General features: G+C 31.0%; 53 protein-coding genes, 1 tRNA gene and 1 rRNA gene (1 of these 55 running past the window's edge). 14 read left to right on the top strand and 41 right to left on the bottom strand.

Annotated elements, in window-relative coordinates:
* Positions 1–546, bottom strand: the 5' portion of a protein-coding gene (locus tag G4L40_RS12520; RefSeq protein WP_317163970.1) for a tetratricopeptide repeat protein. 132 nt of this gene lie to the left of the window's left edge; 546 of the gene's 678 nt are visible here — the first part of the coding sequence; it begins with the start codon at positions 544–546; the stop codon falls past the left edge of the window.
* Between the two features lie 121 nt (positions 547–667).
* Here G4L40_RS12520 and G4L40_RS12515 point away from each other — a divergent pair, with 121 nt between their 5' ends.
* From G4L40_RS12515 to G4L40_RS12505, 3 genes are all read left to right on the top strand, one after another.
* Positions 668–7,192: an alpha-2-macroglobulin family protein gene (locus G4L40_RS12515; RefSeq protein WP_166237527.1), complete on the top strand. Its 6,525-nt coding sequence runs from the start codon at positions 668–670 to the stop codon at positions 7,190–7,192.
* 84 nt (positions 7,193–7,276) lie between these two features.
* The gene (locus G4L40_RS12510; protein ID WP_166237526.1) at positions 7,277–8,023 is read left to right on the top strand and encodes an MlaE family ABC transporter permease; all 747 of its coding nucleotides are present in this window, start codon (positions 7,277–7,279) and stop codon (positions 8,021–8,023) included.
* Positions 8,023–8,790: an ABC transporter ATP-binding protein gene (locus tag G4L40_RS12505; protein ID WP_166237525.1), complete on the top strand. Its 768-nt coding sequence runs from the start codon at positions 8,023–8,025 to the stop codon at positions 8,788–8,790. Before G4L40_RS12510 ends, G4L40_RS12505 begins: the two co-directional genes overlap by 1 nt.
* Before the next feature lie 2 nt (positions 8,791–8,792).
* Here the strand turns inward: G4L40_RS12505 and G4L40_RS12500 are convergent, their stop codons facing one another.
* The 9 genes from G4L40_RS12500 to porU all read right to left on the bottom strand — a co-directional run bounded on the left by G4L40_RS12500 (position 8,793) and on the right by porU (position 20,097).
* On the bottom strand, positions 8,793–9,848 hold the full coding sequence (locus G4L40_RS12500) for a mannose-1-phosphate guanylyltransferase (protein ID WP_166237524.1): 1,056 nt from the start codon (positions 9,846–9,848) through the stop codon (positions 8,793–8,795).
* An 8-nt stretch (positions 9,849–9,856) separates the two neighbouring features.
* Positions 9,857–10,315, bottom strand: a complete 459-nt coding sequence (locus tag G4L40_RS12495; RefSeq protein ID WP_166237523.1) for a hypothetical protein — start codon at positions 10,313–10,315, stop codon at positions 9,857–9,859.
* Positions 10,316–10,324: 9 nt separating this feature from the next.
* Positions 10,325–10,927, bottom strand: coding sequence for a SprT-like domain-containing protein (locus G4L40_RS12490; protein WP_166237522.1), 603 nt, complete (start codon positions 10,925–10,927; stop codon positions 10,325–10,327).
* A gap of 2 nt (positions 10,928–10,929) precedes the next feature.
* A complete protein-coding gene (locus G4L40_RS12485; protein WP_166237521.1) occupies positions 10,930–11,607 on the bottom strand; it encodes an SDR family NAD(P)-dependent oxidoreductase in 678 nt (225 codons plus the stop codon).
* Positions 11,608–11,686: 79 nt separating this feature from the next.
* The gene (locus tag G4L40_RS12480) at positions 11,687–13,279 is read right to left on the bottom strand and encodes a 2-oxo acid dehydrogenase subunit E2 (RefSeq protein ID WP_166237520.1); all 1,593 of its coding nucleotides are present in this window, start codon (positions 13,277–13,279) and stop codon (positions 11,687–11,689) included.
* A gap of 5 nt (positions 13,280–13,284) precedes the next feature.
* Positions 13,285–14,283: a pyruvate dehydrogenase (acetyl-transferring) E1 component subunit alpha gene (gene pdhA / locus G4L40_RS12475; protein WP_166237519.1), complete on the bottom strand. Its 999-nt coding sequence runs from the start codon at positions 14,281–14,283 to the stop codon at positions 13,285–13,287.
* Between the two features lie 141 nt (positions 14,284–14,424).
* Entirely contained in the window at positions 14,425–14,904 is a 480-nt protein-coding gene (locus G4L40_RS12470) for a cytidine deaminase (RefSeq protein ID WP_166237518.1), read from the bottom strand.
* A 66-nt stretch (positions 14,905–14,970) separates the two neighbouring features.
* Positions 14,971–16,188, bottom strand: coding sequence for a type IX secretion system outer membrane channel protein PorV (porV, locus tag G4L40_RS12465; RefSeq protein WP_166237517.1), 1,218 nt, complete (start codon positions 16,186–16,188; stop codon positions 14,971–14,973).
* Between the two features lie 39 nt (positions 16,189–16,227).
* On the bottom strand, positions 16,228–20,097 hold the full coding sequence (gene porU, locus G4L40_RS12460; protein ID WP_317163968.1) for a type IX secretion system sortase PorU: 3,870 nt from the start codon (positions 20,095–20,097) through the stop codon (positions 16,228–16,230).
* Positions 20,098–20,307: 210 nt separating this feature from the next.
* Between porU and gldJ the strand changes: the two genes are divergently transcribed.
* The 6 genes from gldJ to G4L40_RS12430 all read left to right on the top strand — a co-directional run bounded on the left by gldJ (position 20,308) and on the right by G4L40_RS12430 (position 25,723).
* Complete coding sequence (gldJ, locus tag G4L40_RS12455) at positions 20,308–22,026, top strand: gliding motility lipoprotein GldJ (protein ID WP_166237516.1); 1,719 nt, start codon at positions 20,308–20,310, stop codon at positions 22,024–22,026.
* Between the two features lie 84 nt (positions 22,027–22,110).
* Entirely contained in the window at positions 22,111–23,394 is a 1,284-nt protein-coding gene (locus tag G4L40_RS12450; protein ID WP_166237515.1) for a UDP-N-acetylmuramoyl-tripeptide--D-alanyl-D-alanine ligase, read from the top strand.
* A gap of 769 nt (positions 23,395–24,163) precedes the next feature.
* Positions 24,164–24,922 carry a hypothetical protein gene (locus tag G4L40_RS12445; protein ID WP_166237514.1) on the top strand — a complete coding sequence of 253 codons (759 nt, stop codon included), beginning with the start codon at positions 24,164–24,166 and terminating at the stop codon, positions 24,920–24,922.
* Positions 24,922–25,314 (top strand): DUF5675 family protein, encoded by a 393-nt coding sequence (locus tag G4L40_RS12440; RefSeq protein WP_166237513.1) that lies wholly within the window; start codon positions 24,922–24,924, stop codon positions 25,312–25,314. Before G4L40_RS12445 ends, G4L40_RS12440 begins: the two co-directional genes overlap by 1 nt.
* A gap of 30 nt (positions 25,315–25,344) precedes the next feature.
* On the top strand, positions 25,345–25,560 hold the full coding sequence (locus tag G4L40_RS12435; RefSeq protein WP_026726201.1) for a hypothetical protein: 216 nt from the start codon (positions 25,345–25,347) through the stop codon (positions 25,558–25,560).
* Complete coding sequence (locus G4L40_RS12430; protein WP_157490557.1) at positions 25,547–25,723, top strand: hypothetical protein; 177 nt, start codon at positions 25,547–25,549, stop codon at positions 25,721–25,723. Before G4L40_RS12435 ends, G4L40_RS12430 begins: the two co-directional genes overlap by 14 nt.
* Positions 25,724–25,791: 68 nt before the next feature.
* On the opposite strand, the gene G4L40_RS12425 is transcribed toward G4L40_RS12430, so the two are convergent.
* From G4L40_RS12425 to G4L40_RS12390, 8 genes are all read right to left on the bottom strand, one after another.
* Positions 25,792–26,298, bottom strand: a complete 507-nt coding sequence (locus G4L40_RS12425; protein ID WP_317163967.1) for a DUF6943 family protein — start codon at positions 26,296–26,298, stop codon at positions 25,792–25,794.
* A 1,006-nt stretch (positions 26,299–27,304) separates the two neighbouring features.
* The gene (locus tag G4L40_RS12420; RefSeq protein WP_166237512.1) at positions 27,305–28,684 is read right to left on the bottom strand and encodes an ATP-binding protein; all 1,380 of its coding nucleotides are present in this window, start codon (positions 28,682–28,684) and stop codon (positions 27,305–27,307) included.
* Between the two features lie 38 nt (positions 28,685–28,722).
* Positions 28,723–29,424: a hypothetical protein gene (locus tag G4L40_RS12415; protein ID WP_166237511.1), complete on the bottom strand. Its 702-nt coding sequence runs from the start codon at positions 29,422–29,424 to the stop codon at positions 28,723–28,725.
* Between the two features lie 10 nt (positions 29,425–29,434).
* Complete coding sequence (locus tag G4L40_RS12410) at positions 29,435–32,047, bottom strand: hypothetical protein (RefSeq protein ID WP_166237510.1); 2,613 nt, start codon at positions 32,045–32,047, stop codon at positions 29,435–29,437.
* On the bottom strand, positions 32,047–33,093 hold the full coding sequence (locus G4L40_RS12405; protein ID WP_166237509.1) for an nSTAND3 domain-containing NTPase: 1,047 nt from the start codon (positions 33,091–33,093) through the stop codon (positions 32,047–32,049). Before G4L40_RS12405 ends, G4L40_RS12410 begins: the two co-directional genes overlap by 1 nt.
* 26 nt (positions 33,094–33,119) lie before the next feature.
* Positions 33,120–33,749, bottom strand: a complete 630-nt coding sequence (locus G4L40_RS12400; protein ID WP_166237508.1) for a hypothetical protein — start codon at positions 33,747–33,749, stop codon at positions 33,120–33,122.
* Between the two features lie 63 nt (positions 33,750–33,812).
* Entirely contained in the window at positions 33,813–34,436 is a 624-nt protein-coding gene (locus tag G4L40_RS12395) for a P-loop NTPase family protein (protein ID WP_166237507.1), read from the bottom strand.
* Between the two features lie 151 nt (positions 34,437–34,587).
* Positions 34,588–35,283 carry a hypothetical protein gene (locus tag G4L40_RS12390; RefSeq protein ID WP_235922651.1) on the bottom strand — a complete coding sequence of 232 codons (696 nt, stop codon included), beginning with the start codon at positions 35,281–35,283 and terminating at the stop codon, positions 34,588–34,590.
* A gap of 36 nt (positions 35,284–35,319) precedes the next feature.
* Between G4L40_RS12390 and G4L40_RS13065 the strand changes: the two genes are divergently transcribed.
* Complete coding sequence (locus tag G4L40_RS13065) at positions 35,320–35,496, top strand: hypothetical protein (protein WP_235922649.1); 177 nt, start codon at positions 35,320–35,322, stop codon at positions 35,494–35,496.
* A 205-nt stretch (positions 35,497–35,701) separates the two neighbouring features.
* Here the strand turns inward: G4L40_RS13065 and G4L40_RS12385 are convergent, their stop codons facing one another.
* From G4L40_RS12385 to G4L40_RS12305, 18 genes are all read right to left on the bottom strand, one after another.
* A complete protein-coding gene (locus G4L40_RS12385; protein ID WP_166237505.1) occupies positions 35,702–35,989 on the bottom strand; it encodes a helix-turn-helix domain-containing protein in 288 nt (95 codons plus the stop codon).
* A 113-nt stretch (positions 35,990–36,102) separates the two neighbouring features.
* Positions 36,103–36,531, bottom strand: a complete 429-nt coding sequence (locus tag G4L40_RS13215) for an RteC domain-containing protein (RefSeq protein WP_394367773.1) — start codon at positions 36,529–36,531, stop codon at positions 36,103–36,105.
* Positions 36,532–36,538: 7 nt separating this feature from the next.
* A complete protein-coding gene (locus tag G4L40_RS13210) occupies positions 36,539–36,952 on the bottom strand; it encodes an RteC domain-containing protein (protein ID WP_394367772.1) in 414 nt (137 codons plus the stop codon).
* A 12-nt stretch (positions 36,953–36,964) separates the two neighbouring features.
* Entirely contained in the window at positions 36,965–37,867 is a 903-nt protein-coding gene (locus tag G4L40_RS12375) for a hypothetical protein (protein WP_166237504.1), read from the bottom strand.
* A gap of 103 nt (positions 37,868–37,970) precedes the next feature.
* Positions 37,971–38,699, bottom strand: a complete 729-nt coding sequence (locus G4L40_RS12370; protein ID WP_105045934.1) for an LOG family protein — start codon at positions 38,697–38,699, stop codon at positions 37,971–37,973.
* Between the two features lie 28 nt (positions 38,700–38,727).
* Positions 38,728–39,849, bottom strand: a complete 1,122-nt coding sequence (locus tag G4L40_RS12365; RefSeq protein ID WP_166237503.1) for an ABC transporter permease — start codon at positions 39,847–39,849, stop codon at positions 38,728–38,730.
* Positions 39,850–39,945: 96 nt separating this feature from the next.
* Entirely contained in the window at positions 39,946–41,052 is a 1,107-nt protein-coding gene (locus tag G4L40_RS12360; RefSeq protein WP_166237502.1) for an ABC transporter permease, read from the bottom strand.
* A gap of 45 nt (positions 41,053–41,097) precedes the next feature.
* Positions 41,098–41,832 carry an ABC transporter ATP-binding protein gene (locus G4L40_RS12355; protein ID WP_112112173.1) on the bottom strand — a complete coding sequence of 245 codons (735 nt, stop codon included), beginning with the start codon at positions 41,830–41,832 and terminating at the stop codon, positions 41,098–41,100.
* Between the two features lie 8 nt (positions 41,833–41,840).
* Positions 41,841–42,737 (bottom strand): ABC transporter ATP-binding protein, encoded by an 897-nt coding sequence (locus G4L40_RS12350; RefSeq protein WP_207785386.1) that lies wholly within the window; start codon positions 42,735–42,737, stop codon positions 41,841–41,843.
* On the bottom strand, positions 42,737–43,024 hold the full coding sequence (locus G4L40_RS12345; protein WP_166237501.1) for a cupin domain-containing protein: 288 nt from the start codon (positions 43,022–43,024) through the stop codon (positions 42,737–42,739). The genes G4L40_RS12350 and G4L40_RS12345 overlap by 1 nt, the downstream gene beginning before the upstream one ends.
* Entirely contained in the window at positions 43,021–43,461 is a 441-nt protein-coding gene (locus G4L40_RS12340; protein ID WP_166237500.1) for a hypothetical protein, read from the bottom strand. The genes G4L40_RS12345 and G4L40_RS12340 overlap by 4 nt, the downstream gene beginning before the upstream one ends.
* A 13-nt stretch (positions 43,462–43,474) precedes the next feature.
* Positions 43,475–43,876 carry a hypothetical protein gene (locus G4L40_RS12335; RefSeq protein ID WP_166237499.1) on the bottom strand — a complete coding sequence of 134 codons (402 nt, stop codon included), beginning with the start codon at positions 43,874–43,876 and terminating at the stop codon, positions 43,475–43,477.
* Between the two features lie 13 nt (positions 43,877–43,889).
* The gene (locus G4L40_RS12330) at positions 43,890–44,777 is read right to left on the bottom strand and encodes an HlyD family secretion protein (RefSeq protein ID WP_166237498.1); all 888 of its coding nucleotides are present in this window, start codon (positions 44,775–44,777) and stop codon (positions 43,890–43,892) included.
* Between the two features lie 25 nt (positions 44,778–44,802).
* The gene (locus G4L40_RS12325) at positions 44,803–46,053 is read right to left on the bottom strand and encodes a TolC family protein (protein WP_166237497.1); all 1,251 of its coding nucleotides are present in this window, start codon (positions 46,051–46,053) and stop codon (positions 44,803–44,805) included.
* 3 nt (positions 46,054–46,056) lie between these two features.
* The gene (locus tag G4L40_RS12320) at positions 46,057–46,668 is read right to left on the bottom strand and encodes a TetR/AcrR family transcriptional regulator (RefSeq protein ID WP_166237496.1); all 612 of its coding nucleotides are present in this window, start codon (positions 46,666–46,668) and stop codon (positions 46,057–46,059) included.
* A gap of 133 nt (positions 46,669–46,801) precedes the next feature.
* On the bottom strand, positions 46,802–48,055 hold the full coding sequence (locus G4L40_RS12315; RefSeq protein WP_166237495.1) for a site-specific integrase: 1,254 nt from the start codon (positions 48,053–48,055) through the stop codon (positions 46,802–46,804).
* A 272-nt stretch (positions 48,056–48,327) separates the two neighbouring features.
* Positions 48,328–48,402 (bottom strand) — tRNA-Val (locus G4L40_RS12310).
* An 84-nt stretch (positions 48,403–48,486) separates the two neighbouring features.
* Complete coding sequence (locus G4L40_RS12305; RefSeq protein WP_166237494.1) at positions 48,487–49,701, bottom strand: bifunctional folylpolyglutamate synthase/dihydrofolate synthase; 1,215 nt, start codon at positions 49,699–49,701, stop codon at positions 48,487–48,489.
* A gap of 129 nt (positions 49,702–49,830) precedes the next feature.
* Here G4L40_RS12305 and G4L40_RS12300 point away from each other — a divergent pair, with 129 nt between their 5' ends.
* Together G4L40_RS12300 and G4L40_RS12295 are read left to right on the top strand one after the other, a co-directional pair.
* On the top strand, positions 49,831–50,532 hold the full coding sequence (locus tag G4L40_RS12300; RefSeq protein ID WP_166237540.1) for a MotA/TolQ/ExbB proton channel family protein: 702 nt from the start codon (positions 49,831–49,833) through the stop codon (positions 50,530–50,532).
* The gene (locus tag G4L40_RS12295; protein WP_166237493.1) at positions 50,522–50,917 is read left to right on the top strand and encodes an ExbD/TolR family protein; all 396 of its coding nucleotides are present in this window, start codon (positions 50,522–50,524) and stop codon (positions 50,915–50,917) included. The genes G4L40_RS12300 and G4L40_RS12295 overlap by 11 nt, the downstream gene beginning before the upstream one ends.
* A gap of 46 nt (positions 50,918–50,963) precedes the next feature.
* Here the strand turns inward: G4L40_RS12295 and G4L40_RS12290 are convergent, their stop codons facing one another.
* From G4L40_RS12290 to G4L40_RS12275, 4 genes are all read right to left on the bottom strand, one after another.
* Entirely contained in the window at positions 50,964–51,962 is a 999-nt protein-coding gene (locus G4L40_RS12290; protein ID WP_235922647.1) for an energy transducer TonB, read from the bottom strand.
* Positions 51,963–52,007: 45 nt separating this feature from the next.
* On the bottom strand, positions 52,008–53,150 hold the full coding sequence (nhaA, locus tag G4L40_RS12285) for a Na+/H+ antiporter NhaA (protein WP_166237492.1): 1,143 nt from the start codon (positions 53,148–53,150) through the stop codon (positions 52,008–52,010).
* Positions 53,150–54,376 carry a Glu/Leu/Phe/Val dehydrogenase dimerization domain-containing protein gene (locus G4L40_RS12280; protein WP_166237491.1) on the bottom strand — a complete coding sequence of 409 codons (1,227 nt, stop codon included), beginning with the start codon at positions 54,374–54,376 and terminating at the stop codon, positions 53,150–53,152. The genes nhaA and G4L40_RS12280 overlap by 1 nt, the downstream gene beginning before the upstream one ends.
* Before the next feature lie 86 nt (positions 54,377–54,462).
* Positions 54,463–55,524: an anhydro-N-acetylmuramic acid kinase gene (locus G4L40_RS12275; RefSeq protein WP_166237490.1), complete on the bottom strand. Its 1,062-nt coding sequence runs from the start codon at positions 55,522–55,524 to the stop codon at positions 54,463–54,465.
* 96 nt (positions 55,525–55,620) lie between these two features.
* On the opposite strand from G4L40_RS12275, the gene G4L40_RS12270 reads away from it, so the two are divergent.
* Together G4L40_RS12270 and G4L40_RS12265 are read left to right on the top strand one after the other, a co-directional pair.
* On the top strand, positions 55,621–56,760 hold the full coding sequence (locus G4L40_RS12270) for an acyl-CoA dehydrogenase (RefSeq protein ID WP_166237489.1): 1,140 nt from the start codon (positions 55,621–55,623) through the stop codon (positions 56,758–56,760).
* Between the two features lie 73 nt (positions 56,761–56,833).
* Entirely contained in the window at positions 56,834–57,469 is a 636-nt protein-coding gene (locus G4L40_RS12265) for an endonuclease III domain-containing protein (RefSeq protein ID WP_166237488.1), read from the top strand.
* Positions 57,470–57,563: 94 nt separating this feature from the next.
* On the opposite strand, the gene rrf is transcribed toward G4L40_RS12265, so the two are convergent.
* A 5S ribosomal RNA gene (gene rrf / locus G4L40_RS12260) occupies positions 57,564–57,671 on the bottom strand.

The following is a 57,671-nucleotide window of genomic DNA, read 5'->3' as shown; positions in this document are numbered from 1 at the left end:
TGCTTTTGTATAACGCTTAAAATACACATCAATATAACCTTTTGCTAAATAACCATCAACTTTTGAAAGTGCCATTAATTCATCGGCATATTTTTGAGATTTTTTCTCGCTTCCTCCAATAATAGCGGGCAGTTCAATATATAACATCACAAGCGCCCAACGTGTTTCTATATGTTTACTATCTAATTTCGCAGCGGTTAAAAATGATTCTTCTACTTCATCAATCATTCCTAAAGCTTTGAATTTGTTAGATTCTTTAGCTTTCATTCCAAGTGCACCACCATATTTGTACCAATAATTAGCCGCTTTAGGAAAACTTGTTTTAAGCTTTTTATAATTATCGATAGCTTCATCCCATTTTTTTTGATGCCCAGCAATATCACCAAGATACTCAATAGTTTTGGTGTGATTTGGGTGTGATTTTAAATAATCTTGAAATGATTGCTTTGCTTCATTGTATTTTTTTTGCGCAAATAACTTCTCCCCTTTCTCAAAATCAGATTGAGAAAAGGCAATTAGTGAAAAAAATAAAAAAAACAACTGCATATTTTTCATTGCTCAAAAATAGTGAATTGATTTTAGTTAACTTTACTTACAAATAATTTAATTTCATACATTTCCCAACCTTTTTAAATTTTTTACACTCTATATACAGAAACAGACGATTATGCGTAACTTATTATTTTTATTTTTTTTGGTGCTTTCCGTAAATTTATATTGTCAAAATGACAATCATTGGAAAGAAGTTTATAAATATGAATTGGATGGAAAAGTTGCATCTGCTCAAAAAAAAGTGCAAGAAATTTACAAAATTGCCAAACGAAAAAAAAATGAAGTTCAAATTGTAAAATGTTTTTTTTACTTGTCCAAATTTGAGCAAGTTTTTGACGAAAAAGCACAAACAACTATTATTCAAAACTTAAGAAAAGAAATAAATGAAGCCAATCCAGCTTCGAAGGCATTATTATATTACATCTATGGAAATATTTTGCAAGATTACTATAATGCTTTCTCATATCAAATAAAGCAAAGAACAACACTAGCTGAGCAAAAAAACAATGATTTCTTAACATGGACCAGCGCTAATTTTGAAAAAGAAATTGAAAATGCATTTTCAAATTGTATTGAAAATGAAAAAAAATTACGCTTAATAACTATTGACTCCTTTAAAGAAGTTTTTGAAATTGCTCCAAATATTGATCAAAAAAACTACAGCTTATATGATTTTTTAGCTGAAAAAACCGTTTTGCATTACAAAGTAAAAATAAACACTCGGGATATTAAATCAAATAATAAAAACAATGATTTATTTGAGAACCTTTATGTTGATTCAAAAAAATTTATCAACTATAAAACAACTCATTTAGAAGATGAAAACCTCAAAAAACTATTGCAGATTTTACAAAAAAATGAACAACATTATCTATCAACAAATAATAATAAAATTGACATTGCTTATTATGAACGATTAAAATTTGCTCATTCTATTTTTCAGAATGATTCTGTTTTTCAAAAACACATTTCTTTTTTAGAAAAGAACACTTCTGACATATTACTAAAGCAACAATTAAGAATTGACAGAGCTAAATTTTATACTTCACAAGCATCTAAAGATTCTAAAATAAATATGCACTATAAAGCACTTGCATTAATTGATACCATTTTTCAATCAAAAGTAAATATTAATGCATTAGCGGACGCAGAAAAAATAAAATTTGATATAGAAAGTAAATGGTTAAGTATTGAGTTTGAAAAAACCATATACCCAAATCAAAACAGCAGGGCATTAGTTAATTTTAAAAACATAGATTCAATAAAAATAAGCTACTATCTTTTGCCTGTAAAAAACAATGATTGGTTTAACAACAATAATTATTATAGAAATAATAAAACTTTTAACACAGACTCATTAGTTTTAGATTTTAAAAATAAACATATCCCAATAAAAAGTTACATCAGAAAACTTCCATCAAAAGGTGACTATTTTCAATATTCAACAGAAATTTTATTAGAAAAAATGGATGTCGGAAATTATTTGGTTGTTTTAGAAACTACAACAGATTCGTTTAATTCAAAAACTTTTTTTACCTATGATAGAATTGAAGTGACTAATTTTTTCGTTGTAGAAGATAATCTATTTACAAAAGATTCTTTTTCTGTTTTGGATAGAAAAACAGGGAAACCAATTGAAACAGTGTTTTTTAGAAATGAAGAAGAAACAATAGCTACAAACGAACAAGGGAAAGCAAATTTCAAGTTAAAAAAGTATGATAATGAAAGAAAATATGACCAAAGTATTTTAATTTTCAAGGACAACGATACCCTTAAAAAAACATACAACAGAAATTTCATTTACGACAATAATAGTCAAGTTAAATATGATAAATATGAACATTTTGAGGCAAAAGCGATGATCTATTTTGATAGAGCAATTTATCGCCCAGGGCAAAAATTGTACTATAAAGGCATATTAATCCAAAACATAGATAATATAAAAAGCGTGGTTCCTTATGTGAGTGTTCATGTTTCTATTTCAGATGTTAATAATACTATTTTAAAAGAATTTGATATACAAACCAACGAATTTGGCTCTTTTTCAGGCGAATTTGATATCCCTAAAAACGTGTTGACAGGAGAATTTAATTTTGAAATTGAAGAAGCCGAACATTATGCGGTTGATACAAAATATTATAACGAAAAAGAAGACGAACATGAGTTTTGGGATAATGTAGATTTTAATCAATATGAAGAATTTTCATTTCAAGTCGAAGAATATAAACGCCCAACATTTGAAGTGAAATTTGACACAATAAAAGAAAATTATACTATTGGTGATAGTATTAAAATTAAAGGAAATGCAAAAGCCTTAGCAGGAAACAACTTAACTAATGCTAAAGTTGCTTATAGTATTTCGAGAAGCATTTCTGTTTATGGGCAATATTTCCCTCAAGAAACAAACTTTATAAATACCGAAACATCTACAGATGAAAATGGGAATTTTACAATTGAGTTTCCTGCAACATTTGAAAACATAAAAAACGACAGTATCAATTCATTAAACTATACAATAAATGTAAATGTTATTGACAGCAATGGAGAAACAAGAAGTGCATCCCAAGTAGTAAAAGTTGGTAAAGAAATGCTGGCTTTAAATATTCTACTAAACAATAATTTATTCATAGAAGACACAAACAAGTTAACCATAAATAGTACAACTCTAAATAACTATCCAATCGATGCAAAGGGCAAAATAAAAATATATGAAAACCAAAGCAAAAAATTTTTAAAGCAAAGACTTTTACAATTTCCAGAAATTCAAACAATATCTCGAAACGAATTTGAAGTACTTTTCCCTAATGAACCTTATGATCAATCTGATAATAAAAACAAAGAAACATTAATCAATACTATTCCATTTGATACAAAAAATGGAAAAGAAATTTCATTAGCTTTTTTAAAAAATGCTGCCATTGGAAATTATTCTATCGTTATAGAAGCTTATGATTTTAAAAACAATCTGATTACAGAACGCAAACACTTTATGGTGGTTTCAAAAAAACCAACTTTTTCTAAAAATGAACTTTTCACCTATAAAGATGTTTCCAAACCAAACACAAATCAAATTGAAATAGAAATTCAATCCGTAATTCCTGATTTATGGATATCATCGCGATTTTATGAAGATAAAGACACTGTTGAAAAAGAACAAGTTATTCAATTAGAAAATGGAAAAGGAACATTTAAGTTTTTAAAAAAATCAGATTACAAAAACAATTTAAATTTTCATTTCTCAACAATTTGGGAAAACATTAGTTATTATAAAACATATTCTATTCAAAAAAACGATACAGAAACTTCTTTAAAAATAGACGTTGAGAGTATGCGGAATAAAATTGAACCTGGAAGCGAAGAAACTTGGTCATTCAAAATACTAGATCAAAAACTTCAGTCTGAAATTCTGGCAAGTATGTATGATAGCTCATTGGATCAATTTATGGAAAAAAATTGGGAAAATATTTATTTCTATAATCATACTAATACACCGGATTATCCTAATCTCAATTCTCATAGTTTAACTGAAAAATATTTTTATAACTTAAATGATGCTGTTAAACTATATTCTGCATATTATTATAAAAAGACCAATTTAAATTGGTTTGGATTTAATTTTAATAATCCGAAAAACACTTATGTAAATGAAGAATATTTATTCAGTATCGAGTCTAAAATCAAAGCTCCTAAAAACGCAAAAAATATTGCAGGTATTGTTTCCGATGAATTAGGTCCTGTTGTTGGTGCAATTGTCAAAGTAAAAGGAACCAATAGAACTACTAACACAAACTTTGATGGTGAATTTGAAATTGAAGCAGCTCCAGGAGAAATTTTAGAAATCTCATTTTTAGATAGTAAAGAAAAAATATTAATTGGCTCTAATAAAAACTACACAATCACACTAAAATCTGAATTAAAAGAGGTGGTAATTACAGCATATGGGATTCCTCGAGAAACTAAAAAAATAGCTTATGCAACACAAAAAGTTGAACGATATGATATAAATCAAAACACAAAGAAAAGTTTAACACAAGAATTAGAAGGAAAAATTTCAGGTTTACAAATTAACACAAAAAACTCAAATAACGCTTCAACTTCTATAATATTAAGAGGCAATAAATCTTCTTCAGACAACAACGAAATATTATTAGTCATTGATGGGATTATTTCTTCCGCAGACACTTTACTGAGCATCTCACCAGATATTATTCTAGAAGTGCAAGTTTTAAAAGGACCTCAAGGCACAGCTCTCTATGGAAGTCAAGGAGCAAATGGAGTTTTAGTAATTACCACTAAAAATGCTTTAAAAGAACTGTCACAAGTAAAAACAAGAACAAATTTTAATGAAACTGCTTTCTTTTATCCAAACTTAAAAACAGATATTAACGGAAAAGTTTCTTTTAATTTTACAACACCGGAATCGTTAACACAGTGGAAATTACGCTTATATGCCCACAATAAAAAAGGTGAAAACGGCTATTTTGAATCAAGTGTTATTTCACAAAAAGATGTAATGATTCAAACTAATATGCCACGCTTTGTTAGAGAAAAAGACACCATAAATATAGCTGCAAAAGTAGTAAATATGACTCATGAAATTAAATCTGGAATTGCCATGTTAATGCTTTATGATGCTGCTACAATGAAACCTATTGATAGTATTTCATTGAACCTGAAAAACACAAAAAATTTCAGTTGTAAACCTAAAGAAAGCGTTGCTGTTAATTGGAAAATTACTATTCCTGAGGGGTTGCAAGGATTACAATATAAAATAGTAGCAAAATCAGGTAATTTTTCTGATGGTGAAGAAAATATCTTACCTGTTTTAAGTAATAAAATTCTTATTACAGAAAGCATTCCTATATGGATAAAAGGTAATTCTAATAAAGAATATGTTTTTGAAAATTTAAAAAACAATAATTTAAAAACATTGAAAAATCATCAATTGACTTTAGAATACACTTCAAATCCAATATGGTTTGTTATTCAAGCTCTTCCCTATCTAATGGAATATGAACATGAATGTGCAGAACAAACATTCTCAAGATATTATGCAAATTTCATAGCAACTGAATTGATAAATAGTAATCCAAAAATTGCTGCATTATTCAACTCTTGGAAAGACAATCCGAAAGCAATTTCAAAATTAACAAAAAACGAAGAATTAAAATCGATTGTATTAAATGAAACACCTTGGTTATTAGATGCCGAAAATGATGAGCTAAAAAATAAGCGCTTAGCGATTTTGATGGACATAAATTCGATGACTGAATCGCAAGAAAAAACTTTAGAAAAACTAAAAGACAAGCAACAACCTTCTGGCGGATTTTCATGGTTTGACGGTGGTGATGAAAATGTATATATCACCCAACATATTGTTGCTGGTCTAGGTCATTTAAACAAAATGTTTCCACAAGATAGTTTAAAATTTGATCCAATCATTACAAAAGCTATTCCTTATTTAGATGCAAATTTCATCAAAACAAGTTCCTTAAAAGACGAGCGAACAAATTATTATGCCTATTCTAATTTACACTTTATGTATGCGAGAAGTTTTTATTTGGAAAAAATGCCAATTTCTAAAAAAATAGATTCAATTTTAACTATACAAAAAAACGAATTTAAAACAAATTGGTTGCAGTATTCTATATACAAAAAAGCCCTTTTGGCTCTTACTATGTATCGTTTTGGCGATGCAGCATTTGCGAATAAAATAATTAACCACTTAAAAGAAACTGCTGCGCGAAATGAAGATAACGGAATGTATTGGTTAGAAAACAGTAATGGATACTATTGGTATCAATCTTCAATAGAAACACAAGCACTACTGATTGAAGCTTTCAACGAAATTGAAAAAGACAAAAAGTATGTTGAGGAAATGAAAGTTTGGTTATTGAAAAACAAACAAACTAATCAATGGGCAACCACTAAAGCCACAACTGAAGCAGTGTATGCGTTACTTTTACAAGGTAATGATTGGACAAGCATTAAAGATAACACCAAATTTAAAATCGGAAATGAGAAAATAATGACAAAAAAACTTTCCGAAAAAGATAAAGAAGCAGAAACAGGATATATTAAAATAAACTGGAAATCCGATGAAATTTTAAATGAAATGGGAGCAATTTCTGTAGAAAACAAAACTGAAATTCCAGGCTATGGCGGCGTTTATTGGCAATATTTTGAAGATTTAGAAAATATAAAATCTGACAAAGCAGCTGAAATTTCAGTCACAAAAAATCTATACAAAAAAATAAAAACTACTAATGGAAATGAATTAATAGATTTAACAAAAGAAACTTTAAAAACAGGTGATTTAATAACTATTCGTTTAATTATAAAAACTGAAAATGATTTAGAGTTTGTTCATCTAAAAGATTTAAGAGCATCTTGTTTTGAACCAATAAATGTAATTTCTAACTATCAAAGAAAATACAATCTTAATTATTATATGAGTACAAAAGACGTAGCGACACATTTCTTCTTTGACACAATTAAAAAAGGAACCTATGTTTTAGAATATGATGTGCGAATTAACAATTCTGGTAGTTTTAATGATGGTATTGCTACTATACAAAGTATGTATGCTCCAGAATTTTCTGGACATTCTATTTCAAATAAAATAAATGTGATTGAATAATATTTATTTTCAATTAAGAAAAAAATCAAAACTCATTAGCTATAAATCGTAAGTAATAACTATTTTAGCCAATATTTTTAAACTATGATGCTCATTCGGTATTTATCGCAAATAGGAAAGTACTTTATTATGTTGAAAGAGATATTCAACAAGCCTACAAAATGGTCGGTAATGAAGCAATTAATCTTTAAAGAAGTTGATGATTTAATCATTGGCTCATTAGGAATCGTTGCTTTTATTTCCTTTTTTGTGGGTGGTGTAGTTTCTATTCAAACAGCGTTAAATCTAACTAACCCTTTAATTCCAAAAGAGCTAATTGGTTTTGCAACACGTCAATCAATTGTTTTAGAATTTGCTCCTACTTTTATATCCATTATTATGGCAGGAAAAATGGGTTCCTTTATCACATCGAGTATAGGAACAATGCGTGTAACGGAACAAATTGATGCTTTGGAAGTTATGGGTGTAAACTCGTTAAACTATTTAGTTTTTCCAAAAATTATTGCTTTACTTCTATATCCATTTGTTATAGGATTGAGTATGTTTTTAGGAGTTTTGGGAGGATGGATGGCTGCAGTATATGGTGGTTTCACAAGTAGTCCCGAATTTATTACAGGTTTACAAACCGAATTTATTCCATTTCATATAACTTATGCTTTCATCAAAACAGCTGTATTTGCAATTTTATTAGCCACCATACCTTCATTTCATGGATATTATATGAAGGGAGGAGCACTAGAAGTAGGACAAGCAAGTACTGTTTCTTTTGTTTGGACATCGGTAGTAATTATTTTAATGAACTTTATCTTAACGCAACTTTTATTAAGCTAATGATTGAAGTAAAAAACATTATAAAAAAATTTGGCGAGCAAACCGTTTTAAAAGGAGTATCTACTCGTTTTGAAGCTGGAATGACAAATTTAATCATTGGACAAAGTGGTTCTGGAAAAACAGTTTTTTTAAAATCTTTGTTAGGCATTCATACTCCAGATAGTGGCACAATTTCTTTTGATGGTCGTATATATTCAGAACTATCAAACGATGAAAGAAGAGAGTTAAGAACTGAAATTGGAATGGTTTTTCAAGGAAGTGCTTTATTTGACAGTATGACTGTTGAAGAAAATATTGGTTTTCCTTTAAAAATGTTCTCTAATAAATCTCCAAAAGAAATAAAAGAGCGTGTTGATTTTGTAATTGACAGAGTACATTTGGTTAATGCGCATCAAAAAAGGCCTTCTGAAATTTCGGGTGGAATGCAAAAACGTGTTGCAATTGCCCGCGCTATCGTAAATAATCCAAAATATTTATTTTGCGACGAGCCAAATTCTGGATTAGACCCAAAAACAGCTATTGTTATTGATAATTTAATTCAAGAAATTACACAAGAATACAATATTACAACTGTAATTAACACACACGACATGAATTCTGTGATGGAAATTGGTGAAAAAATTGTTTTCTTAAAAAATGGGCTCTTAGAATGGGAAGGTTCAAATAAAGAAATCTTCAAAACCGATAACGAAGCAGTTACCGATTTTGTATATTCTTCAGAATTATTCAAACGTGTTCGAAAAATGTATTTGGAAGATGATAAATAGTACTAATTTAATTTAGCAACTATTTTCTTAATATCTTGTTCTTTATCTTTTGGATAAATCAACAGCACATCATCTTTATCTACAATAATAAAATCGTTTAAACCATCAATGATTATGAGTTTTTTTGCATCTGTTCGAATAATATTATTTGATGCATTCTCTAACACAACAGTAGCATTTACGACAGCATTATTGTTCTCATCTTTATCTAGCTTTTCATGAAGAGAACCCCAAGTTCCTAAATCGTTCCAATCAAAAGTAGCTGGAAGTATGTAGACATTTTGGGCTTTTTCTAAAATTGCATAATCAATGGAAATATTTTCTGCTAAACTATAATTTGCAGCTATAAAAGCTTTTTCATCTTTACCATTATAACTTTCATAACCAGATAGAAACAAATTATTCATCACAGGTTGAAAATGTAAAAAAGCTTCAGTAATAGCCTTTACTGACCAAATAAAAATCCCTGCATTCCAAACAAAATTTCCGCTTTTCAAAAAAGCTTTAGCCGTTTCATAATCAGGTTTTTCTCTAAATTGAGAAACTTTTTTTATAGCGTTTGTATCCTCTTTATTATACTCAATATAACCAAAACCAGTATTAGGAAAAGTAGGCTTTATCCCTAAAGTCATCAAAGCATTGTTTGCTTCACAAAAATCAAATGATTGTTGTAAATCATTTACAAATGCCACTTCATCTTCTATCCAATGATCGCTAGGTGCAACTACCATAACTGCATTCGGGTTTTGCTTCTGAATTTTTAAAGAAGCATATAATATACAAGGCGCTGTGTTTCGCATCGCAGGCTCTAACAAAACTTGGTCTTGTTTCACTTGAGGCAATTGATTTAGCACCAAATCATTATATTTCTCATTGGTTAAAATCAAGATATTCTCAACAGGTATCAATTTTGAAAGTCTGGAGAATGTTTTTTGAATCAACGTTTCTCCAGTTCCTAACATATCGTGGAATTGTTTAGGAAAATCGCTTGTGCTCACAGGCCAAAAACGTGAACCAACGCCACCAGCCATCAATATTGCGTAATAATTTTTGTTCATAATGTGTGTTACTGAGTAACTATGTTTTTAATTTTTATAAAAAATCCTATAATAAAATGGGTAATAAAAATAATAAATGAAAAAACGAAAAGTATTCCAAAAATTGCAATAATCAAATTTACATCAAATGCATCTTGATACAATTGATTTTCATCATAAAATATCGCATATGGAAATACAATTCCCAAAACTGAAATGATCAATGTATAAATATGTAAATTTTTAAAAAAAGAATTTGTCGGAAATTTTATCCAAATAAATGTCAGATAGAAAAGATAAAATAATAAAAAAAGTAAAGAGAAAAACCAATAAACATAAGAATGACTAATAACAAAATAAGTATCGTGAATATTAATATCTAAAGTATTATCGTCATTACTTGTTGATAGAATCCCAAACAACAAGAACAATACAGCAAAAATGGCTAATAAAAAATGAGGCTTTTCTTTTAAAACTTTAAAAATCATTGTACTTATTTAATTTGGCAACAATTCAACTTCAGCATTGGGTTGAAACAAATACAATCGTCCAGAGCTTATTTCTAAACATTCGTATCGTTTAACACGCAAAGCTATTTTTTTGAAAATCTTTCCATTGTGAATTCTAAAATGACTTCCAAAAGGAATTTCAAAGATATAATTTTTATCGTTTTCTTTTAGGTCAAATTGTTTTAATGCTAAAGCTAATTTTGCATCGGTATCGCTACTTGCTTTTGGATTTCGGAAATGTTTTGCTAATAAAGGTAATAGTTGATGTGGAAAAATTTCTGGACGAATAAAAGGCCCCATCATTCTTTGAAAAGTGAGTTTCCATTCATCGCCATGCGGTTTTATGTTTCGACCATATTTTTCGAAAGCTACCAAATGAGCAATTTCGTGAATTAGAGTTATTAAAAATCTATATTTATTCAAACTCGCATTCACCGTAATCAAATGATAACCTTGCGCATCTTTTCTATAATCGCCATGACGGGTTTGACGCTCATTAACGATTTTAAGATGCACATGATTGGCTTTGATTAACTCAAAACAATGATGAACTGCATGTTCTGGAAGGTATTTTAATAGGACTTCACTCAATTTTAAGGCGTTGAAGATGAAACTTGCAATACTTTTCCGTTATAATATTTATTTCCAGTCAAAGCAAAATTGAAGATATAATCTGCCATTTCTTTTGCAGAAAGTGGTGCTTCGTAACCTGGAAAAGCTTCTTGCAACATTTCTGTATTTACAGCTCCAAGTGCTAAAACATTAAAAGCAATCCCTTGCTCTTTGTATTCTTCAGCTAATAATTCGGACAACGTAATTACCGCACCTTTACTTGATGAATAAGCAGCTAATCCAGCGAATTTCATACTTCCTTGAATACCGCCCATCGAACTAATCATCACCACATGACTTCCTTTGCCCATAAATGGAATACAGAATTTTGTTAATTCGGCAACCGCAAAAACATTGACTTTGTATATGTTTTGAAATTCTTCTGAAGTAATTTGTGTAAACGGTTTATGAATTAAACTTCCAGCATTGTGAATTAAAACATCAACTTTTTTCCATGTTCGATTGATGAAATTTTCCACTTGAAGTAATTCTTCAGGATTTGAAATATCTATTGACAAACACGTAATATTTGGATTTTCGATTAATTCTTTTGGTGTTTTTCTAGAAATCGCTAACACTTGATGGCCAGCATCTGCAAATTGCAAGGCTAATTCGTAACCAATTCCGCGAGAAGTTCCTGTTATGATTATATTTTTCAAAATAATTTTATTTTATGTAAAAATAGGAAATAAAAAAATCCCGAAAAAATTTCGGGATTCTAATATTACAAATATAATTTTATGCTAACATAGTTACTGGATTTTCCATAAACGATTTGAACGTTTGTAAGAATTGAGCTCCAGTTGCTCCGTCCACTGTTCTGTGGTCACAAGCTAAAGTAACTGTCATGGTGTTTCCAACTACGATTTGACCGTTTTTAACTACTGGTTTTTCAATGATTGCACCAACAGATAAAATAGCAGAATTTGGTTGATTAATAATCGAAGTGAACGATTGAATTCCGAACATTCCTAAGTTAGAAATAGTAAATGTACTTCCTTCCATTTCAGCTGGTTGAATTTTTTTAGATTTTGCTTTTCCAGCTAAGTCTTTCACACTTGCACCAATTTGAGTTAAACTCATTTGGTCTGTAAATTTCAATACTGGAACCATTAAACCGTCTTCAACTGCTACTGCTACTCCAATATTAACGTGGTGATTGATTACCATTGCATCTTCTCTCCATTGTGAATTTACTTGTGGATGTTTTTTCAATGCCATCGCACTCGCTTTGATTACCATATCGTTGAAAGAAACTTTCGTATCTGGTAATCCGTTAATCATATTTCTTGAAGCAATTGCATTGTCCATATCTAACTCGATTGTTAAATAGTAATGCGGTGCTGTAAATTTAGATTCTGATAATCGTCTCGCAATGGTTTTACGCATTTGCGAATTTTTTATTTCTTCTTGGAATACTTCTCCTGCTGGAACAAATGGTTTTACAGCTGCAACAGTATTTGTAGCTTCTGCAACCGCTTGAGATGGAGTTGCAACTGTTGATGGAGAGAAATTCTCCACATCTGATTTTACAATTCTTCCATTTTCACCAGAACCTTTTACTTGAGACAAGTTGATTCCTTTATCTTGAGCAATTTTTTTAGCTAATGGAGAAGCAAAAACTCTTCCCGAAGTAGTTTGTTCAGCTACTGCTACTTCTTGAGCAACTGCTTTTACTTCTTCAGTTTTAGGAGCTTCAGCCACAGCGCCAACTTTATAGTTAGCAGCAATTCCTGAAACATCAGTTCCTGCTGGTCCTAAAATTGCTAAAATTGTATCTACTGGAGCAGAATCACCTTCTTGCACTCCGATATATAATAACGTTCCTGCATTGAAAGATTCGAATTCCATCGTAGCTTTATCGGTTTCGATTTCAGCTAGAATGTCACCTTCTTTTACAGTATCTCCTACTTTTTTTAACCAAGTCGCAACTGTTCCTGTTGTCATAGTGTCTGACAAACGAGGCATCGTTACTACTTTTACACCAGCTGGTATCTCAACTGCTGCTGAAGTTGGTTTTGCTTCTTCCACTACTTTTTCTTCTTTAGCTTCAGTCGCTGTTCCACCATTTAATAAAGCTGAAATGTCTTCACCAGCTGTTCCAATAATAGCTAATAAAGAATCCACTGGCGCTGACTGTCCTTCTTGAATTCCGATATGTAATAAAACACCATCATGAAATGATTCAAACTCCATTGTTGCTTTATCGGTTTCAATTTCAGCAAGAATATCACCAGTTTTGATTGTATCACCAACTTTTTTTAACCAAGTTGCTACAACTCCTTCGGTCATCGTATCACTCAAACGGGGCATTGTTATAATTTGTGCCATAGTTCTTATAATTTATGTGGAATGAAAGGATAATTTTCTTGTTCGTACACTACGTCGTATAATTGATTTACTTCTGGGAATGGAGATTCTTCAGCGAATTTCTCACATTCAGCCACTAAATCAGCTACTCTTTGATCGATTGCTTCGATTTCAGCTTCTGTAGCGTAGTTATTTTCTTTGATTACATCTAAAACTTGAATAATTGGATCGATTTTTTTGTATTCTTCCACTTCTTCTTTAGTTCTATATAATTGTGCATCAGACATTGAGTGTCCTCTGTAACGGTATGTTTTCATTTCTAAGAAAGTTGGACCATCTCCACGACGAGCTCTTTCCATTGCTTCATGCATTGCTTCAGCTACTTTTACTGGATTCATTCCGTCAACTGGTCCACAAGGCATCTCGTATCCTAAACCAAGTTTCCAAATATCGGTATGATTAGCCGTTCTTTCTACTGAAGTTCCCATAGCATAACCGTTGTTTTCAACGATGAATACTACTGGTAATTTCCAGTTCATTGCCATATTGAAAGCTTCATGTAAAGAACCCTGACGCGCAGCACCATCACCGAAATAAGTTAAAGTAACTCCGCCTGTTTCGAAATATTTGTCTGCAAAAGCAATACCTGCTCCTACTGGAATCTGCGCTCCTACAATACCGTGTCCTCCATAAAAACCATGTTCTTTAGAGAAAATATGCATCGATCCACCCATACCTTTTGAAGTACCTGTTACTTTTCCGTACAATTCTGCCATTACTTTTCTTGGATCTACACCCATTCCAATTGGCTGAACGTGGTTACGGTAAGCTGTAATCATTTTGTCTTTTGACAAATCCATAGCGTGTAAAGCCCCAGCTAATACTGCTTCTTGACCGTTATATAAATGTAAAAATCCTCTAACTTTTTGTTGGATATAAACAGCAGCTAATTTGTCTTCAAATTTTCTCCAAAACTGCATGTCTTCATACCATTTAAGGTAAACTTCTTTGGTTATTGGCTTCATTATGTTTGTTTTTTAATTCAATTGTATTATTCACAATTTTTACGAAAAGCAAAAATACTACATAGAACCTTACTGAAAAAATTAAATTCTATGATTTTTGCGTTTTTTTGTGCTAAATCGTTAAAAAAATCTACGAAATCGTTATAGATGATTCTTATCGAAAACTAATGGCAAAAGATTTTTTAATGAATCTGATTTATAAATCAATCCTTTTGCACCCATAAAAAGTATTTCGATTGGAATATCTTGCTTGAATTCGTACTCAGCAATAGCCTGGCGACAACTACCACATGGCGGAATTGGCTCTTCTAAATCTCTATCTTGTGGTGATGCTGTGATAAACATTTTTACAATTCTTGCATTTGGATAAGTTGCACCTGCATAATAAATAGCCACACGTTCTGCACATAAGCCAGATGGATAAGCAGCATTCTCTTGGTTGGAACCTTGCACTACAATTCCATTATCTAATAAAATTGCTGCACCAACTGTAAATTTTGAATAAGGCGCATAAGCCTTACTTCTTGCTTCAAAAGCTTGATTCATCAAATCAATTTCTTGTTGTGACAACTCATCTTTTGAAAGTACCGAAATAGTAGTGTTTATTGAAATTTGCTTCATATGTAAGGAAAAAAAATCCAAATTCTAAAAAAAGAATTTGGATAGTTTGTTAATTTATTTTTTTATCTATAGTTCATCGAAATTGTCTCCGAAATTAAATGTAAGAGAAAAACGAAGCGTGTTTTCTAAAGGATTTCTCACTTTTGATGCCGAGAACAAATAGGACACATCTACTTTTACTACATTATATTTAAACCCTGCTCCTAATGTAAAGAACTTTCTCGCTCCTTTTAATTCATTTTCATTAAAGAATCCTAAACGCATTGCAAATGAATCTTGGTACCAATATTCAGCTCCTAATGCCCAAGTAAATTCTTTTAATTCTTCAGAAAATCCATCAGGCGCATCATTGAATGATTTGAAAACTCCTTCAGTCCAACCTATTTTTCTATAATCACTTAATGCTTGTGCATAAGCATCATCTGCAATATCTTGTTCTGCTGGCTCAATTGCACCACTTCCATCAGCGTCAATTGCAGCCACTAATGCTGGTGGCGTTGGCACTAATAATTTTGTAATTTCTGCCGTTACACCTATCTTATTGTATTCATCAAATATAAAATCAAATCCTCCACCTAAACGCATGTTTGCCGGTAAAAAATTATTATTTAAATCATCATTATCGTAGCTGATTTTTGGGCCTAAATTTTGAAAATTAAATCCCGCTCTCCATCTTCCGTTGAAATCATTATACGCAACTTCTTCTGATTGATAATATCCTGCAACATCTACCGCAAAAGTTGAAGCTGCACTCGCATCATTTGAACCATCATTAATCTTTAAACTCGAGCGAATATATCTTCCAGCCACAGCCATTGAAAAACGCTCACTTAGTTTCAATGAATAAGAACCATCTAATGCTAATTCATTTGGATTAACAACTCTTGGCACTTCATTTGGATCACCTGTTTCTCTTAATTCAATATCACCTAACCCAAAAAAACGTAATGATCCAGCAAATGCACTTCTTCCCTCAGCACCAAATCTATTGTAATAGGTGATTTGCCCCAAAGAAATATCATTTGCAATACTAGTTAAATAAGGAGTATAACTTACTGAAAATCCTTGTTTTTGCAATGAAAAAGCATATTTTGCAGGATTATATTGTTGAGAAAATGCATCGGCAGATGTTGCTACACCCATATCGGCCATACCAGCAGATCGGGCATCGGCAGCAATAAGTAAAAAAGGCACTCCTGTTGTTATAACTCGGCTATTATCTTCTTGGGCTTTTGCAAATTGACTAACTACTACAAGGGTTAATAATAAAGCAATTTTTTTCATTTTATACATTGAAATTAATTTGACAAATATAGTATTTTATTACAGGATTACAAGTTTCTCATATTTTTCTGCAGATTTACCTGTGGATACAGATTTTACAGTTAATTTATATATATAAACTCCTTTTCCTATTTTATCTCCAAAATCATCTTTTCCATCCCAAGTAATTTCTCTAGACAAAAATCCTTCTGTCATTACTTGCTGATTGATGGTTTTTACTAATTTACCTGAAATCGTTAAAATTTGAACTTGAACATCCAATTGTTCAAACGGCATGTTGTGGTTAAACCAAAACTCGGTGTAACTAACAAACGGATTCGGATAATTCAATACTTTTTCAATTCTCAATCCTTCATCTGAACAAATAGCATTGAATTGAATCTCGGCAGTAATCAAATTATTATAAACATCCCAAGCTTTGAACAATATTGTATGCAAGCCTGGTGACAAATCTCTAAATGGAAACCTAACACTCCCGTTTGTATAATCGTCATTTTCGGTTTCATAATACTCATTCAACACATACGGATTTGTTTCATCACCATCTAAAATAGCAACAATATCATGTCCAATTCCACTAGCGGTATTAATACCATTTTCATCAGACAAAAACGCTAATAATATAGGAGCACAATTTGTAATTCCGCCCGAAACAAAACCTTCATCATTCATATGCAAACGAACCGTTGGCGGAGTTGTATCGCTTGGGGCATTTACATTAACACCACCTATTTGAATTGTTTTATCATAACCCGTCTGGTCTTCTAAATTTGAAACTTCTCTTTTCGCATAAAAACTAATCTTTCCATTTCCAACAGGAATTCTAATGTCTTGTGGAACAATAAAGCTAAATTCAAATTGCCCATTTACAACAGAGGCGTTTCCTCTAAAAACGGTTTCTCCTAATGTTACGAAATTCATTATTATCAAACCATTCGAATCAGTTGTTCCATTATTACCCAATGTGCTTCTGTTGATGTCTTTATCAAAAATTTGAACCGCTAAATCCCCGTTATAATTTGAAATTAAAACATCATTTTCATCCCTAACCTCTCCTGTTATTTTAACCAAACTCAATGCTTGCATAACTGGCAAAGGTTGATTAACTGGAATATCATTTACTTTTGTTAGAACAACTTTTGGTTTGGGTATTGCTAATTTTAAAGCCGGGTCACCAATATAAAAAACAACTCTTCGATTGTCTGAACCTGTAGATAGCTTAGTTTGTCTTAATGCTTCTGAAATAGTTGGATAATTAGTTGAACCAAAAGCATACAAATCTTCACTCAATAAATTATTCATTTGAAATCCTGTTCCTACACCAATTTGTCTTGTTGTCGCTATCAAACCTATTGCTCCTCCAGATTTATTCCAAAACATGTACTCACCTCCGGTAAAACGATTTGGATCATCAAAACGGGTAAATTCACAAGTTATTGTAACAAATAACGGATATCTGTATCGATTAGTTAAATTTTGAGCATCTAATTTTTCAAATAAGCGTTCTCTGGCCAAAAACTCTTCATTTCCATGTCCAAAATAATTAAAAACCAAAGCTCCCAATTGTAAAGCATCTAAAAAATCTGTTTTAGCTTCTGGATAACGCTCTCCTCCTGCTGCCACTTGCTGTACATAGGCATCTGTATGTATTTTTTTTACATTAACAAATGGCTTTTGAACAGTTAATACATCTGCTAAATCGTTTAATCCGAATTGTAAAGTTGCATCCGTAGAATTATCTGCATCATCAGAATAGATTACATAATTATTACGCCATCTACCATAAGATTGTTCATCATGATATTCAATTACCTTGTTTACCATTTCGGCCGCTTGTGTTGTAGTAGACACCAACATTCTCCCTACAGCAATATCAATTCCATCAAAACCTCCCGTCATAGTTCCTTCAGTATCATCCATTAATCCATAAAAATCATCGGACATAAAGGATGTGTACAATGAAAAATTAGAACTATTATTTGTTTCTGAAGCACCAGGATTAAAACCATGAAATACAGGAACAATATTCGTGTTATTGAACAATCTTTCTTTATAATCATAAGATGCATCTCCAAAAAGATTTACATATTTAACTCTTTTATCAGAAGATGATGCATTCCAATACACATATTTAATAAAATTACGAATCGCTGCGATATCTTGTTTTCCAGAAGCAAATTCTTGATATATTTTTTCAAGTGTTACTACTCGAACACTCATACCTGAATTATTTCTATGGAAATCAGCCAAAGTTTCAGCTTGACTTGCTAAAAATTGAGGCGTAATAATTAAATAATCTATGTCTTGAAAAGCACCAGAATTATCATTAAAAATGGTCCCTTTTAAATTTTGATTTAAAACACTGGTATTTACTTCCTTTAATGGTGTAAACACATCTGCTAAATCAACGGCAACATATTTTCTGGCAGTTCCTAAATTTACTTTGAACGAAAAACTTGCCCCAGTAATGTTATCATATTTAGTCACATTATACAAGTCTGTTACATCCCAAACTTGAGAAATTGCAGTTGCAGCTGTCAAATTGTATTGACCAACTCCAATATTTGTTTGCTCCAAATCGTTTGAAAACACAAATTGCTTTCCATACCCAACTAAATTACGTTTTGATTTTAAACGAATGAAATCCAAATAACCATTAGAATTAGGCACTCCACCATTATCATAAGTCATTAAAATTGAAATAGAAGATGAAGTTGTAGAAAATGTTGTGTTTAGGGCAGATTCATAACCTTCAACTCCGCTAAAAGCAACTAATTGAGGAAAAGTAATCGTTCCAATATCTTGATTATTCGCTTTGAAATTAAAAGACGAATTCCCAAACGACTTTGAAGCTGTATTGATTTTTACATCTACCGGAACAGAAGTATCAATGTTTGGAATAGTAAAATCAAAAGTTTGTGTATTATCAATATTAAATTGTTCGCCTAACCATCTTCTCCCTACTTTACCACCATTTACCAAATCTTTTTCATAATAAACTACATCATCAAATTGAGTAAAATTTAAAGTAGGTGATGCTGAAGGCTCTGTAGCAGTTTGCATTCTTTTCCCTGTTCCGCCCGAAGATGTAATATAATAATAAGATTTATCTGCAAATAAATTTACACTTGTTAAACTTTCTGTATTCCAAGTATCAACTCCTTCTGCATAAAACAAAATATAATCGCTATTATCAAAAGCGCCATCACTTTCACCTATAAACTGAATTGCATTTTCTTCTAAATCATTTGGATAAGAAGTAGCATTTAATAAAGGCAACATTCTTCCTCCATTTCCATAGATTTTAATATTTCTTGGATCAACATTTACATTAAATCCAAGACTTTGTAAAAATGATTTAGAAACTTTGTAAACGCCAGATTTTTCAACATAAAAACGATACCAATTACCAGAAGCTAAAACAGAATTTGAAATAGATTGGACTACATTAGAATTTGAGATTTTATTTGACGGAGATAAATTTGAAATTGAATAGGTAAAAGAGACCACTTTTTTATAACCAGATTCATCTCTTATTATTGGAGAAAATGAAATCAATCCTTTATATGAATCTCTAGCAGAAACAACTTCAAATTTTGAATTTATAGTCGAAGACAAAAAATTAAGATTCAAATCATATAATTCTGAACTTGAAATAGATTGATAATTTACAGCTGTAATTTGCAAAGTAGCATTAACAGCACTTACATCGACAACCTTTTTAAAGCTAATTTTTTTAGCAGAAACATCAATATCATAATATTCAGATTGAAATTGAGGAATTTTAAAAGAGAAATCTCCTAAATTATAATTAACCTCTTGCTTCCAATTAAGAGTAATCGTTTCGCTTTGTTGTGCGAAAAGAGTTGAAGCAAATAAAAGTAATAAGTATTGTATCTTTTTCATCATTTCTACAACGTGATTTGGCAAAATATATTACAAAGAGAAAAAAATATTTTCATTTTAAGCTAAATTATTGCAATAAAATATGATTTAATCCGTTGTAAAGGAAAGCATTTTAACACAAGATTAAATTTTTTTTACAAATTTTTAAAAACGTGTTGCATATTAATACATAATTATTATCTTGCGACACTAAATTTATTACCTACTGAAAGTATGAAAATTAAGAAAATTATGGCTTTAAAATTGTTAGTTGTAATGGCGCTAACAATTGGTTTTACTGGTTGTAGTAAAAAAGGAAGCACTAAAGGTGGTTCATCAGCTACAGGTTGGAAAATTAATGACAAGAAAGGTGGTTTCCAGTTTAACGACAAGTTCAAGAAACAAGAAACTCCTCCAGGAATGATTTCTGTAGAAGGTGGAACATTCACTATGGGTAAAGTTCAAGATGATGTGATGCACGATTGGAATAACACTCCAAGTCAACAACACGTTCAATCTTTCTTTATGGATGAAACAGAAGTTACTAACAAAATGTATGCTGAATACTTATTTTGGGTAAAAACGGTTTTCCCTCCAACGGAAGAAAATTATAAAAATATTTATAACGGAGCAATTCCAGATACTTTAGTATGGAGAAACCGTTTAGGATATAACGAAACCATGACAAACAATTACTTAAGACACCCAGCATATGCTGATTATCCTGTAGTTGGTGTTAACTGGATTCAAGCTGTTGAATTTAGCAAATGGAGAACTGATCGTGTAAACGAAAATATTTTAGAACGCGAAGGTTACCTTAAAAAAGACAACAAAGTTAAGTTAGGAACAGATGTAAAAGCTGAATCATCATTCAGTACAGAAGCTTATATCAACTCTCCATCAAAATCTTTCGGAGGAAACGAAGAGATAGTTCTCAAGAAAGAAATGGGCGGCGGAAGAAGACAAGCTGCTGATACAGCTAAAAACGTATATGCTCAAAGAAGTTCAGGTTTAATTTTACCTGAGTACAGACTTCCAACCGAAGCTGAATGGGAATACGCTGCTGTTGCATTAGTAGGTAACAGAGAGTACAACATCTACAAAGGACAAAAGAAATATCCTTGGAATGGTCAGTACACTCGTTCTTCAAAAAGACAATACAGAGGAGATCAATTAGCCAACTTTAAACAAGGAAAAGGAGACTACGGAGGAATTGCTGGATGGTCTGATGATGGTGCTGACATTACCAACAAAGTAAAAAGTTATGCTCCAAATGATTTCGGATTGTACGATATGGCTGGAAACGTAGCTGAATGGGTACAAGACGTTTATAGACCTTTAGTTGATGATGAAGCAAATGATTTCAACTACTTTAGAGGTAACGTTTACACTAAAAATAAAATTGGTGAAGATGGAACTGCAGAATTAGTTACTTCTGACAACATTACCTATGACACTTTAAGTAATGGTAGAATTATGGCTAGAAATTTCCCTGGCCAGATTGCTCAAGTTCCAGTTGATGAAAACGAAACTTATTTAAGAACTCAATTCTCAACCTCTGACAACAGAAACTACAGAGATGGTGATAGACAATCTACACGCTACTTTAAATTTGGCGGTTCGGAAGAAGAAAACGCTGAAGGTGGAGAAGAAAAATTCAGAATGTACGAATCTCCAAAGCATAAAATTTCAACTGTAGTTGACTCTACGAACACTGAAAAGAAAATGCTAAAACAATTTGATAAATCTGATAAAAGAACATCTTTAGTTGATGACAACGTAAGAGTTTATAAAGGTGGATCATGGAGAGATAGAGCATATTGGTTAGATCCAGCTTCAAGAAGATATTTCCCACAAGATATGGCAACTGATTACATTGGATTTAGATGTGCAATGTCTAAAGTAGGTCCAAAATCAAACAAGAAAACTCCGAGAGGAAACGTGAAAAAATAATTTCACTAAAAATACTTACAAAAGCCCTTTTTTACGAAAGGGCTTTTTTTTATCTTCGTGTTTCTCAACAAAACAAACTTTCCAATGACTATAGATACAATACATTCTTTATTCCTAGAATGCTCAACCGTTTCAACTGACACAAGAAAAATCGAAAAAGACTGCTTATTTGTAGCACTAAAAGGAGAAAAATTTGACGCCAATACATTTGCAAAAGAAGCCTTAGAAAAAGGAGCAAAGTATATAATTATTGATAACCCTACATATCACATCAATCAAAAAACAATACTTGTAAATAACTCTCTTGAAACATTACAAGAATTAGCAAAATTTCATAGAAAACACATTGGATTACCAATTATTGCTCTAACTGGAAGCAATGGAAAAACAACAACAAAAGAGCTTATACACGCAGTTTTATCAAAAAAATATAATACCATAGCAACCATCGGCAACTTAAACAACCACATTGGAGTTCCTTTAACACTATTACGTTTTACACAAAATACCGAAGTTGGAATCGTTGAAATGGGAGCAAACCACCAAAAGGAAATAGAATTTCTTTGTGATATTGCACAACCTGACTATGGTTATATTACTAATTTTGGCAAGGCACATCTAGAAGGTTTTGGAGGAATTGAGGGTGTTATCAAAGGAAAAAGCGAAATGTATTCCTATTTAGAAAAAAACAACAAATTAGCATTTGTAAATTTAGATGACACTATTCAAAATGAAAAAACTAAAACACTAAAAAGATATAGTTTTTCCATAAATGAAAGCAATCCTAATACACAAATTAGTAGCGTTGAGGCCAATCCGATGGTACAAATAAAATATAAAAATCTTACCATCAACTCACACTTAATAGGAATATACAACGCGAATAATATTAATGCTGCGATAGCAATAGGAAATTATTTTAAAGTTCCTGATGAATTGATTAAAGAAGCTATTGAAAATTATATCCCAGAAAACAATCGTTCACAAATGATTCATAAAAATGGTAATGAAATAATTTTAGACGCTTACAATGCAAACCCTAGCAGTATGAGTGCGGCCATTGCTAATTTTATTCAACTTGAAAAGCCTAATAAAATTGCAATTTTGGGCGATATGTTTGAACTAGGAGAAGAAAGCTTAGCAGAGCATAAAAAAGTTATTCAGCTTGTAGAAAAAGAAACTGAAATAACCACCTATTTTATCGGAAAAGATTTTTTCGCAAACAAAACAAACAACAGTCACATATTATTTTTTGAAGATTTCAACGCATTTTCAAAACATTTGACTGAGAAAAGACCAACAAACCATTTAATCTTAATAAAAGGCTCAAGAGGAATGGCTCTTGAAAAAACATTAGAAATTATATAAAAATAAAAAAAGCACTTCAATTGAAGTGCTTTTTTATGTTTTGTGGGCGATGAGGGGTTCGAACTTTCCTCATAATGCGCTCATATATAATAAATTATATAAGTCTAAAAATCAAAGGTCTCGATTTTGCTCCTTCATATAGAAACAAACATCACTAAATCTTAATACTGTAAATTTAATAATTTTTATAATCTTCTGCAAATTAATTCATTACTAAATGATACTAAAAAATGAACTGGTTATTTAAGTGTTTATAGGTGCTTTTCTTGATTAAAATTTGTTTTAGCATTTCTTCTATTTTAACCAAAAATCAAGTGAGTTACTTGTTCATATTTTATGCCACTATATGTACAGAACTCTTCAATCGTTAGAAACTCATTTTCGAGCTTATTGAGGTCTTTTTTTATCTTTTGCATTAATCTAGTACTTTGACGATAACTCTTGCCTGTTATTCGTTGTATGTCCTTTGGATAGATGCATACCCTCTGATTATTCAATTTCATACTTTATCCATACCTTTGATATAGCTATGCTATACTTCTGACGTGCAGAAAATCTTTTGCAATTTAGTTATAATTTTTCATACTTATTTATTGTGTTTTTATGTTCATTTAAGACACTTGTGTCGATTTTGGACATATGGTACACTTGTTACTTTTTCTTTAGTGAAATGCTTTGTAAACTTTGCTTTAATCATTCAAAATATGGTTGCAACTGATTGAAAGAATGAAGGAGATTATAGATGAATGTTTAACAAAATTTTGAAGTTATGGCTAGACAGAAAGGCATAATTAAATTGAAAGGTACTATCGGAGATATTACTTTTTACAAAACGCAAGATGGGCACTTGGCAAGAGAAAAAGGAGGAATTGACGCTAGTAGAATTGCAAGTGATCCTGCGTTTCAAAGAACTCGTGAGAATGGTTCCGAGTTTGGTAGAGCTGGTAAGGCAGGGAAAGTGCTAAGAACCGCTTTAAGACCATTGCTTTTAAATTCTGCTGATGGTAGAATGGTGAGTCGTTTGACACAAGCAATGGTTAAAGTTATTCAAGCGGACACTGTTAGTGAACGTGGTTTGCGTAACGTGATTGATGGAGAAGCTGAATTATTATTTGGTTTTGAATTCAATATTCGTGGTAAGCTTGGTACTACTTTGTTTGCTCCGTTTGTGGCAACTATTGACCGAGTAGCTGGTGAAATTACTGTGGATTTAGCATCATTTATTCCTGCGAATATGATTGCTGCTCCAAGTGGAACTACTCACTACAAAATCATTTCTGGTGGAGCAGAAATTGATTTTGAAGCTGAAACGTATGTGGTTGCTACTTCTGAAACGGCAATTTTACCATGGGATGGAACTGCTACTGCTCCAATTAACCAAGTGAATGCAGTTACTGCTAACTCAACTAAGCCATTATTTTTGGCTTTAGGTGTTGAGTTCTATCAAGAGATTAATGGGCAAATGTATCCGTTGAAAAATGGTGCTTTTAACCCATTATCGATTGCAAAAGTTGACAGCGGTGTGTAATGGTTATTTGGTTAACTAGAACTTATTTCCCTGAAGGAGCAAATGGTAAACTCGAATGCGAAGGCAAATTGATTTGTAATACAATTGAATTGCCATGGAAGATGAACGAAACGAAGGTTTCTTGTGTTCCGGAAGGGAAATATTTTATTAGAAAGCGGTACAGTGCAAAATACAAATGGCATTTAGAATTGGTGGATGTACCGAATAGAAAGTTCATTCTTTTTCATCCTGCTAATAATGCTCAAAAAGAATTACAAGGCTGTATTGCTCCTGTTACTAAACTTTCTGGACCCGGTTTAGGTTTGATGTCGAGAAAAGCTTTTACGAAGCTAAAAGACTTTGTTTACAGAGCTTTGGACAAAAAAGAAAGTGTTGAATTAATTATCCAATAGATCCTTTACAGGATGACAAAAAACGTAATTATGAAAAAAATCATTAATAGAGCAAAAGCTCCCACACCAAAATTTTTCAAAGTGCTTCGAACTGTTGGGTTGGCATTAGCTGCCGTTGGTGGAACAATTTTAGCTGCTCCAATTGCTTTGCCTGCTATTGTAACTACCATTGGTGGTTATGTAGCAGTAGCTGGAGGAGTTTTGTCAGCTGCAAGTCAGCTAACTACAACTGATGACAGCCAATAATCCCACATTGATGGGTACTGCTGGAGGCACATTTTTAAGTATTGTACCAAATCTTTCCTCTGATGATATTGCCAAAACGGTTATCTTAGCTACCGTTGGAGCTGTTGTCAGTTTTACGATTTCGTTACTGCTTAAAAGCATAAATAAGAAGCACAAAAAATAAGTTTAGCCCTAGTTGTGGTGACCTTTGGGTTAAACATGATTAAGCCAAGTCGTAAGACCTGGCTTTTTTTATTTGTTGCGATACCTCATCAAAATAGCATTGCGAAGCTCATTGATTAAGTGGATGTTTTTTGTGTGATGTGCTTCTTGTTCTTGCAATAGTTTCAGTGCTAGTATGTTTTTATGGTGCAGCTCGTGTTCACGCATTAATCGGGTTGCTTTTGGATTGAACTCTTTCTTGAATTCATAGAGGGATAAGAACGGAATGACTGAACCGCGAAGAAAAGGCATCCAGAATTTTGATTTCCATAGGCTCATGGCAATCCAAAAAATGTCCTCTTTTTGAGCTTCGGTTTGGAATACTAGTACAAAGCTGTTTGTAAAACCTTCATTGCTCGGTTTTCCGCTATTTAGTCCTTTTGATAATACGAAAAAATGCTGTTTGGCATAGTGCGTCCCAGGTTGGTGGGTTTTGATAAAAATAGTGTCCATTGTACAAGGATTTAACAGGTTAACTTCCTTCGTCTTTCCTTCGTGATTGTCCAAAATGTGATTGAAAACCGAGATGCCCCACACACATTTTTGCAAAAGAAAAAAGGAAAAAAAAGAAAGCCGTCTTGCCTTGTGGAGGGTTTCAAAAAAGCAAGTTTTTCGGGTAAAATACTACCCATATGCGTCTGTGGAAACGCTAAGTGGATGTTGTGGTTTTGAAAATGTATGGGTGGAGATTTTATCCGAAACCGAAGGCTTGAACTTGCTTTTTTGAATACCCGGAACAAAACTTTGGCTTCTTTTTTATCCTTTTTTTTGTAAAAATGTTTACCCCAAATGTTCTTATGAAAACGGACACAGGGATTATTCAATCGGGACTGGTAAACAAGGGTGTGGTTTTCTTTTTTTCGCTGGACGACCTCGACTGCGCTCGGTTTGACAATGTTTCTTTGTGAATATGAGAAAAAAGAAAAACACACTCTTGTGGTGGTTTGATTTTTGAGGATGCTTGATGGTTCAGTTAGCAGTCGCGGTTTTCAGTTAGCAGTTAAGGTCTGATGAAAATGGGAAGCATCTTCAAAAAACAATGAAAATTACGTTAGCGGTAGCGTTCCTATTCTTTTTCGGGTGGGTGCGGCTGGGCGCGGATATTTTACATAATAACCCTTATAACTTTCAGGGGGACTGCGTGGGGTGTTGGGAATGAATTATAAGGTTTATTATGTAATAATAGCTTGGGAGTGGTTTTTGTGTGCTTTTAGCGTTTGTTTTTTGAAATGGGTGTAAGTGGATAAAAAATGGCGGACTGTGCGCGAGGGGTTGGGAAAACAGGGAGCCATTTTTTATTGACTTACTTGGGGGAAAACAAGTGCTAAAAGTGCACGAAAAACCACTAGTGCGGTGGGGAGCGTTGGACTGGGTGGGTGAAACTACTTCAGCGAAGCGTTCCGATTTCTTTTTATTTGAAATTAGCGAAATGGAGCAAACAAAGAATTGATGCCAGGAAACTTGGACTAGAAGCGATTTTTGTGCAGCTGAATGAGATAATAAATCTTAGTAAATAGTTTATCTACCCACCTTATCTACCCACTTATGGTAATTTAAAATGAATAATCCAATATCCACCTTTAGCTCCATTCATTCTTTCCAACAAACCTAATTCTTTTAAAAAAAGTAAATTTTTATCAATAGCAGAAAGACTTAAGCCTAAAACATCTGATAATTCACGAATGGAAATTCTACTGTTTTTATGAATATTTTTTAAAATATCTATTCTATTTTCAGTTAGTTTTTCTACCCACTTTTCTACCCACTTTTCAAAATCAAATGGTCTTCTAAGTGTAACAGTAAACATTCCATCAATATTAAATTCTGGAGGAGTTAATCCTTCATCATTCATAACATCACGAATACGAGTTATTCCTGAACCTATCTGTTCTACTAATCTCATTCTTTCAAATAAACCAAAAATTAATGGATTTCTACTTGCACTTCTTTTCCCAAATTCACTTTTTGGAACTGCACTTACTAAACCACCTGGATTAGATATTTCTACTCGATCATCAAATACTTCGATAGTTATTCTTGCTCCTTTATCGTAGTAATCGCGATGAGCTAATGAATTTATAATTGTTTCTTTGAATGCTGTTTCTGGTATTTCCCATAATTCTTTTCTTGCTTTACCGCCTTCTCCTTCAATATCATATCTTACATCTAGTTTTGACTTTAACCAAATCATACTTTTTTGATATTGTTGGTATAATGTTCCTGTCATTACTTTATCATCAACGATATAGCGTTTGTCTGTGCCATCAAATGCTACACAACGAATTACTGCTTTTTCAAAAAACTTTTCAGGATTACTTCCAAAAAATAAAACGGTACCGTTTTTTAATTGGCCATCATTTGTTACTAACTTTAGATTGGTAAATAATTGTTCGTTTGAAGTTACATTGACTAAGCCAGCTTCAAAACGAAATGTATTGATATTTTCTTTTGCAATGTCGTCTTCTATATTTGCTTCTTTACAAATGGCATCATCAAAGTAAATTTTATCAGCTTGCTGGAAAAAGTCTCTCATTTCTTCAACCGTTGTGAGTTTCTGCGAATTTGGACCTTGACGCACATAAATTGCACCTGATAACACATAAGGTTTATTTTGACCTGATGGGACTTCGATTACTGCTATATTTTTACCATCTACCTCAATAATATTAAAATCACATTTCAGCACTGGAGATATCTCGTTTATTGAATTTTGTATTGCTGAACGTTTAGCATTATCAATTGTTATTCCTTTAATAGTGTTAGCATCATCAACGCCAATTAAAACAACACCTCCTGAAGCATTTGCAAAAGCACATACTTCCTCTGTGATTTCCTTTATCTTATTTGGAATACTGACTTTGAATTCGGCATTATAACCTTCTCCAGAAGCTATTATTGATTTTATTTCGGTTGGGTTTAGCATTTTATTTTATTAGTTCTTATCAAATGTATGACAAAAAATCATTTTCTTAAAGACTTATACTTTCTAGTAATTATTTTATAAAGTTTTTGTAGCAATTCTTCTTTATTTATAAAGTTAATTTGAGATAAAAGATTGTAATTTGAAACTATAGTAAGTTTCATTAATTGATTAATATTCTTTTTGTTCCAAAAATATAGCTTACCATTTATTCTATAAATAAAGCCCTCGAAAGTTGTAATTCCATTTTTATACTTCACAACACTGAAAACATTACAATTGATGTTTTTAATTTCATCAGGATGCAAAAAATCCATTTCGGATATTATATTGTCAAACTTAAAATTTTTATTTGACTTCAACACTCTTCCTTTTCTTTCCGTTTTATATACTTCTTGTGAAAAATTAATGTTCTCTAGTTGTAACAACCAACAGTTATTCTTTTTAAGTTTCCCAAGGTTAATTTTGTTTTTTACAACAAACTCTTTTAATAGATATTCTTGAACCATAGCATTTTTTCGTAAAAAACGAAAAAATTTAAAAGATGACATTTCAAAAAATGGCTCATAAGGATTAATGTTAACAATATCCTTGACATTATCATCTTTTTTGTGAAAGTCAAACGCTTTTTTATGGGCTACATACATCAAAGTGTAGTGAATACCATTTTCACCAATACTGAATGTATATTTTTCTCGGTTTTCGTTAGGTTGAGTATAAAAGAAGAAGTTTGGAAATTCCATATTGTATTATTTAATCCCATTCACTAACAAATTCTTCTTTCCTTTCTCTTTCAATACTCATTTTAGAATACATTATATTTCTCTCGATTAACTCAATAAATTCATAATAATTTATGTTATTTTGGTTAACTAGAAAATCTTTAACTTTTTCATATTGAGATAATTCAAATTGCATATTTGGCAATCTACTTCCCATTGTTACTCCAGATGATGTATAAAAATCAAGTCTTTTAAATAATTCAATATCACAACCTTTATCTAAAATAATTTTTAGAAAATCTAACATCTTATCTCTATAAACAGTTGTAACAATATTAAATATGAATTCAATCATTTTGTTATCATTGGAAGACACCAATTTTCTTTGTAAAAAATCAATCTCTTTTTGATTATTACCTTTAAACACATTAGAAAACTCTGATGCTCTATGAGAATAGCTTTTAAAATTTACAAAATAATTGATCATATTTTCAAAAATGATTTCATAATTAGGTAGTTCCCATAATTTCTTAAAATTGTTATCATCAAAATCTCTTCTCGATAAATAATCTTTTTCATCAAAATTGTACTTTAACAAATCAATAATGAAATTTGAATTATAGGATAAAATAATTTTAAAGACGTTTAAGTCGTAATCAAAATGTCTTCTTTGGTTATCAAAATATAGATACAAAAATTCTATTTTGCTTAGACTTGATATAAATGTTGATTGATACTTATCATGGATGATTTCAAAAAAACGATCATCTATATTTAGGTATTGGTGAAGTTTAGTTTTTTCAATTAATAAATTTAATACTTTTTCAATTTCTTTATTTGTATCAATATCTAGATATTCAAGTTTATCTAATACATCATCTAAGAAGTAAACATTTGTAAAATCTATTTTCTCTATTAAACTAAATACACAATTGTAATCATCTATGCTGGTTAATTCAGGAGGAGTTCTTAAAAAGAGTTCTAATAATAATCCTTCTGTTTTGGTGCTTTTTTTGAATACTGTTTTTAATTGTTGAATTTTACTATCATCATTTTCTATGCTTGACAATATTTTTCTAAAGTATAATCTTTCGGAATATTCATATTTAAAAATTTCATCCAATACAAGAATAAATGTATCGAAGTCATTTGAAGCTAAGTTTTGAAAAATATCAGAAACAGGACTTATTATGCTTTCAATACAAGAATAATTATTGTATTTATTTTCAGATATCACTTGCAATGATTTTAGAAATTCATTGTAGTCATCAAAAGAATAATTTGAAAAATCTTCAAGAAAATCTTCATCTCTATCAAATTTTTTATCCAACTTTGACCAAAGAATATACTCTTTTGAACGAATTAATTCTTTTACTTTTTTTGAATATTTAATTTTAGAATAATCAAGAGTTTTTGTGTATTTTTTTATAATAGAAGCTTCCCTGAATGAATTATTTTTGAAATTTTCCATAAAAAATGGAATTATTAAATCTTTATCGAAAGTAACAACTCTTTTTTCTCTTTCATTTAAATGAGAATAATGATGTCTTTCAAAAAAATCCAAAACATCATTTTTTAATATGTCATTCTTGTAGCAACCAAAAATAAAGTTTAACAGCTTTTCTCTAAATTTTTTGTGGTCTTCACTTAAAACAATAAACATCTGACCAAAATAAATCTTATTTCCATCGCCTCCTTCATTGTATTGATAACTATCAACTAAGTACTTATCAGAAATATAAAGAATGATTTTTGAATAAAGAATTGGATTTCCTTCAATTTTAGAATATAAAAAATCAAAAAGCTGAATTTGAGTTTTGTAACTATATTCAAAACTAAATCGTTCATAAGTAAAGGATTGTTTGAATACTTTTAATACTTTAGTAAAAACTAATTCATTTGAAAGTGCATATTTCATTAATAGTTCCAAAGCTACCTCAAACTTTTCTGGAATGTGATAAAAATTTACTAATAGACTGATTAATTTATCATCATACGATTTTATATGATTGTCTTTATATAATTCAAATTTTAAGTTATCAGTATTAGTCCGTTCAAGTTTAGTTATGAAGGTATTTGCATAAAGAATAGTTTCAGTTTGGAGGTAAAACCAAAAACTTTCTAAAAATCTAATTGATTTATCCTGATAGGATTTTATATTATTCCATTTCGTATTCAGATCATAAATTATCAATTCCTTAATTTCTTCAAAACCATAATTACTAATAATTGGGTTCAAAAGACGCATTAAAGAAATTTTATGTTCATCAAAGTATAAGTAAAGTAATAGTGAAAATGAAATATGTTTTTCTTTGATAAAAATTAAGTAAAATATATATTCTCCAAGAATTTGGTCGGCAACTTTATATGTATTTTTAAATTCATCAGCCAATTCATTTTCAACTAATAAACTTAATTTTTCTATTAATTCATTCTTAGGAATATTAAAGTATTTATTAATTTCATCGATGAGTTCTACATTAGAAATATCAATTGTTCTAAATAAACTTAAAATTCCGGCTACCTTAAGTAAGGTTAAATCATTTTTTAAAGTATTGTTTGCAGAAGAAAAATACTCTTCTAAAATCAATGATGCTTTATTCAATTTTTCAATGTCGTTATTAATTCCAGCTATGGCTGCCATCAAGCAATCCTTGGATTTCCTTTAGAAATTGAATAAATTCTGTCTATGTAGTAGCTATTAATGTTATACTCTGGTGAGCTAAGAATTTTTGATAATTCTGTTTTATCAAAATTTGCTAATTCAATTAGTTCATATTCTTTGAGTTCTTTTTCTACTTCATTTTTAAGATAATTTCTTACCGTTAAAACTATTTTTATATTACCCTCTTTGAATTCATTCTTGAAGGTGATAATTGATGATAAATTACTTTTTAATTTATTTGCATCATCAACTACAATTAAATATTTTTTATTTTTAATTAGTTGAACTTTTAAATCCTCCCAAATTAATTGGTTGTTATTTCTAATGTATTTAACTATAAAATCAGAATTACTTTGTATGAATTTTTCAACTAATTCTAATGAAAATTTTGTTTTACCTACACCAGCTTGTCCAGTAATTAAAAGAAAATCTGATTTGTTTAAGAATTGTTCACCTTTTGTTAATTCATCTGTTCTGTTATAAAAAGTATTTGATAATGGTGTTGCGAACTTAGATTTTTCATATTGAGTAATGAATTCACTCATTTCTAAAATTTGACCTGTATCAATTGTTAAACCTATTTCTTTGGCTAAAGAAGGAAAGTCTCTAAAGATAATTGTTGCTAAAGCATCTAATCCAATTACTTCTAATTTTGTAAATCTATTAATCTCGTTTTTATACAAATTTAATTCTTCCTGAATTTTTGTTGTAATTTCTTGATTGCAGATTAAAATAATTCTAACAATTTTTTCTTGAGAAATATCCTTTTGATTAAAGCAATGTCTAATATCTCCTTTAAGTTTTTCTATTAATTGCTTTTTCTCAATAGTTGTAACTTCGTTAAAAATGTAGTTATCACCATCTGAAATAAAATTATCAGGAGTTCCTTTCTTAGATTTTTCCTTTCCAATTACCAAACCTGTGGCATTAATTATTGGAAAACGATATGCAAGATATAATCTACATAAGTTTGCAAATTTATCTGGATTACATCTTTGAAGTGCTTGTTCTATTGCTGTTATCATTGTAAATCATTAATTTACAAAAATAATCATATTTCTAATGTAGAATTACAATAATCGATGTAAGATTTTAGATTGAATAATTCAATTTGGTTTTCATCGTCTCCTTCAAATTGCCCAATTGCAATAAATGCTATATCATTGGCAAATGCTTTTTCACCAATTAAGTGCTCGATGTGAACGTAAATCACTTCTCGAAGTCTTGGGTTGTCTTTGTGGACTATGTAGTTTTGGAGCAACACTTTTATTCCTAAATCGGTTGGTTTGTTTGGGTTCTCTAATGGGATGAAATACATTTCACTTATTCGTAAAGTGATGCCGTAATATTCTAGTGGTTTGTCGGTGCCGTTTTCGTATTTGGTTAGGTTGGTTTCTGGTTGAAGGAATGCGGTTATTTTCCAACGTTCTACCACCGGTGCATGATGAACTAGTAATTCTACTTCTTTGAAAAGGTAGGGATTTCCGTTTGCAGTAATTATTAATTCGCCGCCTTTAGTTTTGTTTTTGATGATGAGGTTTAGGTCTTTGTTATATTGATGAAGTATCTCGATTAGTTTATCGAAATGGGTTTTAAGTTCGTCTTTTGGGATTTCGTTTAGGAGTAGGAAAACGAAGTTGTTTTGTTGGAAGTAGTTCCAGAAGTTGGTTATTGTGTTCATATTGTTTCTTTTTTTTGGAACGCGGATGAAACGGATGCTTCGCAACGCGGATTTATGCGGATTTTATCTTTTGTCTTGAGCTGATTTTTCAAATGCTATTAAATTGACCATTTCCCTAAGTCTCGAGCGAACTCGATTGCCGTAATGTTTTTCTATTTCTGTGGCGGATAGGTTTGTGGTTATGTGGGTAAATAGTTTTTTTGAAATAAATAGATCATATCTGCTTAATAAAATTTCTGCCATTACATTGCATTCGTTTCCGAAGTATTTTAGGTTGTTTTCTGTTCCTAAATCGTCAAAGCAATAGGTTCTTGGTTCGGATTGATAGAGTTTGCCGATGCTGTATTTGTGAATTATTTGGTAGCCGTCCTGGATGAATTCAAAACTTATATCTCGACACGGTTTTACGAAAAATTTATGTTCTGTTGCTGTTAGATATTTCATTAAGTTCATCAATGATGTTTTTCCGCAGCCGATTGGTCCGGTTAATAGAATTCCTTTGTTGAGGTTTATTCCATATTGAAAACAAGTTGGTTCGTCTTTTAAGAAATATGCGATTAGTTTGTGCACAATTGGGTAATCAGTTTCTATTATTTTGAAATGATTGCCGTATAGTTCAACTCCTTTTTGTTCTAGCCAATTGATTACTTCGGTGTAGCTGTAATGTGATTTTATTTCGTTTTCCATATTTTTATTTTTAACCACATAGAAACATAGGTTTTATAGTTTTTTTGCTGATTGAGTAAAGACGCTTCGCTTAAAATAGTCTTCATAGATTTAACCGCAAAGTCCGCAATGATTGACGCAAGGTTCGCAAAGAACCTGAAACAAGTTCAGGTTAAAGTGGCTCTGAATAGTCTTTGTCGGTTGATGTATTGAGTTGTTTTGCTCTGTTGGGTTGTTCTGCATTTGAAATGAATTTAGGTGCGTTAATCATCCAATTTTGTGCTGCTGCTTGCCAATCGACCATCGGTGTTTTGCCACCAACTAACCAACCGACACTGGAGAAATAGTTATAAAATTTTTGGGCCTCGAGTTCCGGGAAATTTTGAGACTGGAAATAAAGTTTGATTTCTTCAATGACAGGATTTAATTTTAGATTATGAGCTATCTCGACTTCGCTCGATATGACAAACTCGGTTATTTTCTTTTCTTCTTTTTTTGCGGAACTTTTTTGCCAACTGTTTTTTATTTGATTTTCATCGGAGTTGGCGAATGTTTGAAGTATTTGCCGATTATCATCGTCCAATGTTTCCAACATTTCTTCTTTTTCTTTTTTCGCGGAACTTTTTTCTTTTTCAGAATTTTCATTTTCTAAATTGGAATTATTTATTTCTTCAAAATTTTTTGTGAGCTTTTCCAAGTTTGAAACGTTTTTATCGTTTAAAATGTTTGTATTGTTTATATAGTTTATAGAAGGTACTACTGCTTGTTCAGTACCTGTTTCACTACTAGTACAAGACTTGTTCAAAGCTTGTTCAGAAACAAGTTCAATAAGTGGTTCATTTTTTGGTTTTCTTTCGGATTTTGGCAACGGTTTTAAATCTTCTGAAAAGTTGAATAAAATGACATGACTTCCTTTGAATGGATTGTAAGATGGTTCGTAATTGATGTAACCCAAACTATGCAAGTTCTTCAGACATTTATGATAAGTGGCTTTAGAACTGATTTTGCTTATTCGCATTACCTCATCGCGATTGATACTGATTGGGTTTTTAAAACGGTTACAATTCCAAAATTGGAATAAGGCAATGTATAAGCTTACGTGTGTTGGATTTAGCGTTTTATCAATGGCTACTTTCTCAAAGAAACCGGTTAGGTGTTTGATGTAATTCATTTACTAGTGATTAGTGAATAGTAATTAGTGAATAGTTAAGCTTGAACAAAGTTCAAGTGTTGACCTGATCTGCAGGAGATACCTCGACTTCGCTCGGTATGACAAATACAATACACTACTTAAAGAGAGTAGGCAAAGCGTTTACCTTATTTCCATTTAACAGCTTATCGATATCGGAATGGTCATAATACATTATGCCGCCAACTTTGGTATAGGTCAGTGTTCCGTTGATGCGGAGGTTTTGTAAAGTTCCTGGAGAGATGTTTAACAGTTTGCGGACTTCATTGGATTTGAGCCACTGTTTTGTTTGTTGTGGTTTGGATTGAATGATTTCTTTTAAATCGTTCAAAAGAAGACTTCTGAATTCGTTTAAGTCTTCGCGAGTGATAACTTCGATTGCCATAACGTATGTTTTAGATTGTTATGGTACAAATTTGTAGTATTTGAATAGTTTTAAATCACAAGTCAATCACAAGTTGTGATAGATTTTTATGTAAAGTATTGTATTTATTAGTATTAATGCAAGTCGTCTGTGTTTTCCATTCGTTTTACTAATTTTTCTTTTAGTGTATTGAGGAACTTTGTTTGGTCGGATTTTCGCATTCTAATTTCAAGGAAAGCTCTATGATACTGACCTAAATCGATATTGAACACATTTTCGAAATATTCTGCAATATCTTTCAAATCTGATGCACCATTATTGAACACACCTTCGGTATGCAAAGCATATAAAAGTTCTATTAACGCGACCTTAGAACCTGTCCAATTTTGCTTGACCTTGGGATTGACTTGTGACTTTTCTTTTGGATCTCTATTTTCCATAATTAATAACTTGTCTTCAAGATAAACTTGGATTAAATCATGCGCCAAAATTTTTGCCACTTTAAAATCATGAGATGTTGAAAATGTGTGGTCTGCTTCGAAATAAAAACTATCTAATGCCATCTTAATATCAAATTTTCCTCTCGTGAAATATTTGATTATCTAAGTAATTACTTCCTGTGCGATAATATCTGTAAAAATCTAAATTGTTATCGAAGTAACGTTTTAACTTATCTAATTCATTGTTTAGATATTTTTTTAAAATACGTTCGCCACCATGTGGTTTTTTGGTTTCAATTTTGAAAATTACATTATAATATATTAGTTTTGAAGTAAACTTTGGCTTTATATTTTTGAAAAAATCTATTTCTTGTTCTTGATTTTTAAATTTTTCTTTGAGAAACAAAATTTTAAGTTTTTGAATTGAAACTATAATAATTTCAATTGCTTTTTCGCATCGATTAATTGTATCATCAAATTCTATATCTATAAAATTCAGCTGTTCATTTAAGTCTGAAAGTAATGTGTTTATTTTTAAATTCAATTCTAAAATATTTTAAAAACGTAAAGTTTCTGTCATTATACCAAATCTTATTGAGCTGATTTGATGTTGAAAATAAATATTATAATAATCCATACCATGATAGAATTGAACAAAAAATCCAATATCTTCTAAGAATTTTGGGTGATAATAGAGAATTAGACTTGCATTTAATCTTTTGGCGTCAAAATAGTTCCAATTATTAAAATTATCTAACATTATTGTCGTTTCAGCTTTAATTGAGAAGTTTGCTCTTTGTTTTTCGTTTGGAAGTGGATTTGTTTTCATAGGAAGTTTATAAGCTAAAAAGGTATTGTGCCATCGCAATCCGCTATATTGACCATGAAGTTCCTCTAACATCCAACTCTTTGGGTGGATTTCAAATGAGCTTTTTATAAATTTGAAAGCTTTCAAGTTTTGACTATATGATGATTTTAAAAATCCAAGTTCTATATAATTAGTTGCAAAGTTTCCTGATTGTAAATTGATATCTCCATTTTCGGTATAGAAATTTCCGTTTTGACCATTCGAATGATGTGCAATTTTACCAAAAAGTGTTAATTTATTGGCTGATTCTTTATGTCCTGTTAGAAAATAAAATGCTATTTGAGGAATATAACTGGGTGTTTTTACTGGATATGAATATTCATCAAACATTCTTATAATGATTTGAGAGGTAAGTACTGCCATTAATCTTGAATCTTTACGTTCTCGAATTTTAAAATTAGGACTAACATTTGCTTCAAATAGTAAGGGTTCTAAATTACCAATATCAAAAGGAAATGTAACATAACTTTCTCCTTGGTTAACTTGTGCTATTTTATCTAAAGATAGAATTGCTGTTGTATCTACTTTAGTTTGAGCTGAAGTTATGGTCGTTATTACAATAATAAAAACTAATCCTATATTCTTTTTCATATTTTATTGCTAATTCGTCTATATTTTCAGATATTTTACAAGAAAGAAAATAATATTTTTCTACATTTTAGTATTAATTAAAAAGACATAGACAAGAATTGTTTTATTTTTCTAAAAACCACCATTTTGGTTTATATTGTTTATTTACTAACCCAAATTTTTTGATTGCATGCGTTTCAAGATGTGTAATTAAATCAGGAATAGAATCAGTTACAAAAAGGAGCTTCATATCTTCTGGACTGATGCTTTCATTTTCAAGCATAATTTTAATATGATGACAAAGTTCTTTATGATAATCTGAATCAAAAATAATTATCGGAAAGTTTTTAATTACTTTAGTTTGTATCAATGTAAGTGCTTCAAATAATTCATCTAAAGTACCAACTCCACCTGGCATCACTACAAAGGCATACGAATATTTTATCAAAACAACTTTACGAACAAAAAAATAAGGAATATCTATCCATTTATGTAAATATGGATTTGGTTTTTGTTCTCTTGGCAATACAATATTGCAACCAACAGAATAACCATCATTTTCAAATGCTCCTTTATTTGCGGCTTCCATTATTCCTGGTCCGCCACCTGTCATTATTGTAAAACCTAATTTAGAAATTTCTGCACCAATTTTTTCAGCATTTTTATAATGTTCTGATTCTGGTGTAAACCGAGCCGAACCAAAAATAGTTACACATGGACCAAGGAAATGTAATTTTCTAAATGCTCTTATAAAATTAATTTGAACCCTAAATGTGAACATTAGCTCTTTAAATCTCGATAGCGGACCTCGAAAGAATAAAGATTCATTCGTAACTAATTTATTACCATTCATTTTTAATACCTTTTAAAAACTTAAACTTCTAATTTGATTTTTTATAACTCCAAACCGCCATGCCGTTTACAAATACTGCAAATCCGGTAACAATTAATAGGTTTGGCAATACTTCAAAAAATCCAGATCCTTTTAGTAGAACCATTCTTATGAACTCTACAAAGTATCGAATAGGATTTAACAATGTTAAGTTCTGTGCCCATTTTGGCATACTTTCGATAGGTGTAAATAAACCACTCATTAATATGAAAATCACCATAAAAAACCACGCAATAAACATTGCTTGTTGTTGGGTTTCGGTATGATTAGATATGTATAGTCCGAATCCTAAAATTAATAGCAAATACACTGATGTGAAACCATAAACAAGGAAAATATTACCTAACATAGGGACATTAAAAACAACTTTGGATATTACTAAACCAACAGTCAAAATCACTAAGCCAAGCACCCAAAATGGAAATAATTTTCCAACTATAAACTGATATTTTTTTATTGGTGTTACATTAATTTGTTCTAATGTTCCTATCTCTTTTTCTCTAACTATATTCATTGATGACAGAAATAAAGTAAGCATGGTAACCAATAAAACCAAGATACCTGGAACCATAAAGGTTTTGTAGTTTAAGGTTTTGTTGTACCAAAAAGAGGGTATGGCTATAATATTTTGAGGTATTTCTTTGTTTCCTGAAAAATAGTTGGACTGCATTTGAATGTTTTGATTGTATGTATTTATAATTTGTGTTACATATACATTTTCAACACCTGCTGTTGCAGCATCTATAGCATTAATACTTACTGAAATACTTGTTTTTTGGTATTTTTGAAGGTCACGATTGAAGTGAATTGGAATATTTACAATAATGTCGGTTTTTCCTTTTTGCATTTCTTGGATAGCTTCTTTTTCAGAAAAATAGGGTTCTGTAACTTTAAAATAGGTTGAGGCTTTAAAAGCATTTATTAAATCTCTTGATTCTCTACTTTGGTCATTGTCAACAAAGGTTATTGCAATATTTTTAACATCGAATGTAGCTGCATTTGACAAAATTAATAATTGCAAAATGGGTAATATAAATATAAGTTGAAGCATGCTTTTATCTCTAAAAATTTGCTTGAATTCTTTTTGTATGATGAATAATATTGTTTTCATTGTGTGATTTTTAGCCCTGATTGAAGTGGAAATCCTTTTCTTTTTTTCTTTAAAAAAGAAAAGATTGGAGCGTAAAGCAGGAATAGCTCCTAAAATTTATTCTAATCTAATTTTATATTTTTTGATGCTTAATGTTATAAAAAATACGGTCATTCCTATTAATATAAGGGTTTCTTTCCATATATATTGAATTCCGACACCTTTGAGCATAATGGCTTTTACAATAATAATGAACCATTTTGCAGGTATGATGTTACTGATTACTTGCATAGGTAAAGGCATACTATTTATAGGAAATATAAATCCTGATAGAATAATTACTGGTAGCATCAAACCCATTAATGATAACATCATTGCGGTTTGTTGAGAATTAGAAACGGTAGAAATTAATATCCCCAATGAAAGAGCAGAAATGATAAATAATATACTTTCAAAAGCTAACAAAAAGAGGCTTCCATTTATAGGCATTTTGAACACAAAATAGCCTAATGTTAATATTACGATTGCATTGATAATGGAAAGAAAAATATAAGGAAATACTTTTCCAATAATTACTTGAAATGGTTTTAATGGAGAAACTAAAAGAATTTCCATAGTGCCTAATTCTTTTTCTCGTGTGATAGAAATAGAGGTCATCATAGCTGAAACAAGCATTAGAATAACGGTCATTACACCCGGAACAAAATTAAAAACACTTTTGAGTTCAGGATTATAAAACATTCTCGATTGTACTTCAACCTTTACCTGATTACTATTGGATTGTTTTTTTTGCGATTGATAATTTTGTATAATTGCTGAGGTATAATTTGCTATTGTGTTGGCAACATTAGGTTCGGTCGCATCGGTAATTGCTTGAACTACTGCTACTTTTTTGGTTTCTAGATTTTTACTAAAATTTGGTTCGAAAATAAGAACTGCCTTGATTTTTCCTTTTTTAAATTCTGATTCTATGTCGCTTTCTTTTTCAATTTGGTTTTCAACATTAAAATAAGGTGATGCTTTTATTTTATAGATAATTTTTTGTGTTTCTATATCATTTGATTGGTCTAAAATGGCAATGTCAACATTGTTAATTTCATTTGTTATGGCAAAACCAAACAATAAAATTTGGGCAATCGGCATACCAAACAGAATAAACAAAGAACGTTTATCTCTGAAAATATGGTAGAATTCTTTTTTTACAAATCCGATAAATCTTTTCATTTGTTTTTTGTTTCTAGTTTAAGTTTCAAGTGTTGTAGTGATTTATTATTCTATATTCCTTGCTAATTTTAAAAAAACATCATTCATAGAATCTACTTTGAATTGTTGTTTTAAATTTTTTGGGGTGTCTAAAGCTTCAATAGAGCCGTCAACCATAATAGAAACACGGTCACAATATTCTGCTTCATCCATGTAATGTGTGGTTACAAAAATGGTAGTACCTTTATAAGCTTGTGTATAAATCATTTCCCAAAATTGTCTTCGGGTTATTGGGTCAACGCCTCCTGTTGGCTCATCGAGAAAAACAATTTTTGGCTCGTGCAGTAATGCAACTGAAAACGACAATTTTTGTTTCCAACCCAATGGTAACGAACCTACTAAATTATTGGCTACTTCTTGAAGTTCTAATTCTTCTATTAATTGTGCGATTTTTTGTTTGATTTGTATTCTTGATAATCCATAAATTCCACCAAAAAAAGTAATGTTTTCTTTAATAGTTAAATCATCATACATTGAGAACTTTTGGCTCATATAACCAATACTTTTTTTTACCATATCGGCTTGTGAGTGAACATCAAAACCTGCAACATTGGCTTCACCTGAAGTAGGATTTGAAATTCCAATCAACATTTTCATAGCTGTTGTTTTCCCTGCTCCATTGGCTCCTAAAAAACCAAAAATTTCTCCTTTATAAACATCAAATGAAATGCCTTTTACAGCAGTAAAATGGCCAAACTCTTTCGTTAAATTTTTTACAGATATTATTTTTTCTCTTTCCATTTTTTTGTTTATAAGTCCATGAAAACATCTTCAATGGTTATTGTAGCAGGTTTAATAATTATATCCGTATGATTTTTATTTTTCAAATAGGTTTGTAAATCGTTTGGATTGAAAGTTGCATTTTTATCTATGTAATGTACAAACTCACCAAAAGCATAAACACTGTATTGATTAGGATAATTTTTTAAATCGTGAATCAATCCGTGTGTGTTTTTTGCTTGTACATCATAAATTACTTTTTCGTAGTTGTTAATGATATTTTGAGGTGTATCTATTTTTAAAATTTTGCCTTTTTGAATTAATGCAATTCTATCACAAAGAGAAGCTTCATCCATATAAGGTGTTGAAACTAATATTGTAATGCCTTTTTGTTGCAATCTTTTTAGCATTATCCAAAATTCTTTTCGAGAAACGGGATCAACTCCTGTAGTTGGTTCGTCAAGAAATAATACTTTTGGAGCATGAATTAACGCACAACATAATGCTAATTTTTGTTTCATTCCGCCCGAAAGAGCACCTGCTCTTCTGTTTTTGAATGGTTCAATTTGAATGTATATGTCTTTAATTAAATCATAATTTTCCTCAATTGTGGTTCCGAAAATAGTGGCAAAAAAATGTAAGTTTTCTTCAACAGTTAAATCTTGATATAGCGAGAATTTTCCTGGCATATAGCCAACAGAGTTTCTGATTTCTTTGAGTTGTTTGACTACATCATATCCAGCGACTTCTGCACTTCCTTCATTAGCAACTAAAAGCGTAGTTAGTATTCTGAAAATAGTTGTTTTCCCTGCACCATCAGGTCCAATTAAACCAAATAATTCTCCCTCATTTACATTAAAAGTAATGTTTTCGACTGCTTTTAACTTTTTGTAAGATTTTGATATGTTGTTTACTGCAATACTCATTATTTCATCAATAAGAAATTACTTTCATCGATTGCTTTTACAGCGTGTTTTACATTTTCTTCAATCATTACATAAGTGCCTGAATTGAGATTAACGACTGTTCCTTTATCATCAGTAAAAACAGCATTTCCTGAAATGCAAACTAACAATGCTGGTATTTTTGAAATGTGTTCTTTAAGTGTTTCTCCTTTTGCTATTTGCAATGAAATTACTTTAGCGTCTTTTGGTTCAAATAATAATTGTGTTTGAACGGGTTTATTTTCGGTATGTAAGTTTTTTAAAATCATTTGAAATATTGATTAAATGTTAGGAACGAATTTTGAATTTCTGTAAACTGATTTGCTGATTTCTCTTTAGAAAACGAATCGACTAATTCTATATAAGGAACTAACCATTTGTGAAGTTCATCATGAGCTTGTCCTTTCATGGTACAATTTGATGTTAGTATATCAATATTTGTTTTTAATTTATTGGCTAATAATGAATAATTTGTGCTTTTTTCTTGGTCAAAATGTACTACATCTTTTTCCATATTACGAATGTGTATCATCATATTATCATCTACCTTCCATTTTTCACCATTGTTTAATTGAATTGTTTCGCTTTCAGAATGTTGGTGTTCTTCAGTTTTAATTTTAGTAGCTTTTTCTTCTTTCGATTTCGTATTACAAGAGAAAAGAAGTAAACTAAATGTAGCTAAAAGGGCAATTTTTATTTTTAACATGTTCTATAATTTTTTAATTAATATTAATTTGGTTTTTCTTATTGATAGTGAAATAAGCAAATGCAACAAAGATTATGGTTACAACAATTCTAAAAATCATTGCACCAATTGTTTTGGTTTCATGCACTCCGTCTGTGTAGATATAAATAATAAAGCAAATAAATGCATTTATAAGAATTAGTGCCGAAATTCCTAAAATAGTTGATGTCCAATTTTTGTTTTTAACAAAGCCATAACTTGCTACTAAATAGATTATGCTACTGATGAAATTTGCCCAAACTATGAACAAAACATAATTTCCTTCTTTGGCTCTAATTCCAAATAAGTCAAAAATTACTGAAGCACTCAAAAACAAGGTAAGTAAACCAAATGCAGCTAACAGAAATGCGATTAGATAATGAAGCTTTTTTTTCATAATTATTAATTATTTAATCTCCATCTTTAATCCACATTTCTGCTGGCATTCCGATTTTTAGACTACCGTCATTTTTTACTTTTACCTTTACGGCATAAACAAGATTTACTCGTTCTTCTTTTGTTTGAATAATTTTAGGAGTAAACTCTGCTGAAGATGCAATCCATGAAATGGTTCCTTGATATGATTTCATATCTTTTTCAGCATCAATTTTTACCGATACATTTTGTCCAACTTTTATTTTTGACAACTGTGTTTCGCTTACATAGATTCGCAAAGTCATTTCAGAAATATCAGCTATCTTGTATAGTGGTTTTCCAAATGCTGTTATTTCGCCTGGTTCTGCATACTTAGTCAAAACAGTTCCATTAATAGGATTAATAATTTTACTTTTTGCTATTTGGTCATTGATTTTAGCAATTTGTACATCTATCGATTTTAAGTCATTTAAAATAGGTGCGTTTTGAGTTCCGACACTTTTTATTTGCTCTTCGATAACTTTTACCTTTCCTTCAATTTCATCTACTTGTCGTTTAGTTGCAGCATTTTCAGCATACATATTACGGATTCGGTTTTTCTCTAATTTAGCTGTTTTTAATTGTTCATTTAAGACGCTTTTTTGTGATATTATATTTGCGGATTTTGACGACACGGTGCTTTTAGAGGCAATTAATTGTTGTTTCGCAAAATGTAATTGTAATGTATCAACTAATCCTACTTGTAATTGAGATTTTAATTCATCTCCTTCTTCGACTTTTAAAAACTCTATTTTACCGTTAGCTTCTGAAGAAATAGTTATTTCAGTTGCTTCAAAATTCCCATAACCGTCAGCTTTGTCGTTATTTTTGTTACAAGAAATTAACCCTATCGTTGCTAAAATTATTATGCTTATTTTTTTCATTTTTTTAAATTTTTCGGGTACTATTTTATTTTCCTTTAATTATTTCGTAATTTGATTTAGCTGCTGCTAATTGAACTTCATGCATCTTTAAAGTGTTTTTTGCTTCAAATAAATTGGTTAATTCTATAAGATATTCAGACGATGTTATCACACCATTTTTTAATTGAGCATCTGAGGATTTAATAACTTTTTCACGTATTTGAATTATTTCGGTATCAGAAAGCAACAGTTGTTCTAATTTTTTAATTTCAAAATCTTGCTCTTCTAATTGTATTTTGTTATTTAATTCAAATGTTTCTTTCTCAGATGTCACTATTTCTTTAGATATATCCAATGCTTTTTTATCTGTTTTGGTTTTGCCCCAATCAAAAATATTCCAATTCGCTTTTAGGCCGACAACATAAAATGTTTGAAAAGAATTGTCTAACATGTTTAATCCGGGATTACCATAACCCGCTTGACCAAAAGCATTTATTTTTGGAAGATTTGATTTAGATAGTACACTTTTCGAGAACTCTAATTGCTGATTTTGTAAGTCATAAAAAGCAATTTCGGGCCTTGTTATATTTGTGCTGTTTGGATATGAAACTGGTTTTATTAAAGTTGTTTCGGTATCAATATCAGAAAAAGTTAATTCAGAAAGATTATTTAATAATTTGATGTTTTCGAATTTAATTTCTATTAATTGCTGGTCTATTTTAATAATTTCTGCTTCTAAAACCAGTTCTGATGACGGAAGAATTGCTCCAAATTTGACTCCCGATTTCACTTCCTTAACTTTGGAAATTAATAACTCTTTTTTTGAAGATAGTAGTGCTTTTTTTTCTTGAAGTAACAAAATAGAAAAGAAATATTGACTGATTCGAGTTTTTATTTGGTATAAACTAACTTCTATTAGTTGTTGTTGTGTTTTGGTTTGTGCCTCTTTTAATTTTGCATTTGCATCAATTATTCCACCATTGTACACTAATTGATTTACATCTAAAGTTGCTCTATATTGATCTTTATTTAAAGATTGAACCCCTGGAAGTGAAGTAGGTAATCCAATCACATCAGATTGATAAGTTGCTTGTGCGTTTACATCGATTTTTGGTAATTTTCCTTTGCTTAATGCGTCAATTTCATAACTTGATTTCTGTTCTAATAAACCTGTTTGTTTTGATAAAGGATAATTTTTTGTAGCTAATGAGTAACAATCTTCCAAGGTTAAAGTCTGTTGTGCATTTGAATATATTGATATAAACAATACTATCAGTATGATTAACTTAGTTTTCATAATTTATATTTTTATTGAATTAATGATAAACTCAGCCACTTCCGTTTTTCTATTTTCTAGTATTTTATTGTAGCTTTCTTTATCCACATTAACAAGCGCCATCAATAGCGGTTCTCCGATAAAAGGAAAAATATTTAAAGAGATAATATTGATAAATAACTGTTCGGCTTCGATTGGTTTAATAATTCCTTGATTTATAGCATCACTTACTTGAAGTTTAAATTTTTCAATGGAAGGAAAATTTTTTTCAGAGCGAAGCTTTTGAACAAATTCTGGGTTTTTATTTAATTCTTGTACTACAAAATTTGGTAAATAGGGATGTTTGATTACAAACGAAACATAATTTTCAGTGAACTTTCGTATTTTTTCAAATAAGTCACTATCATCATTTAACACTTTATTTAATTGTGGTGCTAAAAGCGAAAAAGCACTTTTGAAAACAGCTTCAAATAATAATTGTTTGCTTCTATAATAATAATGTAATAATGCTTTATTAATTTTTGCTTTATCTGCTATTTCTTGCATTCTTGCACCTGCCATTCCTTTTTGCTGAAATATTTCTTTTGCAGCTATTAATATTTCAGTTTCTGTATTTTCAGTTTTAATTTTATTCATATTGTTTAATTATATAGTTTAACCATTTGGTTAACAAATTTACTAAAATAAAATTACTAAAATAGTATTTATGCTTTTTTTAACAAATAATAAAGTCTTAATAGCTTTAAATAGCCTTGATTACTAGAAATTTTTAGCTTGTGACTGAAGATTTTTTCAATATATTATTGTCTAAAATTGAAAATTTATCTTTTAAAATCTTCATATCCTCACTAACCTTTCTATCCAAAACTTTTGCGTAATGTTGGGTTGTGTGTAGGTTTTTATGGCCAAGCATTTTACTAACTGTTTCAATAGGAACACCATTAGTCAAAGTTACAGATGTTGCAAATGTGTGTCTAGCCATGTGGAACGTTATTTCTTTTGGAATGTCACATAAATCGCCAATTTCTTTTAAATAAGCATTCATTTTTTGGTTAGTTAAGATTGGCAAAATAGTATCTTCATTTAAGCATTTAGGGTGATTACTGTATTTTTCAATAATTTCTTGGGCAATAGGTAAAACTGGTATTTTTGATTTTGTATCTGTTTTTTGACGGTTTTTGAAAATCCATTTCTCTCCATCAATGCCTATACCAATATGATCCTTTTTCAATCCTTTTACATCAATGTAGGCTAAACCAGTGTAGCAAGAAAAAATGAAAATATCTCTAACTAGTTGTAGTCTTTGTGATGAAATTTTCTTGTTGTAGATTTTCAACAATTCCTCTTCAGTCAAAAAGTCTCTTTCAACTTCTTTCATTTTACCTTCATATCGAGTAGTAGGGTCTTTATCTAACCAATCATTGTCCAGGCATATCTTAATGATTTTTCTAAAATTTCTAACATATTTGACAGCTGTATTGTTGTTGCATTTTTTTACACTTCTTAAATAAAATTCAAACTCGGTTACAAAGGCATAGTCGATTTTATTGATGCTTATATCATTGATGTTATATTTCCAAATGATAAACTCCTGCAAGTGTTTTAATGAGATTTTAAATCGTTCTAAAGTTCCATAGGCATAACCATTTCCAATTAGGTCTTTAATTTTATCATTATGACTTTGATAGATTGGAATGATCATTCGCTCACGTTCTTGTGCTCCAGTTAGTTTTGATTTAAAATTTTCAATTGTCAAATCTTCATTTTTGTGTATTAATTCCATCTGAATGTCAAAAATTTTAGATTTCATTAAATCAAGATAGTTATTTATTGTTCTGGCTTCTTCTGAATTACCTTTCATTTTTGATTGTTCTGCGGACCATTTTGATTTATCAATAAATTTCTTGGTGCTGAATTCAAAACGTTCTCCGTTTACAGTTAGCCTGAAATAAATTGGCAATTGACCGTTTTTGTTAGCTTTTGAAGTTTTTGCATAAATATGCACAGTAATTTTTGCTTTCATGGTGGTGACCTTTTAATTAGTATTCAATTTAATTTTTAAATATTTAGTAAACAAGATGTACACCTTTTGAACCAGTATTAAACTGGTTGTTAGTACGGTGTTTACAGTGCTTTAGAGAATTTAGCGAGACCCAAAATTGTAGAAATTTTTAGGGTCTCGATTTTGTCCCTTTAGCATTAAGATTGAATGAATAATTTGGTATATGTCCAAAAGCAAAAAGCCGATAAATCATAAGATTTATCGGCTTTTGAAACCATTTGTTTTTAAGTGTGTGGGCGATGAGGGGTTCGAACCCCCGACCCCCTCGGTGTAAACGAGGTGCTCTGAACCAGCTGAGCTAATCGCCCCAATAAATCAGCAATACTTATTTCGTTATTGCGAGTGCAAATATACACTGAATATTTGTTTTTGCAAGTCTTTTTTAAAAAAAATTACACAATTTCTGCAACTACAAAAGTACTTCCACCGATATAAATAAAATCACTTGCCGTTGCATTATTTAGCGCTTCAGCATAAGCTTCTGTAACAGAATCATATAAACAACCTAACAATCCAAACTCTTTACCTTTTTCTTGTAATATTTTCGAATCTAATCCTCTAGGAACATTTGGTTTTGTAAAATAATATATTGCTTTTTTTGGAAATAGAGGCAATATAGAGTCTAAATCTTTATCATTAACAACTCCTAAAACAAAATGTAACGTCTCATAATGCTGCTTTTCGATTTGATTCAAAACAATTTTTAAGCCATGAGAATTATGCGCCGTATCACAAACCACAAAAGGATTACTATTCAAAATCTGCCATCTTCCAAGCAATCCTGTGTTCAAAATAACATTTTTGAAACCATTTCGAATATTTGTTTCAGATATATTAAAATTATTTTTTAGCAAATTAATAGTCTGTAAAGCCGTTTTTTTGTTTTGAACTTGATAATCTCCCAATAAAGCACAATCAAAAATTACCTCGGGATTATCTTGGGCAAAATAAATTGGAGCATCTTCAATTATAGCTTTTTCTTGAAATACTTTTTTTGTTTCTTCAACATATTCACCTATAACTACTGGAATATTTTTCTTAATAACACCAGCCTTTTCGAAAGCAATTTTAGACAACGTATCTCCTAAAAACTGAGTGTGATCAAATCCAATATTCGTAATAACAGAAATTAACGGAGAAATAATATTTGTTGAATCAAGCCTTCCTCCCATTCCAACTTCGATAACCGCAACATCAACCTGTTCTTTTGCAAAATAATCAAATGCTAAACCAACAGTCATTTCAAAAAAACTTAACTGATTTAATTCAAAAAAACGCTTGTTTTGCATAACAAAATCGACCACAAAATCTTCCGCAATCATTTCTCCATTAATTTTAATACGCTCGCGAAAATCTTTCAAATGAGGTGAAGTATACAACCCAACTTTATAACCAGCTTCTTGCAAAATGGAGGCAATCATAGAAGAAGTAGACCCCTTGCCGTTGGTTCCTGCCACATGTATTGATTTGAATTTTGTTTCTGGATGTTGCAAATATTCGGCTAACAACAATGTATTCGTTAAATCTTTTTTATAAGCTGATGCGCCTTGCATTTGAAACATTGGCAACTGATTAAATAACCACTCTGTTGTTTCTTTATAGTTCATTACTAATTTTTTTATAAAATTAAACATCTTACAAAATATTTCTACTTTTTTTTAGTTTAATATACAAGAGAAAAGTATCTTTATTGCAAATTCTATTTAAACAATTAACATTAAGAGTAAATTTATATGATGATTTATTTTTTACAGACCCAGCTAGACACTATAGCACAAAGTACCACAGAAGTTTTAGACAAAAAACCAATAGACACAGAAGTATCTGTTTTAGAATTTATCTTTAAAGGTGGTATTTTTTTAATACCTATTGCTATTCTATTCTTTTATACTATTTACTTAATTATTGAACGATATATTTACATCAGTAAATCTACCAAAAATGATGTTTATCTATTAAAAGAAGTAAGAACACATCTAAACAATGGCAACATTGACTTAGCCGTAGGAGCATCTGAAAGAGTCAACAACGCTACAGCAAGAGTTGTTAAGGAGGGAATTTTAACTATTGGACGACCAATTGCAGAAATTGAATCTAACATGGAACGTGCTGCACAAATTGAATTAGGAGAAATGGAACAAAAAATGGGTCATCTAGGTTTAATTGCTGGTATGGCACCAACACTAGGATTTGTTGGAACAATTGGTGGAGTAATTAAAATTTTCTACAGCATTTCGATTACTGAAGACATTAGTATTGGAAATATTTCAGGCGGTTTATATGAAAAAATGATTTCATCAGGAGCCGGACTTATCGTAGGGCTTTTTGCATATGCTGGTTATCATTTATTGAATGGCAAGATTGACCATTTCATGCTAAATGTTCAAAAGCAAGTTTTAGAATTCGTAAACATAATCCAAAGACCACATGGCAATTAAAAGAAATAGACGATTTCATGCAGAAGTTCATGCGTCATCAATGAGTGACATTATGTTCTTTTTGCTATTGTTTTTTCTAATTATTTCTACATTGGCAAATCCAAATGTAATCCGAATGACTTTGCCAAAATCTAAAACAAATGAAAAAACAAACAAACAGTTAATTACAATATCTGTTACTGAAGAAAAAAGGTTTTACATAGACAAACAAGAAACTTCATTTGAAAACTTAGAAAAGGAACTACTATCACAATTAGATCCTGCAAAAGAGCAAACAGTAGTGGTTAGAATTCCTTTCAACATGCAAGTACAAGATTTAGTTGATGTCTTACAAATAGGCGTAAAAAACAACCTAAAATTTGTAATAGCCACGAATCCAAATTAAAAAAAAGACCAACATTTTATTAGTTGGTCTTTTTTTTTAAATATTATTACTCAGAAATGGTGAAGTTGTAAATTATATTTCCCCTTTGGGTTTCTGGAGCGCTATCACTAGCCTGCCATTTTGTGTTTAACGCAGCAATCTTAGCCTGATCTAACAAACACTTAGCTGTATTAGTAGTTCCTTTAACTCCTGCCACAGCAGTAATTGTTTTACCAGTTTTATCAACCTGAACTTCAACTACCACTTTTCCAGATTCGTTACAAACATATTTTGGTGCCGGTTTAACCAATGCCTTTCTGTTTCCTAATGAATAACCGACTCCTCCACCGCTTCCATTGCCAGAGCCAGGACCCGTTCCATCGCCGTCACCAGTACCTGTACCTTTTCCATTACCACCTCCAGAGCCTCCACCAGAACCCCCATCGCCATAATAGTCTGTCGAACTTAAACTTCCGTTTTTCTTTCCTTTATTACCAGCAACATTATCATCACCATCACCGCCTTTTTTCTTTCCATTTAAAATATTGGTTAAAGCTGCATTTTTCTTTACAGGATTAACTTTAGTCTCTGTTGGTTTTACTTCTTTTTTTACTACTTCTTTAGATTTTTCTTTTGTTGGTGTTTTAATCACAGAAGGAACATCTTCAGCAGCATTATCCTGAGTGATTACATCTTCAGCTGGAGCTTCTTCCGCTTTAGAAACCGCTTTTTCATTACTTACATCTAAAACCTCACTCTCATAATTATTGCCAGAACCCAAATCACTATCACCAAAATTAACTTCTATACCCCCACCACCTCCACCTTGAGCAATGATGATTTCTTTAATATTTGAAGGAGGCCAAAATCGTATAGAAAATAATATTAGAATAATAGACACGAAAGAATATGTACTCAAAATAAAAGATCTTCTTTTATCTGGAATCATATTTTTTTGAAGTTGTTGATATAAAACAAAAAACAACACTGAAAATAATACTGTCAGTAGTAACGACAAAGGAACATATTCTATTAAGAATTCTAGTATTTTACCTTTTCTTCTCATGGGTAGCAATATTATTAGCATTATAACGCATAAAGCTATTAAAAATTATACAATTTTTGAGCCATTTTTTACTTTAAAAGATAAAAATCCAATAATTCCTGACAATAAAGATGCAACAAGAATCATAAACTTAGCATTATTTATAACTGTAACGTTATCAAAAGCTAACAATGTGATGAAAATCGACATTGTAAATCCAATTCCAGCTAAAAAGCCAACACCAATTATTTTTTTCCAATTTAAATCTTCTGGTAATTGTGTAATCCTCAACTTTACCATTAAAAAAGTAAACAACACAATGCCTAATGGTTTTCCAATAACTAATCCAAAGATTATTCCTAATGAATATTCTTTGGAAAAATTGTGCAACCAGTCAGAACCAATTACAATTGCTGTATTACACAAGGCAAACAAAGGCAATATAAAAAATGCAACTGGTTTATGTAAAAATTGCTCTAATTTATAGGAAATTGTATTTTCAGAACCATCTTGAAAAGGAATCGCAAATGCTAATAAAACACCTGTTATAGTTGCATGAACTCCAGAATTCAGCATGAAATACCACATAAAAACACCCGCCAATAAATAAATCCATAGATTATTCACCTTCATTCTATTTAAAACCAAAAGCCCAGCAAAAATTGACAATGAAATTATCAGATTAACAAAATAAAGTGTTTTAGTATAGAACAATGCAATAACAATAATTGCTCCTAAATCATCTATCACTGCTAAAGCAGTTAAGAACACTTTTAATGAATTAGGCACATTTTTACCTACTAAAGACAAAACACCTAATGCAAAAGCTATATCCGTAGCCATAGGAATTCCAATTCCCGATTGAGTTTCTGTACCAAAATTGAACAATAAGAAAATTAATGCTGGAAAAATCATTCCACCCAATGCTCCAGAAATAGGCAATATTGCTTCCTTCAATTTTGACAGTTCACCTATATAAACTTCTCTCTCTAATTCTAATCCAATCATCAAAAAGAAAATCGCCATTAATCCATCATTAATCCAATGTTCAAAACTATGATTTGCTATTGGGTGATGCCAAATTGCAAAATAACTCTCAGAAAATGATGAATTTGAAATCAATAACGAAAAAGCGGTACAGATTAATAAAATTAGTCCGCCCGCTTTTTCGCTTTCAAAAAAAGAAGTAAAAAGTTTTGTTAGTTTCATTACACTAATTGCTTCAGTGCAATTTCAAAAGCAGTTGCACTGATATTCTTTTTATCTGAATTCAAATTATGTGCTTTTTGAATTGCATTTTTAATTGTGTTTGAAGTATCTGAAAAAATAGCTTCATCTGTCATTTGTACTTTTTTCTCCATGAAATAAGCAAAAACTCTTGCCATTCCGCAATTTGCGATGAAGTCAGGAATTAAACTTACTTTTTTATCCGTTTCTTCCATAATAGGCCCGAAGAAAATTTCTTTATCAGCAAATGGAACATTCGCACCACTTGAAATTACTTCTAATCCAGAAGCAATCATGCTATCTACTTGATCTTTAGCAACCAATCTTGAAGCAGCACATGGAGCAAATACTTGAGCACCCATTGACCAAATTTTTTCATTGATTTCAGCAAAAGGAATCATATTATCTGCTACTAATTTATTTCCATCTTTATTTAGAAACAATGCTTTAATTTCTTCAAAAGAATAACCATTTTCATTGATAATTCCACCGTCTCTATCGATGATTCCTACTACTTTAGCTCCCATTTGAGCTAAATAAAAAGCAGCTGCCGAACCTACGTTTCCAAAACCTTGCACGATAGCTTTTTTACCAACGATTGAACCTCCATAAATATCATAATAATGTCGTGCCGCTTCAGCAACACCATAACCTGTAATCATGTCGGCAACGGTATATTTTCTATTGACATCTGGAGAGAAATTTGGGTTTTCAATTACTTTAATAACCCCTTGACGTAATTGTCCAATTCTGTTAATTTTATCCGCTTCCGTTGGCTTAAAGTGACCATTGAAAACACCTTCTTGTGGATGCCAAACACCACAATCTTCGGTCATTGGAATTACTTCGTGAATTTCATCTACATTCAAATCGCCACCTGTTCCGTAGTAATTTTTTAATAATGGAGAAACGGCTTTATACCATCTTTCTAAAACTCCTTTTTTTCTTGGATCGTTTGGATCAAAATTAATTCCTGATTTAGCACCACCAATTGCTGGTCCGGAAACAGAAAACTTAACCTCCATAGTCTTAGCTAACGAAAGAACCTCATTCATATCCAACCCTTTTCGCATTCTAGTTCCACCACCTGCAGCACCACCTCTTAATGAGTTGATTACTGTCCATCCTTCTGCATCAGTTTCTGGGTCTTTCCAATTAAATATTATTTCTGGCTCTTTGTTTTCAAATTTTTGTAATAAATCTTTCATTGTGTTAGTTAATTTTATGGTTTTGCAAATATACATATTCTGTATAAGCTCTTATATGTAATCTATAATTTTTGGTCTTAAATAATTCATTTAAAAATAATTCCTGAAGAATGGTCCTGTTTTGCTCCTGTTACAGAAGACAAAACATTAATTTCATCTCGCAATCGTAAAACTCCTAAAAATCCAAAAATCAAAGCTTCTTTAAATTGAATGGTTTTATCATCAGGAATCACAACATCAGTTGTAGGTAAATAATTACGCAATCTTTCAATTAAAAATCGATTATAAGCGCCTCCTCCTGTTATAAATAATTTTGCATTTGGTTTATTACAAATTTTTGCAATTTGAAATGTAATATGTTCTACAAATGTGCGAAGTTTATCTTTTTCATCGATTGGATACGAATTTATCAAAGGGAAAATTTTTGCATTCACAAATTCCATTCCTAATGATTTTGGATAAAGTAAAGTATAGAATTCTAAATCATTCAGTTGTCTCAATAAATCTTGATTTATGTTTCCTGATTTTGCTAAATTTCCAGCATCGTCATACGGAAAACCTAATTCGTTGGCAAAATAATTCAAAACTGTATTCACCGGCGAAATATCAAATGCAATTCGTTTTCTATTTTCACTAAATGAAACATTCGAAAATCCGCCTAAATTCAAACAATAATCATATTCAGAAAAAAGTAATTCATCTCCTATCGGCACCAATGGAGCGCCTTGACCACCAAATTGTACATCTTGCACCCTAAAATCGCAAACAATCGTTTGATTAACTAAATCGCGAATCATTGGAAGATTTCCTATTTGAAGTGTAAATCCGTTTTGAGGTTGGTGTAAAATAGTGTGACCATGACTACAAACGGCATCAATTTCAGTCAGATGGTGCTTGAAAATAAATTCAGAAATTATTGAAGCTAAAAGTTTGGTATAGGATATATTCAATTCTTCTAATTCTGATGTACTAAAATGAATCGCATTTTTCAATTTGGTAAGCCATTCTTCAGAATAAGAAACGGTTTCGGATTGAAAAATTTCAAACATCCAACGATCTGAATTATTGAATTTTATGTAAGCCAAATCGACGCCATCTAACGATGTGCCCGACATAACTCCGATAACGTTGTAGTTTTCTTTAAACATGGGTTAAAATTACAAATTGTTATTGAAATTTTCCTAATAAATAGTTACATTTGGAGTCTCAAATTAAAAAATTATCAAACATTACATCTAAATAATATGGATTTTAAATTAACCGAAGAGCATTTAATGATTCAGCAAGCCGCTAGAGATTTTGCTCAAACAGAATTATTACCTGGAGTTATTGAAAGAGATGAACATTCAAAATTCCCAACAGAACAAGTGAAAATGATGGGCGAACTTGGCTTCTTAGGAATGATGGTAGATCCAAAATACGGAGGAGCTGGATTAGATAGTGTTTCTTACGTTTTAGCAATGGAAGAAATTGCAAAAGTAGACGCTTCTGCTGCGGTTATTATGTCTGTAAACAACTCTTTAGTTTGTGCTGGTTTAGAAAAATACGGTTCAGAAGAACAAAAAATAAAATACTTAACACCGTTAGCAAAAGGTGAAGTAATCGGAGCTTTTTGTTTGTCAGAGCCTGAAGCAGGTTCAGACGCAACTTCGCAAAGAACTACTGCTATCGACATGGGAGACCATTATTTAGTAAATGGAACTAAAAACTGGATTACGAATGGAGGAACAGCTTCAACTTATTTAGTAATTGCTCAAACTGATGCTTCAAAAGGACATAAAGGAATTAACGTTCTTATTGTAGAAAAAGGAATGCCAGGTTTTGAGGTAGGTCCAAAAGAAAAGAAAATGGGAATCCGTGGATCGGATACTCATACTTTATTATTTAATGATGTAAAAGTTCCAAAAGAAAACAGAATTGGTGCAGACGGATTCGGATTTGCTTTCGCAATGTCAACTTTAAACGGAGGAAGAATTGGTATTGCATCTCAAGCGTTAGGTATTGCACAAGGAGCTTATGAATTAGCGTTAAAATATTCGCAAGAACGTGTTGCCTTCGGAAAACCAATTTTCAACCACCAAGCAATTGCTTTCAAATTAGCAGATATGCATGTTAAAATTACATGTGCTAGATTGTTAATTCACAAAGCAGCATCTGAAAAAGACAATGGTGAAGATATTGCACATTCTGGTGCTATGGCTAAATTATACGCTTCAGAAATCGCTTTAGAAGTAGCAAATGATGCTGTACAAATTCACGGTGGAAATGGTTATGTAAGCGAATACCACGTAGAAAGAATGATGCGTGATTCTAAAATCACTCAGATTTACGAAGGAACTTCAGAAATTCAAAGAATTGTTATTTCGAGAGGTTTAGTAAAATAGTTAAAATAAATAATTCACAAAAGGAGTTCAACTTGATTGCTGAACTCCTTTTTTTATTACCTTTAAAATAAAAATGTTATTTGAAAATTGGAAAGAAAATCTAGAACCCTTAATTAATAAATATAAAGGAAGAAAACATCCCTTACACTATAATAACACCTATCAATTGCTAATAATGGTGATTTTGTCTGCCCAAGATTCGGATGCAAATATTAATAATATCACTATTCCTTTTTTTGAAAAATATCCTAATCTTGAAAGCATTTCAAATTCAAGTATTGAAGATATCACCCCTTATTTTACAAAAGTCAAAAATTACCCCACAAAAACAACTTGGCTATATGAATTAGCCAAACTTCTAAAAACTGATAGTGCAGTTCCAACAAACTTAACCGATTTAATTGCATTAAAAGGCATTGGAAGAAAGTCTGCTAACGTAATATTAAGAGAAACCAATCAAAAAGCGGAAGGAATTATTGTTGATTTACATGTCATTAGAGTCGCACCAAAAGTAGGTTTAACACCAAAATATGAAGATGGCAATAAAATTGAAAAGCTATTAATACAAAAGCTTCCCTATGAAATTTGGAACGAAATTGGAATGGCTTTCTCCTTTTTAGGAAGAGAAATTTGTCGACCAACTAATCCAAGATGTGATGATTGTCCAATAAATACACATTGTAACTATTTTAAAAATTTAAACCAATAACAAAACCACCCTACTAAGGTGGTTTTTGAGTCCCGTTGGAACGATTTATTAAAAACAAAAAAGCCTGTCTAAATTATAGACAGGCTTTTCAAAAGAAAGGCGGCGACATACTCTCCCACATAACTGCAGTACCATCTGCGCAGTCGGGCTTAACTTCTCTGTTCGGAATGGGAAGAGGTGAGCCCCGACGCAATAACCACCT

The organism is Flavobacterium celericrescens (assembly GCF_011392075.1).
Lineage (GTDB): Bacteria > Bacteroidota > Bacteroidia > Flavobacteriales > Flavobacteriaceae > Flavobacterium > Flavobacterium celericrescens.
The sequence above is the reverse complement of the archived record's forward strand: the minus strand, read 5'-3'. Positions and strand labels throughout refer to the sequence as shown.

Bases quoted from the DNA above. Each gene is read 5' to 3' on its own strand.
- G4L40_RS12505 (WP_166237525.1), top strand. From the start codon at position 8,023: ATGATTGAAGTAAAAAACATTATAAAAAAATTTGGCGAGCAAACCGTT.
- G4L40_RS12280 (WP_166237491.1), bottom strand. From the start codon at position 54,376: ATGAAAGATTTATTACAAAAATTTGAAAACAAAGAGCCAGAAATAATA.
- G4L40_RS12295 (WP_166237493.1), top strand. From the start codon at position 50,522: ATGGCAATTAAAAGAAATAGACGATTTCATGCAGAAGTTCATGCGTCA.
- G4L40_RS12405 (WP_166237509.1), bottom strand. From the start codon at position 33,093: ATGATAACAGCAATAGAACAAGCACTTCAAAGATGTAATCCAGATAAA.
- G4L40_RS12435 (WP_026726201.1), top strand. From the start codon at position 25,345: ATGAAAAAAATCATTAATAGAGCAAAAGCTCCCACACCAAAATTTTTC.
- G4L40_RS12510 (WP_166237526.1), top strand. From the start codon at position 7,277: ATGATGCTCATTCGGTATTTATCGCAAATAGGAAAGTACTTTATTATG.
- G4L40_RS12395 (WP_166237507.1), bottom strand. From the start codon at position 34,436: ATGGAAAACGAAATAAAATCACATTACAGCTACACCGAAGTAATCAAT.
- G4L40_RS12275 (WP_166237490.1), bottom strand. From the start codon at position 55,524: ATGTTTAAAGAAAACTACAACGTTATCGGAGTTATGTCGGGCACATCG.
- porV (WP_166237517.1), bottom strand. From the start codon at position 16,188: ATGAAAAAAATTGCTTTATTATTAACCCTTGTAGTAGTTAGTCAATTT.
- G4L40_RS12445 (WP_166237514.1), top strand. From the start codon at position 24,164: ATGGCTAGACAGAAAGGCATAATTAAATTGAAAGGTACTATCGGAGAT.
- G4L40_RS12350 (WP_207785386.1), bottom strand. From the start codon at position 42,737: ATGAGTATTGCAGTAAACAACATATCAAAATCTTACAAAAAGTTAAAA.
- G4L40_RS12515 (WP_166237527.1), top strand. From the start codon at position 668: ATGCGTAACTTATTATTTTTATTTTTTTTGGTGCTTTCCGTAAATTTA.
- G4L40_RS12480 (WP_166237520.1), bottom strand. From the start codon at position 13,279: ATGGCACAAATTATAACAATGCCCCGTTTGAGTGATACGATGACCGAA.
- G4L40_RS12430 (WP_157490557.1), top strand. From the start codon at position 25,547: ATGACAGCCAATAATCCCACATTGATGGGTACTGCTGGAGGCACATTT.
- G4L40_RS12410 (WP_166237510.1), bottom strand. From the start codon at position 32,047: ATGGCAGCCATAGCTGGAATTAATAACGACATTGAAAAATTGAATAAA.
- G4L40_RS12365 (WP_166237503.1), bottom strand. From the start codon at position 39,849: ATGAAAACAATATTATTCATCATACAAAAAGAATTCAAGCAAATTTTT.
- G4L40_RS12270 (WP_166237489.1), top strand. From the start codon at position 55,621: ATGGATTTTAAATTAACCGAAGAGCATTTAATGATTCAGCAAGCCGCT.
- G4L40_RS12355 (WP_112112173.1), bottom strand. From the start codon at position 41,832: ATGGAAAGAGAAAAAATAATATCTGTAAAAAATTTAACGAAAGAGTTT.
- G4L40_RS12290 (WP_235922647.1), bottom strand. From the start codon at position 51,962: ATGAGAAGAAAAGGTAAAATACTAGAATTCTTAATAGAATATGTTCCT.
- G4L40_RS12450 (WP_166237515.1), top strand. From the start codon at position 22,111: ATGACTATAGATACAATACATTCTTTATTCCTAGAATGCTCAACCGTT.
- nhaA (WP_166237492.1), bottom strand. From the start codon at position 53,150: ATGAAACTAACAAAACTTTTTACTTCTTTTTTTGAAAGCGAAAAAGCG.
- G4L40_RS12265 (WP_166237488.1), top strand. From the start codon at position 56,834: ATGTTATTTGAAAATTGGAAAGAAAATCTAGAACCCTTAATTAATAAA.
- G4L40_RS12340 (WP_166237500.1), bottom strand. From the start codon at position 43,461: ATGTTAAAAATAAAAATTGCCCTTTTAGCTACATTTAGTTTACTTCTT.
- G4L40_RS12370 (WP_105045934.1), bottom strand. From the start codon at position 38,699: ATGAATGGTAATAAATTAGTTACGAATGAATCTTTATTCTTTCGAGGT.
- G4L40_RS12330 (WP_166237498.1), bottom strand. From the start codon at position 44,777: ATGAAAAAAATAAGCATAATAATTTTAGCAACGATAGGGTTAATTTCT.
- G4L40_RS12415 (WP_166237511.1), bottom strand. From the start codon at position 29,424: ATGGAATTTCCAAACTTCTTCTTTTATACTCAACCTAACGAAAACCGA.
- G4L40_RS13065 (WP_235922649.1), top strand. From the start codon at position 35,320: ATGACTTCCTTTGAATGGATTGTAAGATGGTTCGTAATTGATGTAACC.
- G4L40_RS12345 (WP_166237501.1), bottom strand. From the start codon at position 43,024: ATGATTTTAAAAAACTTACATACCGAAAATAAACCCGTTCAAACACAA.
- G4L40_RS12305 (WP_166237494.1), bottom strand. From the start codon at position 49,701: ATGAACTATAAAGAAACAACAGAGTGGTTATTTAATCAGTTGCCAATG.
- G4L40_RS12320 (WP_166237496.1), bottom strand. From the start codon at position 46,668: ATGAATAAAATTAAAACTGAAAATACAGAAACTGAAATATTAATAGCT.
- G4L40_RS12360 (WP_166237502.1), bottom strand. From the start codon at position 41,052: ATGAAAAGATTTATCGGATTTGTAAAAAAAGAATTCTACCATATTTTC.
- G4L40_RS13215 (WP_394367773.1), bottom strand. From the start codon at position 36,531: ATGGCATTAGATAGTTTTTATTTCGAAGCAGACCACACATTTTCAACA.
- pdhA (WP_166237519.1), bottom strand. From the start codon at position 14,283: ATGAAGCCAATAACCAAAGAAGTTTACCTTAAATGGTATGAAGACATG.
- G4L40_RS12470 (WP_166237518.1), bottom strand. From the start codon at position 14,904: ATGAAGCAAATTTCAATAAACACTACTATTTCGGTACTTTCAAAAGAT.
- G4L40_RS12500 (WP_166237524.1), bottom strand. From the start codon at position 9,848: ATGAACAAAAATTATTACGCAATATTGATGGCTGGTGGCGTTGGTTCA.
- G4L40_RS12375 (WP_166237504.1), bottom strand. From the start codon at position 37,867: ATGAAAAAGAATATAGGATTAGTTTTTATTATTGTAATAACGACCATA.
- G4L40_RS12400 (WP_166237508.1), bottom strand. From the start codon at position 33,749: ATGAACACAATAACCAACTTCTGGAACTACTTCCAACAAAACAACTTC.
- gldJ (WP_166237516.1), top strand. From the start codon at position 20,308: ATGAAAATTAAGAAAATTATGGCTTTAAAATTGTTAGTTGTAATGGCG.
- G4L40_RS12325 (WP_166237497.1), bottom strand. From the start codon at position 46,053: ATGAAAACTAAGTTAATCATACTGATAGTATTGTTTATATCAATATAT.
- G4L40_RS12495 (WP_166237523.1), bottom strand. From the start codon at position 10,315: ATGATTTTTAAAGTTTTAAAAGAAAAGCCTCATTTTTTATTAGCCATT.
- G4L40_RS12420 (WP_166237512.1), bottom strand. From the start codon at position 28,684: ATGCTAAACCCAACCGAAATAAAATCAATAATAGCTTCTGGAGAAGGT.
- G4L40_RS12300 (WP_166237540.1), top strand. From the start codon at position 49,831: ATGATTTATTTTTTACAGACCCAGCTAGACACTATAGCACAAAGTACC.
- G4L40_RS12335 (WP_166237499.1), bottom strand. From the start codon at position 43,876: ATGAAAAAAAAGCTTCATTATCTAATCGCATTTCTGTTAGCTGCATTT.
- porU (WP_317163968.1), bottom strand. From the start codon at position 20,097: ATGATGAAAAAGATACAATACTTATTACTTTTATTTGCTTCAACTCTT.
- G4L40_RS12385 (WP_166237505.1), bottom strand. From the start codon at position 35,989: ATGGCAATCGAAGTTATCACTCGCGAAGACTTAAACGAATTCAGAAGT.
- G4L40_RS12440 (WP_166237513.1), top strand. From the start codon at position 24,922: ATGGTTATTTGGTTAACTAGAACTTATTTCCCTGAAGGAGCAAATGGT.
- G4L40_RS12315 (WP_166237495.1), bottom strand. From the start codon at position 48,055: ATGAAAGCAAAAATTACTGTGCATATTTATGCAAAAACTTCAAAAGCT.